The sequence below is a fragment of the Planotetraspora sp. A-T 1434 genome (genome assembly GCF_025420585.1).
Classification (GTDB): Bacteria; Actinomycetota; Actinomycetes; order Streptosporangiales; family Streptosporangiaceae; genus JAOEGB01.
Genome location: NZ_JAOEGB010000027.1, coordinates 57,672 through 106,588, shown reverse-complemented (window position 1 = coordinate 106,588; position 48,917 = coordinate 57,672). Strand labels below are relative to the sequence as shown.

Annotated in this window: 43 protein-coding genes and 1 pseudogene (1 of these 44 only partly in view); 30 read left to right on the top strand and 14 right to left on the bottom strand. The window is 70.9% G+C overall.

Annotation, left to right across the window (positions count from 1 at the left end; genetic code table 11):
- The 8 genes and pseudogenes from N5079_RS29140 to N5079_RS29105 all read left to right on the top strand — a co-directional run.
- Nucleotides 1–293: pseudogene (locus N5079_RS29140) on the top strand (hypothetical protein); the annotation flags it as partial.
- Nucleotides 294–575: 282 nt separating this feature from the next.
- Nucleotides 576–1,613 (top strand): endonuclease domain-containing protein, encoded by a 1,038-nt coding sequence (locus tag N5079_RS29135; RefSeq protein ID WP_261587351.1) that lies wholly within the window; start codon nt 576–578, stop codon nt 1,611–1,613.
- On the top strand, nt 1,606–2,265 hold the full coding sequence (locus N5079_RS29130) for a hypothetical protein (RefSeq protein WP_261587350.1): 660 nt from the start codon (nt 1,606–1,608) through the stop codon (nt 2,263–2,265). Before N5079_RS29135 ends, N5079_RS29130 begins: the two co-directional genes overlap by 8 nt.
- On the top strand, nt 2,265–5,453 hold the full coding sequence (locus tag N5079_RS29125) for an ATP-binding protein (protein ID WP_261587349.1): 3,189 nt from the start codon (nt 2,265–2,267) through the stop codon (nt 5,451–5,453). Before N5079_RS29130 ends, N5079_RS29125 begins: the two co-directional genes overlap by 1 nt.
- Before the next feature lie 73 nt (nt 5,454–5,526).
- Nucleotides 5,527–6,009 (top strand): cation:proton antiporter regulatory subunit, encoded by a 483-nt coding sequence (locus tag N5079_RS29120; RefSeq protein ID WP_261587348.1) that lies wholly within the window; start codon nt 5,527–5,529, stop codon nt 6,007–6,009.
- 8 nt (nt 6,010–6,017) lie between these two features.
- Nucleotides 6,018–7,178: a cation:proton antiporter gene (locus N5079_RS29115; RefSeq protein ID WP_261587347.1), complete on the top strand. Its 1,161-nt coding sequence runs from the start codon at nt 6,018–6,020 to the stop codon at nt 7,176–7,178.
- A gap of 33 nt (nt 7,179–7,211) precedes the next feature.
- A complete protein-coding gene (locus N5079_RS29110; protein WP_261587346.1) occupies nt 7,212–8,198 on the top strand; it encodes a DNA polymerase ligase N-terminal domain-containing protein in 987 nt (328 codons plus the stop codon).
- 201 nt (nt 8,199–8,399) lie between these two features.
- Nucleotides 8,400–9,287 (top strand): DMT family transporter, encoded by an 888-nt coding sequence (locus N5079_RS29105; RefSeq protein ID WP_261587345.1) that lies wholly within the window; start codon nt 8,400–8,402, stop codon nt 9,285–9,287.
- Here the strand turns inward: N5079_RS29105 and N5079_RS29100 are convergent.
- Nucleotides 9,241–10,416 (bottom strand): MGDG synthase family glycosyltransferase, encoded by a 1,176-nt coding sequence (locus N5079_RS29100; RefSeq protein WP_261587344.1) that lies wholly within the window; start codon nt 10,414–10,416, stop codon nt 9,241–9,243. The two genes, N5079_RS29105 and N5079_RS29100, sit on opposite strands and share 47 nt — an antisense overlap.
- A gap of 9 nt (nt 10,417–10,425) precedes the next feature.
- Between N5079_RS29100 and N5079_RS29095 the strand changes: the two genes are divergently transcribed.
- The 7 genes from N5079_RS29095 to hpnH all read left to right on the top strand — a co-directional run bounded on the left by N5079_RS29095 (nt 10,426) and on the right by hpnH (nt 18,746).
- Entirely contained in the window at nt 10,426–11,133 is a 708-nt protein-coding gene (locus tag N5079_RS29095) for a polysaccharide deacetylase family protein (protein WP_261587343.1), read from the top strand.
- A gap of 296 nt (nt 11,134–11,429) precedes the next feature.
- On the top strand, nt 11,430–12,434 hold the full coding sequence (locus N5079_RS29090; RefSeq protein WP_261587342.1) for a squalene/phytoene synthase family protein: 1,005 nt from the start codon (nt 11,430–11,432) through the stop codon (nt 12,432–12,434).
- Nucleotides 12,435–12,438: 4 nt separating this feature from the next.
- Nucleotides 12,439–13,617 (top strand): phytoene/squalene synthase family protein, encoded by a 1,179-nt coding sequence (locus N5079_RS29085; protein WP_261587341.1) that lies wholly within the window; start codon nt 12,439–12,441, stop codon nt 13,615–13,617.
- Nucleotides 13,614–14,960, top strand: a complete 1,347-nt coding sequence (gene hpnE / locus N5079_RS29080) for a hydroxysqualene dehydroxylase HpnE (protein ID WP_261587340.1) — start codon at nt 13,614–13,616, stop codon at nt 14,958–14,960. The genes N5079_RS29085 and hpnE overlap by 4 nt, the downstream gene beginning before the upstream one ends.
- Nucleotides 14,957–16,897: a squalene--hopene cyclase gene (shc, locus tag N5079_RS29075; RefSeq protein WP_261587339.1), complete on the top strand. Its 1,941-nt coding sequence runs from the start codon at nt 14,957–14,959 to the stop codon at nt 16,895–16,897. Before hpnE ends, shc begins: the two co-directional genes overlap by 4 nt.
- Entirely contained in the window at nt 16,894–17,742 is an 849-nt protein-coding gene (locus N5079_RS29070) for a hypothetical protein (protein WP_261587338.1), read from the top strand. The genes shc and N5079_RS29070 overlap by 4 nt, the downstream gene beginning before the upstream one ends.
- Nucleotides 17,742–18,746 (top strand): adenosyl-hopene transferase HpnH, encoded by a 1,005-nt coding sequence (hpnH, locus tag N5079_RS29065; protein WP_261587337.1) that lies wholly within the window; start codon nt 17,742–17,744, stop codon nt 18,744–18,746. The genes N5079_RS29070 and hpnH overlap by 1 nt, the downstream gene beginning before the upstream one ends.
- Here hpnH and N5079_RS29060 read toward each other — a convergent pair.
- The 5 genes from N5079_RS29060 to N5079_RS29040 all read right to left on the bottom strand — a co-directional run bounded on the left by N5079_RS29060 (nt 18,712) and on the right by N5079_RS29040 (nt 22,802).
- Nucleotides 18,712–19,476: an SDR family NAD(P)-dependent oxidoreductase gene (locus N5079_RS29060; protein WP_261587336.1), complete on the bottom strand. Its 765-nt coding sequence runs from the start codon at nt 19,474–19,476 to the stop codon at nt 18,712–18,714. The genes hpnH and N5079_RS29060 overlap by 35 nt on opposite strands.
- Before the next feature lie 240 nt (nt 19,477–19,716).
- Nucleotides 19,717–19,977 (bottom strand): winged helix-turn-helix domain-containing protein, encoded by a 261-nt coding sequence (locus N5079_RS29055; RefSeq protein ID WP_261587335.1) that lies wholly within the window; start codon nt 19,975–19,977, stop codon nt 19,717–19,719.
- A gap of 104 nt (nt 19,978–20,081) precedes the next feature.
- Nucleotides 20,082–21,182, bottom strand: coding sequence for a TIGR04500 family putative peptide maturation system protein (locus N5079_RS29050; protein WP_261587334.1), 1,101 nt, complete (start codon nt 21,180–21,182; stop codon nt 20,082–20,084).
- A gap of 2 nt (nt 21,183–21,184) precedes the next feature.
- A complete protein-coding gene (locus N5079_RS29045) occupies nt 21,185–22,171 on the bottom strand; it encodes an MvdC/MvdD family ATP grasp protein (protein ID WP_261587333.1) in 987 nt (328 codons plus the stop codon).
- Nucleotides 22,172–22,652: 481 nt separating this feature from the next.
- Nucleotides 22,653–22,802 carry a hypothetical protein gene (locus tag N5079_RS29040; protein WP_261587332.1) on the bottom strand — a complete coding sequence of 50 codons (150 nt, stop codon included), beginning with the start codon at nt 22,800–22,802 and terminating at the stop codon, nt 22,653–22,655.
- 123 nt (nt 22,803–22,925) lie between these two features.
- Here N5079_RS29040 and N5079_RS29035 point away from each other — a divergent pair, with 123 nt between their 5' ends.
- Nucleotides 22,926–23,306 carry a thiol-disulfide oxidoreductase DCC family protein gene (locus N5079_RS29035; protein ID WP_261587331.1) on the top strand — a complete coding sequence of 127 codons (381 nt, stop codon included), beginning with the start codon at nt 22,926–22,928 and terminating at the stop codon, nt 23,304–23,306.
- 186 nt (nt 23,307–23,492) lie between these two features.
- On the top strand, nt 23,493–24,245 hold the full coding sequence (locus N5079_RS29030; protein ID WP_261587330.1) for a sulfite exporter TauE/SafE family protein: 753 nt from the start codon (nt 23,493–23,495) through the stop codon (nt 24,243–24,245).
- A 4-nt stretch (nt 24,246–24,249) separates the two neighbouring features.
- Here the strand turns inward: N5079_RS29030 and N5079_RS29025 are convergent, their stop codons facing one another.
- Nucleotides 24,250–24,414 (bottom strand): hypothetical protein, encoded by a 165-nt coding sequence (locus N5079_RS29025; protein WP_261587354.1) that lies wholly within the window; start codon nt 24,412–24,414, stop codon nt 24,250–24,252.
- A 26-nt stretch (nt 24,415–24,440) separates the two neighbouring features.
- Here N5079_RS29025 and N5079_RS29020 point away from each other — a divergent pair, with 26 nt between their 5' ends.
- The 11 genes from N5079_RS29020 (at nt 24,441) to N5079_RS28970 (ending at nt 36,671) form a co-directional block, all read left to right on the top strand.
- Nucleotides 24,441–25,112 (top strand): hypothetical protein, encoded by a 672-nt coding sequence (locus tag N5079_RS29020; protein WP_261587353.1) that lies wholly within the window; start codon nt 24,441–24,443, stop codon nt 25,110–25,112.
- An 87-nt stretch (nt 25,113–25,199) separates the two neighbouring features.
- Nucleotides 25,200–25,424, top strand: a complete 225-nt coding sequence (locus tag N5079_RS29015) for a hypothetical protein (protein WP_261587329.1) — start codon at nt 25,200–25,202, stop codon at nt 25,422–25,424.
- 117 nt (nt 25,425–25,541) lie between these two features.
- Complete coding sequence (locus tag N5079_RS29010) at nt 25,542–27,185, top strand: ABC transporter substrate-binding protein (protein ID WP_261587328.1); 1,644 nt, start codon at nt 25,542–25,544, stop codon at nt 27,183–27,185.
- On the top strand, nt 27,182–28,108 hold the full coding sequence (locus tag N5079_RS29005) for an ABC transporter permease (protein ID WP_261587327.1): 927 nt from the start codon (nt 27,182–27,184) through the stop codon (nt 28,106–28,108). The genes N5079_RS29010 and N5079_RS29005 overlap by 4 nt, the downstream gene beginning before the upstream one ends.
- A complete protein-coding gene (locus N5079_RS29000) occupies nt 28,105–28,950 on the top strand; it encodes an ABC transporter permease (RefSeq protein WP_261587326.1) in 846 nt (281 codons plus the stop codon). Before N5079_RS29005 ends, N5079_RS29000 begins: the two co-directional genes overlap by 4 nt.
- Nucleotides 28,947–30,611, top strand: a complete 1,665-nt coding sequence (locus N5079_RS28995; RefSeq protein WP_261587325.1) for a dipeptide ABC transporter ATP-binding protein — start codon at nt 28,947–28,949, stop codon at nt 30,609–30,611. Before N5079_RS29000 ends, N5079_RS28995 begins: the two co-directional genes overlap by 4 nt.
- Nucleotides 30,608–31,939: an NtaA/DmoA family FMN-dependent monooxygenase gene (locus tag N5079_RS28990; RefSeq protein WP_261587324.1), complete on the top strand. Its 1,332-nt coding sequence runs from the start codon at nt 30,608–30,610 to the stop codon at nt 31,937–31,939. Before N5079_RS28995 ends, N5079_RS28990 begins: the two co-directional genes overlap by 4 nt.
- A 27-nt stretch (nt 31,940–31,966) precedes the next feature.
- The gene (locus tag N5079_RS28985; RefSeq protein WP_261587323.1) at nt 31,967–33,235 is read left to right on the top strand and encodes an LLM class flavin-dependent oxidoreductase; all 1,269 of its coding nucleotides are present in this window, start codon (nt 31,967–31,969) and stop codon (nt 33,233–33,235) included.
- Entirely contained in the window at nt 33,232–34,269 is a 1,038-nt protein-coding gene (locus N5079_RS28980; protein WP_261587322.1) for an LLM class flavin-dependent oxidoreductase, read from the top strand. The genes N5079_RS28985 and N5079_RS28980 overlap by 4 nt, the downstream gene beginning before the upstream one ends.
- Complete coding sequence (locus tag N5079_RS28975; RefSeq protein ID WP_261587321.1) at nt 34,266–35,411, top strand: LLM class flavin-dependent oxidoreductase; 1,146 nt, start codon at nt 34,266–34,268, stop codon at nt 35,409–35,411. Before N5079_RS28980 ends, N5079_RS28975 begins: the two co-directional genes overlap by 4 nt.
- A 204-nt stretch (nt 35,412–35,615) precedes the next feature.
- On the top strand, nt 35,616–36,671 hold the full coding sequence (locus N5079_RS28970) for a lactonase family protein (RefSeq protein ID WP_261587320.1): 1,056 nt from the start codon (nt 35,616–35,618) through the stop codon (nt 36,669–36,671).
- Here N5079_RS28970 and N5079_RS28965 read toward each other — a convergent pair.
- Nucleotides 36,661–37,935: an MFS transporter gene (locus N5079_RS28965; protein ID WP_261587319.1), complete on the bottom strand. Its 1,275-nt coding sequence runs from the start codon at nt 37,933–37,935 to the stop codon at nt 36,661–36,663. The two genes, N5079_RS28970 and N5079_RS28965, sit on opposite strands and share 11 nt — an antisense overlap.
- A 103-nt stretch (nt 37,936–38,038) precedes the next feature.
- Here N5079_RS28965 and N5079_RS28960 point away from each other — a divergent pair, with 103 nt between their 5' ends.
- Nucleotides 38,039–38,359 (top strand): ArsR/SmtB family transcription factor, encoded by a 321-nt coding sequence (locus N5079_RS28960; RefSeq protein WP_261587318.1) that lies wholly within the window; start codon nt 38,039–38,041, stop codon nt 38,357–38,359.
- A gap of 34 nt (nt 38,360–38,393) precedes the next feature.
- Here N5079_RS28960 and N5079_RS28955 read toward each other — a convergent pair whose 3' ends face one another.
- Together N5079_RS28955 and N5079_RS28950 are read right to left on the bottom strand one after the other, a co-directional pair.
- Nucleotides 38,394–39,206 (bottom strand): DUF4253 domain-containing protein, encoded by an 813-nt coding sequence (locus tag N5079_RS28955; RefSeq protein WP_261587317.1) that lies wholly within the window; start codon nt 39,204–39,206, stop codon nt 38,394–38,396.
- A gap of 679 nt (nt 39,207–39,885) precedes the next feature.
- Nucleotides 39,886–40,104, bottom strand: coding sequence for a hypothetical protein (locus tag N5079_RS28950; RefSeq protein WP_261587316.1), 219 nt, complete (start codon nt 40,102–40,104; stop codon nt 39,886–39,888).
- Nucleotides 40,105–40,947: 843 nt separating this feature from the next.
- Here N5079_RS28950 and N5079_RS28945 point away from each other — a divergent pair.
- Nucleotides 40,948–41,814: an alpha/beta fold hydrolase gene (locus N5079_RS28945; protein ID WP_261587314.1), complete on the top strand. Its 867-nt coding sequence runs from the start codon at nt 40,948–40,950 to the stop codon at nt 41,812–41,814.
- Here the strand turns inward: N5079_RS28945 and fxsT are convergent, their stop codons facing one another.
- The 4 genes in view from fxsT to N5079_RS28925 are tightly spaced (at most 27 nt apart) and all read right to left on the bottom strand, a layout consistent with a single transcriptional unit that may run on beyond the window.
- Nucleotides 41,815–45,720: an FxSxx-COOH system tetratricopeptide repeat protein gene (gene fxsT / locus N5079_RS28940; protein WP_261587313.1), complete on the bottom strand. Its 3,906-nt coding sequence runs from the start codon at nt 45,718–45,720 to the stop codon at nt 41,815–41,817. It lies immediately after the preceding gene.
- Nucleotides 45,713–46,954, bottom strand: a complete 1,242-nt coding sequence (locus tag N5079_RS28935; RefSeq protein ID WP_261587312.1) for a TIR-like protein FxsC — start codon at nt 46,952–46,954, stop codon at nt 45,713–45,715. The genes fxsT and N5079_RS28935 overlap by 8 nt, the downstream gene beginning before the upstream one ends.
- A gap of 27 nt (nt 46,955–46,981) precedes the next feature.
- Nucleotides 46,982–47,818 (bottom strand): aminoglycoside N(3)-acetyltransferase, encoded by an 837-nt coding sequence (locus tag N5079_RS28930; protein WP_261587311.1) that lies wholly within the window; start codon nt 47,816–47,818, stop codon nt 46,982–46,984.
- Between the two features lie 5 nt (nt 47,819–47,823).
- A protein-coding gene (locus N5079_RS28925) for an FxsB family cyclophane-forming radical SAM/SPASM peptide maturase (protein ID WP_261587310.1) crosses the window boundary here: on the bottom strand, nt 47,824–48,917 show its 3' end. The gene runs 1,171 nt beyond the window's last position; the window shows 1,094 of its 2,265 coding nt (coding positions 1,172–2,265); its start codon lies beyond the right edge, outside the window; it ends in the stop codon at nt 47,824–47,826.

Here is a 48,917-nt window from a genome sequence, read left to right as displayed (position 1 = left end):
ACGGCGTGCGGCTGCTCGACGTGACCGGGCCACTGGAGGTCTTCGGCGGAGGCGAACGAGCACGGCGCCGCCTACCGGCTGCGGCTGGCGTCCCTGGGCGGGACCGACGTCCGCACCAGCAGCGGCGTACGGCTCGGCGCCGACATGGCGCCGCGCACCGTGGCAAGCACCTCGTCGTCTTCATGCACCGGCCCGGGGGACAGTCCCAGTTCAGTGTCCGGCTGCGGGCGGCGGGGCGGCAGGGCGGCGGGTTTCGGCGGCTCATGGACGAGGCGAACGTCGACCGCCGCTGATCATTCGCTCCCGCCATGTCGGTGAGATTGGGCCTCAGCGTGCGGCATCTCACCCGGCTGACCCCCATGGTCTACCGCGCCCGCTTCCGGACCACCGGGACCACCGGAACCACGGGAAGCGGGGGAACCAAGGGAATTCGGTCCTGCTGAGGCGGACGGGCGTCGACATTTAATGCGGTATCAGGAAATTTCCGGGCATTCGGCAAAACCCGTGCACCACCATGGTCACCGCGGATAACTTGCGAGGTCGAAGTTATCCGCCGATCAAAGGAACGCGGCTTGGTGTGGTCATGGGCAGAGCTGCCGGCGGCCCGGGTGGTGCGTCTCGACGCCCCGGACCCGGACGCCCTCACGCTGTCCATTGATCCGCTTCCCGAAGACGCCCCCGCGATAGCGACCTACTTCGCCGCCCCGGCGCCTTCGGCGGCGGCACTGGTCGCGGAGGTGCTGTCCCAGCTCGAAACGGCCGCCGCCGGGCTGTATCCGGCATGGCTGCCCGGCGCGGAGGGCATCACGGCCGGAGGAGCGGGAGTGAGCGCCGTCCGCGCCCTCGCGTTCCGGCTGGCGTCGGGCAGCGGCCACTTCGGGCCCTTCCTGGCCCAGCTCGCCGAGACGTCCCTCGCCGGCGCGGCCCGCCGTCCCACCCGTTTCGCTCCCGAGGTGCGCGCCGCCGGGCTGGCCCGCGTGCTCGCCGCCGGCTTCCGCCGCTCGCGCGCGGCGCTCCTCGTCCACGTGCCTCCGGGGCTCACCGTGGCGGAGGAGGAGGCGCTCGTCTCGGGCTGCGAATGGCTGGCGTACCGGGGTGAGCTGGGCATGTGGCTCACCGGCGCCCCGCTGCTCGCCGTCGATCGGGTCGAGGCGATGACAGTACGGCGGCCGGCCACCGAGACGGCCCCGGTCCCCCTCGACGTTCCGCAGACGGCCGCGCGGGCCCTCAGGTTCCCGGCGGTGGCCGGCATGCCGCACCCGGCGAGCAGCGCGGAGAAGGCACTGGAGGCGGCGTTGGCGTCTCGCGAATGGGCCCGTGGCCGGGCGTGGAACCAGACCCACCAGTCCGGCCCGCTCACCAACCCCATCCGGGTGGACCTGCTCTGGCGGGACGAGCGGTGCGTCGTCGAGATCGACGGCCCCGAGCATCGCGTGCGCGGCAACTTCGAAGCCGATCGGCGACGGGACGTGCAACTCCAACTGGACGGCTTCGCCGTGCTGCGCTTCACCAATGCCCACGTTATGACTGACACAGACGCGGTGGTCGTTCAGATCGAACGGTTCCTCCAGGACCGCCGCGCTGGAACGTTCGAAGGATCACGATATGCCTGACCCGAAACTGTCCCTCCCCGAAACAGCGGCGCTCCTGGTGCTGATGCTGGAGGCCCGAGAAGTCTCCAATCTCGACCTCATGGCGCGTTACGGCGTGACGATCAGCGGCAAAGAGCGACGCAACCTGAATGAAAAGAAGCTCATCGAGAGCTGGAAGCAGGGGCGCGCGTTCACGCATGTGCTGACGGACGGGGGCTGGGCTCGCGTGGCCGAGGAACTGCGCGCGGGCACGATCTCCCTCCCGGGTGGGTCGGCCGGCATCCTCGTCCGCGTCCTCGCGGCGGGCATGGGCAACGTCCTGAGCCGAACCGACCTGAGCCTCGCCGACGTTTTCGGTCCCCATGAGGAGCCTGCTTCCGCTGCATCACCCGAGCCCGAGGAGTCCACTGCCTCCGAGCTTGAGACCCGGATCCGCGCCGTCTACGCCCAGCTCGCGGAGAAGCCGGGCGCCTGGGTGAGCCTCACGGAGCTCCGGCCCCTACTCGACGGTGCCACGGGAACGGAGGTCGATCAGGAGTTGCGGCGGATGAACCGCATGCCTGACGTGAACATCATCCCCGAGTCGAACCAGAAAGACCTTTCAGCGAGGGACCGCGACGCCGCAGTGATCATCGGTGACCAGCAGAAGCACCACCTGTCGATCGGGGCATGATGGCGACCGGCGAACTCGGCGCTCTGGCGGCCCTCAGGTTCAACACGGTGATCGCGGCCGATGACGTCTGGCGTCCGTCGCTGTTCCATGTGCGGGCGCTTCATTTGAACATCGCGCAAGCCGTGCTGGACGGTGTGGCCGAGGCGACGGAGAGCAGCGGTTCCAGCCCGATCGGCCTCGTCATCCAGGGGCAGCGAGGCACGGGGAAAACCCACTTGCTGGGTTGGGTCCGCGAGAAGGTCCAGGGGGACGGCGGCTACTTCTTCCTGGTGAGTCTGCTGGACGCCAGGACCTTCTGGGAGAGCGTCGTCGTGTCGCTTCTCGACGGCCTCTCGCGTGAACTGGACGGCGAAAGCCAGCTCAAGATGTTCCTGCGCCGCCTGTCGCAAATGGTCGGAGTGCCGCGCATGGTCCGGCGGGAGGTGATCGGGGACGGGCCGCTGTCCGTGGAAGCCCTCGACACCTTCATCGAGGCGTTATGGCACTTCGACCGTCGTGTGGGCAGGGAAGGCCAGGACACCGCTAGGGCACTGGTCCTGTGCGCATCCACCGATCTCAACGTGCAGGCGATCGGTGACAGCTTCCTTGGATCTCAGCCCGAGGGGGAGCCGGGAGAGCGGGCGAAGTGGGGCATACGACAGGGGCAGAAGTCGCCGCAAGAGATCGTCAGGGATCTGTCCCGCCTCCTCGCCCTTACTGGACCGTCCATCATCGCGGTCGATCAGATCGATTCCCTCATCGCCAAGGCGACCCTGACCGACGACCAGGGGAAGATCGACTGGCGGGAAGCGCTGGAAATCGAGCAGGTGGCCCATGGCCTGATGGCGCTCCGGGAGATGACGCGCCGGACGCTGACCGTGCTGTCCTGCATTCCGGCCACATGGGTGCTGATCGAGAAGTACGCCACCGACACCGTCCAGGATCGGTTCCGGAAGCCCGTCCATCTCAAGACGATTCCCGACGCCGACACGGGTCGTGCTCTCGTCGAGAAACGGCTGGGGGAGCAGTTCCGGGCCGCCGGCTTCCGCCCGCCGTACCCGACGTGGCCGGTGAAGCCGTCCGCCCTCGACGACGCTCCGGGTTTCACCCCACGACAGCTTCTGATCAAGATTGACAGCCATATCCGGTCGTGCCGCCTCAGCGGGGAGGTCACGGAGTTGGCGAGCTTCATCACTCCTGAATCGGTGGAGCCGGATGATCCTTCTCGGGTGGAACCGGTGGGCAGGGAGGATGAGCTGGCCGCCCTTGACGCCCGGTTCGCCCAGCTCAGGGACGCGGCGGACATCTCGGCGGCGATCGACGCCGCGACCGAGGACGCGGTGATGCCGGGGTTGCTGTCGGCCGGTCTCACCGCCTGGATCGCCGAGCAGGGCGAGGCGGGACGGGCGTTCACGCAGGACGCGCCGCCGAGCGCGAAGCCGCCCCTGCACGCCCGGCTCCGGCGCAGCCTGGACGAAGCCACCGAGGACGAGGAGCACTGGAGCTTCCGCGCGATAGCCTCAGGCAACGCCATCGCCGCCCTTCACCGCGTGCGCAGCGCTTCCGTGGCGGCCGGGCTGAACGCCGAGGTCCCCAAGCGCCGGTTGTTCCTGCTGCGGAGGACACCGTGGTCGCCCGGAGCCAAGACGCAGGAGACCATCGCGGCCTTCGAGCGGGCCGGCGGCAGGACACTCCCAATCGCGGAAGGGGATCTCAAGGTCCTCTCCGCGCTCCGGGTCCTTCTGGCCGAGAACCTCCCGCACCTCCACGCCTGGCTCGCCGACCGTAGGCCGGTTCGCCAGGTCACGGTGCTCTCTGAGGCCCTTGGCGACGCTTTGGCCGTTCCGGCCGGACAGGGGTCGGAGCGCAGTCCGGGCACCGGTGAGAACGCCGCCGAGCGGGCTAAGCCGGAGGCCGGCGGAGGTCTCCGGGAAGGCGGTGAGATCGCGCCTCCCGTGGTGGCCACGCCTGGCGCCGGGCCGTACATTCCGGTTGGCGTGGCGATCACGGACGGCGCGACGGTGAGCGTCGGGCTGGAGGCGCTGCGGAAGCACACGGCGATCTTCGCCGGGTCGGGGTCCGGCAAGACAGTGCTGATCCGCCGCCTGGTCGAGGAGTGCGCGCTGCAGGGCGTGTCGGCCATCGTGCTCGACCCGAACAACGACCTGGCGCGCCTGGGGGACAGGTGGCCCGAGGCACCCGCCCAGTGGACGGCGGAAGACGCGGCGAAGGCCGAGGACTACTTCGCGAACACCGACGTGGTGGTCTGGACGCCGCGGCGTGAGGGAGGACGCCCGCTCAGCTTTCAGCCGCTGCCCGACTTCGGCAGTGTCCTGGACGACGCCGACGAGTTCGGCGAGGCGGTGGACGCGGCCGTGGCGTCCATCGCGCCCCGCGTGAAGCTGCTGGCGAACACGCACAAGGCCCACCTCGGGCTGGCGGTGCTCCGGGAGGCCGTACGGCATTACGGGCGTAGGCGCGGGACGGGCCTCAAGGGTCTCGTGGAGCTACTGTCGTCGCTGCCGGAGGGCGTCAGCAGGCTCGACAACGCCGAGAAGATCGCGGCCGACCTGGCCCAGCTCCTCACCGCCGCGATGGTGAACGACCCGCTGTTCGGCGGCGCCGGCACCCCCGTGGACCCCGGTCTGCTGCTGACACCTCCGGCGGGAAAGAGGGCCCGCGTGTCGGTGATCAGCTTCGTCGGCCTGCAGTCGGACAGCCAGCGGCAGAGCTTCGTCAACCAGCTGCAGATGGCGCTGTTCGCCTGGATCAAGAGACACCCGGCCGGGGATCGGCCGCTGGGCGGCCTGTTCGTGATGGACGAGGCGCAGACGTTCGCGCCGTCCGGCGGGATGACGGCCTGCACGCAGAGCACGCTGGCACTGGCGTCGCAGGCGCGGAAGTACGGCCTGGGCCTGGTCTTCGCCACCCAGGCGCCCAAGGGGCTGCACAACCGGATCCCGGGGAACGCCGCCACCCAGTTCTTCGGCCTGCTGAACGTCCCGGTCCAGATCGAGGCCGCCAAGGAGATGGCGCGGGCCAAGGGCAGCGCCATCGCCGACATCGGGAAGCTGAGCACCGGCCAGTTCTACGCGGCCGCCGAGGGCGCGGCGTTCCGCAAGATGCAGGCTCCTCTGTGCCTCAGCCACCACCCGAAGAGCCCGCTGACGACGGAGGAGGTGATCGAAAGGGCGAAGATCTCCCTCTAGCGCAAACCGCAACGAATGCCCGAATTGGTACGGTGAGGGCGATAACTGGCGGTCTGCGCACTTTGGGGGACAGGTGGAGGTCGAGCAGACAGCGCTGCCGGGGATCGGGCTGCGGCACGAGTTCAGCACGCGATACGGGCGGCGGATCGGGGTGGTCTCCCACCGTGCGGGCGGTCGTGACCTGGTCATCTATGATCCCGGCGACCCCGATCGCGCCTGCGAGACCGTCAAGCTGAACGACGTGGAGGCCGACGCGCTGGCCGAGCTGCTGGGCGCGCCCCGCATCGTGCAGCGTCTCAACGACCTCCACCGGGAGGTCGAGGGCCTGGTCAGCCTCCAGCTGCCCATCGCGCCCGGCTCGCCGTACGCCGGGAGGGCGATGGGAGAGGCGCGGGTGCGCACCCGCACGGGCGCCTCGATCGTGGCGGTCGTCCGCGCCGGGCAGGTCTTCGCGAGCCCCGCTCCCGGCTTCCCGCTGGCCGCAGGCGACGTCGTGGTCGTCGTGGGCAGCCCGGATGGCACCGGGGCCGCCGCCGACATCATCGCCAACGGTTAGGTCGCCGGGTGAACCAGACGGCGATTCTCTTTCTTGAGTTCGGCGCGGTTCTGCTGGGTCTCGGTGTGCTGGGGGCGCTGGCCCTGCGCGTCGGCGTCTCGCCCATCCCGCTCTACCTGATCGCCGGACTCGCGTTCGGCACGGGAGGCATCCTGCCCCTGACGACCAGCAAGGAGTTCGTCAGTGTCGGCGCCCAGTTGGGCGTCATTCTCGTGATGCTGCCCCTCGGTCTGGAGTACACCGCCGATGAGCTGGTGACCAGCCTGAAGGGCAACTCCCGCGCGGGGATCGTCGACGTGGTGGTCAACGCCGCGCCCGGGGCGGTCTGCGCCCTGTTGCTGGGGTGGGGCCCGGTCGCCGCCGTGGCCATGGCCGGGGTGACCTATGCCACGTCCTCCAGCATCACCGCCAGAATCCTGTCCGACCTCGGGTGGATCGGCAACCGCGAGACCCCGGTCGTGCTGTCGCTGCTGGTGTTCGAGGAACTCGCCATGGCGATCTACCTGCCCATCCTGACCGCCATGCTGGCGGGGCTGAGCTTCTTGGGCGGCGCGCTCACGGTGGGGATCGCGCTGGCCACGGTGAGCGTGGTGCTGCTGGTCGCGCTCCGCGGCGGGAGGCTCATCCAGGTGTTCATGGCCAGACCCAATCCCGAGGTGCTCGTGCTGAAGATGGTCGGCCTCGCGCTGCTGGTCGCCGGGGTCGCGCAGCAACTGCACGTGTCGGCGGCCGTGGGGGCGTTCCTCGTGGGCATCGTCCTGTCCGGAAAACTGGCCGAGGACGCTCAGGCGCTGCTGATCCCGATGCGGGACCTGTTCGCCGCCATGTTCTTCGTCTTCTTCGGTCTGCAGACCGACCCGGCCACGATCGGTCCGGTGGCCGGGCTGGCGGCGCTGCTCGCGCTGGTCAGCATGGTCACCAAACTGGTCACCGGGGCGTACGCCGCCCGGAGGGCGGGCATCGCGCGGGCGGGGCGGGTGCGTGCCGGCATGGCGCTGATCCCGCGCGGCGAGTTCAACATCGTCATCGCGGGCCTCGCCGTGACCGCCGGAGCCCATCCCGATCTGGGGCCGGTCGCGGCGGCGTACGTTCTCATCCTCGCGGCCTTCGGCCCGCTGGCCGCCCGCCTGGTCCAGCCGTTGATCACCGCGATCGCCAAGCGGGCCTGATCTCTCCGCCGCCACGCGGGTAGGACCATCGGCGTGGCGGACAAACTGGAGCCTTACCGAGGAAAGCGCGACCCCCGGCGCACGCGTGAGCCGATCCCCGAAGAGGGGCCGCTGCCACACGGCGACGACGACACGTTCGTGATCCAGGAGCACCACGCGCGGTCTCTCCACTGGGACCTGCGGCTGGAGCGCGACGGCGTGCTCGTCTCCTGGGCGATTCCGAAGGGGCTGCCCCCGGACCCCGGCACCAACCACCTCGCCGTGCACACCGAGGACCACCCCATCGAGTACGCCCGGTTCGAGGGCGAGATCCCACAGGGAGAGTACGGCGGGGGCACCATGACGATCTGGGACCGCGGGAACTACGAGACCGAGAAGTGGAGCGACCGCGAGGTCAAGGTCGTGCTCCACGGCTCCCGCGCCTCGGGGCGATACGTGCTGTTCCAGACGCGCGGCCGGAACTGGATGATCCACCGGATGGACCCGCCGGACGGCTCGTGGGAGCCCGCCCCCGCGTCGCTCGCTCCGATGACGCCCGTGACCAGGGCCAAGGTCCCTCGTGACGTCGACCGGTACGCCTGGGAGTTCGCCTGGGGAGGATCACGCGCCCTGGCGTACATCGAGGGCGGCAGGCTCACCCTGCGCTCCGCCGACGGGGCGGACATCACCGGGAAGAACGGCTGGCTGCGGGCGATGGCCCCATCGTTCGGGAGCCGGGCCGTGGTCCTCGACGGAGAGATCGTCACTCTGGGCGGAACGCCGGTCTACGTCTGCTACGACGCGGTCTACGACGACGGCAGGGTACTGCTGACCGAGCCGTACGAGCGTCGCCGGGCCACGCTGGACGAGCTGGCGATCGGCGGCCCGCGCTGGCAGACCGCCCCGAGCTGGCCGGGACAGGCCCAGGCCGTACGGCGGGCGGCGAAGGAGCAGGGCCTCCCCGGAGTGGTCGGCAAGCGGCTGGACTCGCCGTACGAGCCGGGCGAGGAGTCCCCGTCCTGGGTCTTCGTCCCCGTATAGCTCCCGGCCCCGCCGCTCCCGTCCATGCCTAGCTCGGCTCTCGACGCCGGTCGCCTCGTGCGCGGCGCGACCCGGCGGCCTGGCGCGCCGGGTTGACCGGCTAGGATGCGGGGACGAATGAGGGAAAACCGCTTCCGCGCCGCGGTGTGACGCGTGGTCGGTATGGGGGAAGCCGCCCGGAAGTCGAGCATCATGATCGCCGTGCCACTCGCGCTGCTGGCCGCGGCCTGCAACGCCGTCGCCTCCGTGCTCCAGCGCCGGGCCGCCCGCACCGCGCCGGCGAGCGAGGCGTTCCGGCTGGCCCTGATCCTGGACCTGATGAGGCGTCCGTCGTGGCTGGGCGGCATTCTCGCCCTGACCGGCGGCTTCGTCTTCCAGGCGGCCGCGCTGGGCTTCGGCGGGCTCTCCCTGGTGCAGCCGCTGCTCATCACCGAGCTGCCCATCGCGTTGGTCCTCGCGGCGTGGACGTTCCGGTTCCCGGTCCGGCCGGTGACGTGGCTGGCCGTCGGCCTCCTCACCTTCGGGCTCGCGATGTTCCTGATCGCGGCCGGCCCGGCCGAGGGGCACGACGTCCCCGAGACGTACGTATGGTGGCTGGCCGCCGTCGTGACTGCGGGGCTCGTCGGGGTCCTGGTCGCGACCGCGAGGCTCAGCTGGGGCGAGCCGCGGGCGGCGCTACTGGGCGTGGCGGCGGCGCTCGCGTTCGCCTTCACCGCGGCGCTCATGAAGGAGACCATCCGCATCCTGACCGAGGACCCGCCCGCCGTGCTGACCTCCTGGCTCTTCTACTCCATGGTGGCCGCCGGCCTGTGCAGCGTCTTCCTGCTGCAGAACGCCTTCCAGAGCGGAACGCTGGTGGCCGTCCAGCCCGCGCTGACCGTGACCGACCCCGTGGCCAGCATCCTGTTCGGCGTGGCACTGTTCGGCGAGGACGTCCGGTCGGGTCCGTGGGTCGTGCCTGAAGCCGCCGGGATCGGCCTGATCCTCTACGGCAGCGTCCTGCTGTCGCGGTCGACCGCCGACCTGGTGCGGGCCCAACGGGTCATTCAGAGCGGCAGCCGAGAAGAGACTCGGCGGAGGCAGAGCTGAACAGCGCCGATCCCCGGGCGACCCGCCGGTCGCGCTCGGGGGTCCCGTCGAGCCGATCGAGGGCGGCGAGCAGCTCCGCCGCGCTCATGGCGTAGTCGCTCAGCCCCGCCGCGGCCATCGCGCGGGCGCCGTCCCGGCCATGCCCCGGGATCGGGCGGTAGGACACGACGGGCACGCCCGCCGCGAACGCCTCCCTGCAGGTCAGCCCCGCCGCGTTGTCCACCAACGCGTACGCCGACGCCAGCAGCTCCGGCACGTCGTCCCGCCAGCCGAGGGCGATGCCATTCCCGGACCTTTGGAGCCGGTGGCGCAGGGCGTCGTTGTGCCCGCAGAGCACGACGGGCACGTACCGCCCCGAGCCCGCCACGACCCGCGCGGTCTTCTCGACGTCTCCCACCCCCCAGGAGCCCGCCGAGACCAGCACCAGCCGGTCGCCTGGATCCGCGCCGATCCGTGGCATGATCCGTTGAGGATCGGCCCGTTCTGGTTCGGCCCGTTCTGGTTCGGCCCGTTCTCGATCAGCCCGTTCTCGATCAGCACGTGCCGTACGGAACTCGGGGCGTACGACGGGCGCGTGGAGATGGGCCGGGCGGCCGGTCGCGGCGGTCACGGCGAGCGCCGAGGCGGGGACGGCGCACAGGTACCTGTCATTGCCCCGATGCAGCCAGAGCCCGTGGACGGCGAAGTCGGTCACGAGGACCGTGCTGGGGACGGGGAGCCTCCCACGCCCCCGCAGGTGCCCCGCAGCCTGCGCGGCCAGGTGAAAGGTCGAGACGACCTCGGCGGGCGGGCGGCGGCGCACCAGCCGCCGCAGCCGGTTCGCCGCCAGCACCGTCAGCGGCGACGCCGGGCCGGGCCGGCCGTCCGGCGGGCCGGTTGTGAAGAAGACGCGGTAGATCAGGGCGTAGAGCCAGGGCGCGGAGCGCATCATCCACCCGTACCAGCGGCGCAGCGCGGGCCCGAGCCGCATCGGCAGCAACTCCAGCACGTCGGCGACCTCCACCTGGACGCCGCCTTCGGCGAGCCGCCTGGCCAGCTCCACCGCGACGCCGTCGTGCCCGGCCCCCATGCTCGCGGTCAGGATGAGCACCCCACCCCGCGCCGGTGTCGCCGGCCGCGTCCCGGACACTTGAAGGTGATGAATCGCCTCGCGCTCGGGATCGCCGGCATGGCGCTGCTGCACGCCGGCCCCGCCGCCACCTGGCTGCCCGCCGTACGGCGCGGGCTGCCCGGTCTCGCCGGTGTGGGAGCCCGGGACCATGTCGCGCTGACCTTCGACGACGGGCCCGGCCCCGAGTCGACCCCCTGGTTCCTCGACGAGCTGGCGCGGCTGCGCTGCCGGGCCACGTTCTTCGTCCTGGGCGAGATGCTCGAACGCAGCCCCGCCCTCGGCCGCCGCATCGCCGAGGAGGGTCACGAGATGGCGGTCCACGGCTGGCGGCACGACAACGCGCTCCTCACCCGCCCGGGCCGGGTGACGGCCGAGATGGGCCGGGCCGCCGGCCTCGTCACCGCCGTCACCGGCGTCCGCCCGGTGTGGTACCGGCCGCCCTACGGCGTCCTCAGCGCCGAAACCCTGGTCGCGGCCCGCCGCTGGGAGCTGCGACCCGTCCTCTGGACGGCCTGGGCCAAGGACTGGACGCGCTCGGCCACCCCCGCCTCCGTGCTGGCGACCCTCGGACCCGGCCTGCGCGGCGGGGCCACCATCCTGCTGCATGACTCTGACCACACCTCCGCTCCCGGCGCGTGGCGGTCGGCGCTCGGAGCCCTCGGGGAGCTGGTGGATCGCTGCCGCTCCGCCGGGCTGCGGGTCGGGCCACTGTCTGATCACGGCTACCTCGCTTGACCGCGTCTCTGGGTGGCTTCTCAGGCCGCCGTACCCCGTTTCCTTCCCGAGGTCAGCCGCGCGCGTGCCTGGGAGGGGGCGCGCTTGAGGGCGGCAGGCTTTACTCCTGGCCCGCTCCGCAAACGGAGGAGAAAGGCACGTCCGCGTTTGCGCCGCGTGACGGGGAGAACCCTCTGGTCATGTCCCGGAGAGGGCGACCAGTCGCGCGAGATAGCCCTTGCGCGGAGTCACCCGCGTAAAAGCCCATGGGCGTGGTGTGGTGTTTTGCGGTCTCTCGCGGCGGAGACCCTGAATGCATGTCTTCGGGGGGAGGCGACGTCCGCAACGTCGCGCTCACGGCACGCCGGGAGAACTTCCCGGTGGCGTCGCGGCTGCTGCCGCGTGAGCACCGTCGCCACCTCCTCGCGGTGTACGGCTTCGCCCGGTTCGTCGACGACATCGGCGACGAGGCCGCGCCCGCGGAACGGCCCCACCTGCTCGACACCGTCGAGGCCGACCTGGACCGCCTCTACACCGGGCGCGTTCCGCGCCTGCCGGTCACCCGCGTGCTCGCCCCGACCGTCGGGGCCTGCTCCGTGCCGGCTGAGCCGTTCCATCGACTGGTCAAGGCCAACCGGCACGACCAGACGGTGACCCGATACGGCACCTTCGCCGACCTGCTGGCCTACTGCGACCTGTCCGCCAATCCCGTCGGGCACATCGTCCTGCACATATTCGGCGCGGCGTCTCCCATGCGGCTGGCCTTGTCGGACCGGGTCTGCTCGGCGCTCCAGATCCTCGAACACTGCCAGGACGTCGGCGAGGACTACGCCCGCGGCCGTGTCTACCTCCCCGGTGAGGACCTCCGTCACTTCGGTTGCGCTGAGCGCGACCTGGCGGGCGGAGCCGCGGGCCGCACTGCGGGCACGGGTGTCTTGGCGGCCGCGCCAATGGGCGGCGCTCCGGATGGCTTGGCCGGCGGGTCGGCGGGGGGCGCTGCGGGTGGCTTGGCGGCTGGGCTGGCAGGCGGCGCTGAGAGTGTCTTGGGGGGCGGGGCGATGGGCGGTTCCACGCCTGCCCGCGTGCGCCGGGTCGTCGCGGTTCAGGTCACGCGCGCCCGGCGGCTGCTCCACGAGGGCGGGCCGCTCGTGGCGTCGCTGACCGGGTTTCCCCGCATCGCCGTGGCGGGTTACGTCGCGGGGGGCCTCGCCACCGTCGCCGCGCTGGAACGCGAGGGCTACGACGTCCTCGGACGGGCGGTGCGGCCCCGCCGTACAGGACTGCTGAGCGCGTGGCTGCGCGTGCTCGCGAGACAGAGGTGAACCTGTGACCGCGTCCGATGCCTACCGGCACTGCGAACAGGTCGTCCGACTGCGGGCGCGGAACTTCTCCTACGGGATCCGGCTGCTCCCGGGGCCCAAACGGCGTGCGCTGAGCGCGGTCTACGCGTTCGCCCGGCGGATCGACGACATCGGCGACAGTGACGGCCCGGCGGACGAGCGGCTGTCCTCGCTGAAGAAGGCGCGGGCGGCGCTCCGCGACCTCCCGCCCGATTCGGGCGACCCGGTGCTGGTCGCGCTGCACGACGCGGCCTGCCGTTACCCGATCCCGCTCGCGGCGTTCGAGGACCTGATCGACGGCTGTGAGGCGGACGTGAACGGGGCCGCCTACGAGCGATTCGACGACCTGCTGACCTACTGCCGCCGCGTCGCCGGATCGATCGGGCGGCTCTCCCTGGGCGTCTTCGGAACCCGGGACCCGAGCACCCGGGACACAGGCGCGCGGGACACGAACACTGGGAACACGACCACCTGGGACAACAGCACCCCGAACACGAGGACCGCGAACACGAGGACCGCGAACACGAGGACCCCGAACACGAGCACCCCGAACACAGGGACCGGCCGTCGCGGGGACGCCGACATTCGGGACGCCGTTATCCAGGACCCCGTTGTCCAGGACACCGCCGTCAGGATCATCCGCTCCGTGGGCGATGGCTCCAATGTCATACGAGTCAACGGCACCCGGATCAACGGCGCCTCCACCCGCCGCGCCGGGACGGACGGCCCGGCAGAGGGACAGAGCGAGGCCGCGCGGCTGGCGGACGCCCTCGGGGTGGCGCTCCAGCTCACCAACATCCTCCGGGACCTGTACGAGGATCGCCTCGCCGGCCGGACCTACCTGCCCGCCGAGGACCTCGAACGGTTCGGATGCACTCTCGACCTGGACTCCTCGGGCCGGTTCGCCGACCCACCGGAGCGGCTGGCCCAGCTGATCCGGTTCGAGGCCGACCGGGCGCTCGGCTGGTACACGACCGGCACGCGCCTGCTGCCCCTGCTCGACCGGCGCAGCGCCGCCTGCGCCGGGGTGATGGCCGGCATCTACCAGCGCCTTCTCGCCCGGATCGCCGCGGACCCGGCCGACGTGCTGACCGCGCGCCTGTCGGTCCCCTCGTGGCAGAAGGCCATGATCGCCGCGCGGGCCGTCGCGGGAGCCGGCCGATGAGCGCCCCGGCGGCACCGGTCGCGATCGTCGGCGGCGGCCTCGCGGGCATCGCCGCCGCGTTGGCGCTGGGGGAGGCCGGGTGCCCCGTTACGGTCTACGAGGCTCGTCCCCGGCTCGGTGGCGCGGCCCACTCCTTCCGGCGGGACGGGCTCGCGGTCGACAACGGCCAGCACGTCTTCCTCCGCTGCTGCACGGCCTATCGGGGGCTGCTCGACCGCCTGGACGGCTCCCGGCGGGTGCGTCTCCAGGACCGGTTCGACGTGCCCGTCCTCACGCCCGACGGGCGGACCGGCCGTCTGCGCCGCGCCGCGTTGCCGGGGCCGCTCCACCTCCTTCCGGCGCTCGCGACGTACTCCCTGCTCCGCCCGGCGGACCGGGCTCGGGCGGTGCGCGGTTCCCTCGCGCTGCGCAGGCTCGACCCCGCGGACCCGGCCCTCGACCAGATCGATCTGGGCAGCTGGCTCGCCGCCCACGGCCAGCGTGCCGCCGCCAGGCAGGCACTCTGGGAGCTGTTCGCGGTGGCGGCCCTCAACGTGGGAGCCGACGAGGCGGCCCTCGGACCGGCGGCGATGGTCTTTCAGACGGCCCTGCTGGGCCGGGCGGACGCCGCCGACATCGGCGTTCCGTTCGTGCCGCTGGGCGAGCTCCACAGCACGGCGGCGGAGGCAGCCATCGTCAAGAGCGGCGGCAGGGTGCGGCTGTCGGCGAGGGTCGAGGCGGTCGAGCCGGGGCCCGCGATCGTCGTGAAGGGCACCAGGATCGAGGCGTCCGCCGTCATCATGGCGACGCCCCACGAGCAGGCCGCGAAACTCGTCCCCGAGCAGGCCGCCCCCGACCGGGCACGATGGAGCGGCCTCGACGCCAGCCCGATCGTCAACGTGCACGTCGTCTACGACCGGCCGGTCACCCGCCTGCCGTTCGCCGCCGTCGTCGGCTCACCGGTGCAGTGGGTCTTCGACAAGACGGCTGCCGGCGGCCTGGACGAGGGACAGTACCTCACCGTGTCGGTGTCCGCCGCGCACCAGTGGATCGACACGTCGGTCTCGCGGGTGCGGGCCGAGTTCGTCCCCGCACTGGAGCGGCTCTTCCCCGAGGCGAGCCGGGCGCGCGTCACCGACTTCTTCGTCACGAGGGAGCGGCGGGCGACGTTCCGCCAGGCGCCCGGCAGCGGCGCCCTCCGCCCGGCGGCGGCGACTCGCTGGCCGGGGCTGTGCCTGGCCGGCGCGTGGACCGACACCGGCTGGCCGGACACGATGGAGGGGGCCGTCCGCAGCGGGCTCCACGCGGCCCGGCTGGTCAGGCGCCACCTGGGCCTCGGACACGTCAACGGGTCGCCGTCATGACCACGCTCCGCGCCGCCCCGCCCGCCTCCGGCGTACGGCTCGCCCTGGACGCGGCCCGCGACCACCTGCTGGGCCTCCAGTCGCCCGAAGGGTGGTGGAAGGGCGAGCTGCAGACGAACGTGACCATGGACGCCGAGGACCTGCTGCTCCGCGAGTTCCTCGGCATCCGCACGCCTGAGGACACCGCCGAGGCGGCCCGCTGGATCCGCTCGGAGCAGCGGGACGACGGGACCTGGGCCAACTTCCACGGCGGGCCGGGCGACCTCTCCACCACGGTCGAGGCGTACGCCGCGCTGCGGCTTGCCGGTGACCTCCCCTCCGCCCCGCACATGCGCGCCGCGGCCGATTTCGTACGGCAGGCAGGCGGCATCGAGGGCGCTCGCGTGTTCACCCGCATCTGGCTGGCGATGTTCGGGCAGTGGCCCTGGGAGAGGTTGCCGGTCCTCCCGCCCGAGCTGATCTTCCTGCCGTCGTGGTTCCCGCTGAACGTCTACGACTGGGCCTGCTGGGCCAGGCAGACGATCGTGCCGCTCACCATCGTGAGCGCGCGGCGGCCGGTCCGCCCGCTGCCGTTCGGCCTCGCCGAGCTGCGCACCGGACGTGCCTCGCAGACCCGCCGACGGCCGGGCCGGGACGCGGCGCCGAGCGGGAACGCCGTGCCGGGCTGGGACACGGTCTTCGCCGCTCTCGACCGCGCGCTGCACGGATACGAGCGACGGCCGATCAGGAGCCTGCGGCGCGCCGCCATGAGACGGGCCGCCGAGTGGATCGTGGCCAGGCAGGAGCTCGACGGCTGCTGGGGCGGCATCCAGCCCCCGTGGGTGTACTCCCTCATCGCCCTCAACCTGTGCGGCTACGACATCGCCCATCCCGTGATGCGGCGGGGCGTCGAGGGGCTCGACCGGTTCACCATCCGGGACGAGAGGGGCCGCAGGCTGGAGGCCTGCCAGTCACCGGTGTGGGACACCGCCCTCGCGATGAACGCCCTGCTCGACGGGGGCCTCCCCGGCGGCCACGCCGCCCTGGCCAAGGCCGCCGCGTGGCTGGCATGCCAGGAGATCAGGGGCCCGGGCGACTGGACCGTGCGGCGGCCGTCGCTGCCGCCGGGCGGCTGGGCGTTCGAGTTCGACAACGACTGGTACCCGGACGTCGACGACACCGCGGAGACGATCCTCGCCCTGCGACGGGTGGACCATCCGGGCGTGCGGCCGGTCATCGGCCGCGCACTGCGCTGGATGACGGGAATGGCCTCCAAAGACGGCGGCTTCGCGGCCTTCGACGCCGACAACACTCGTGAACTGTGCACCCGCCTGCCGTTCTGCGACTTCGGCGCCGTCATCGACCCGCCGTCCGCCGATGTGACGGCCCATGTCGTCGAGGCGCTGGCCGCCGAGGGACACGCCGGTTCCGGCGTCGTACGGCGGGCCGTCGTCTGGCTGCTCAAGGCACAGGAACCGGGTGGATCGTGGTTCGGCCGCTGGGGCGCGAACCACGTGTACGGCACCGGAGCTGTGCTCCCCGCCCTCATCGCGGCGGGCGTGCGCCCGGACGCCACGTGCGTACGGCGCGCCGTCACCTGGCTGGAGGCCCACCAGAACGGCGACGGCGGCTGGGGAGAGGACATGCGCTCCTATGACGATCCCGCCTGGATCGGGCGCGGCGAGTCCACGCCGTCCCAGACCGCGTGGGCGCTCATGGCGCTGCTCGCGGCGGGGGAGCGGACCCCGGCGGTCGAGAGGGGCGTCGACTGGCTCATCCGCCGCCAGCGTCCTGACGGCACCTGGGACGAGCCTCACTTCACCGGGACCGGATTCCCCGGCGACTTCTACATCAACTACCACCTCTACCGGCTCGTCTTCCCGATCAGCGCCCTCGGCCGCTACCTCGGCCTCCACGACGGAGGGGGAGAGGCCGGAGCCCCGGAGGGGCCGCCATGACGCCCGCGCCGGCACCTGCGCTGTCACCTGCGCCGCCGTACGGGACGACGCCTGCACAGCTTCCCGCGCTGCCGTACGGGGCGACGCCTGCGCTGTCACCTGCGCCGCCGTACGGGACGACGCCTGCACAGCTTCCCGCGCTGCCGTGCGGGGCGACGCCTGCGCCGGCACCTGCGCCGCCGTACGGGGCGACGCCCGGGCCTGACCGGGCCCTGACCCACCAGACCGCTGCGGCCTCCGCGAACGGCGGGGTTGCCGAGAGGGGCCTGGTCATCTGCGCCGCGCTGCGGATCGAGGCGCTCGCCGTCCGCGCCGGCCTTCCGGGCCCATCCGATGTGCGGGTCGTCCGCACCGGGTTCGGGCCGTCCCGGGCAGTCCGCGCGGCCGGGCGGCTGCCCGGCTTCGGCGCGCTGGCCGTGACCGGCTTCGGAGGCGCCGCCGACGACGGTCTCCGCCCGGGAGACGTCCTGGTGGCGAGCGAGATCCGCTTCGGCGGCGCAGCGGTGCCCTGCCCGTCGGCCGGGCTCCTGGCCCGAGACCTGGCGAATGCGGGGCTGGCGGTCCAGATGGGGCCGCTGGCCACCTGCGATCACATCGTGACGGGCGGGGAACGCGGCCGTCTCGCCGGGCGGGGAGCGCGAGCGGTCGACATGGAGAGCGGCCCCCTCGCGCTCGCGGCGGGCGGCCTGCCGTTCGCCGTCGTGCGTGTGATCGTCGATACCCCGGCCTTTCCCCTGCTCAGTGCGGCCACCCTGCGGCGAGGTCCGGCCGCCTGCCGTGCCCTCCGCCGGGTGAGCTGGGTCCTGGCACGCCACTTCGCGTTACCGAAGGAGGTCGGGTCCTGATGCCGATGCCGATCCGGCAGAGCCTGCGCGTCAGCGGGTACATCCTCCGCCAGAGACTCCGCCGTCGCGCGAAGTTCCCGCTGCTGGTGGAGCTGGAGCCGCTGTTCGCCTGCAACCTGAAGTGCGCGGGATGCGGCAAGATCCAGCACCCCGCCGACGTGCTGAAACAGCGGATGTCCGTCGAGCGGGCCGTCGCCGCGGTGGAGGAGTGCGGGGCGCCCATGGTGTCGATCGCGGGCGGCGAACCGCTCATGCATCCCCAGATCGGCGAGATGGTCCGGGAACTGGTCGCGCGGAAGAGATACGTCTTCCTGTGCACCAACGCGCTGCTCATCCCCAGGAGGATCGACCAGTTCACGCCCTCGCCGTACTTCGCCTGGACCGTCCACATCGACGGGTTACGCGAGCGTCACGACGCCTCGGTGTGCAAGGAGGGCGTGTTCGACGAGGCCGTCGCGGCGGTGCGGGAGTGCCGGCGCCGCGGCTTCCGGATCACCACGAACACCACGTTCTTCAACACCGACAGCGCGCGGACCGTGGTCGAGGTGCTCGACTACCTCAACGACGACCTGCGCGTGGACGAGATGATGATCTCCCCCGGATACGCCTATGACAAGGCGCCGGACCAGGACTGCTTCCTCGGGGTGCGGGAGACCCGGGAGCTGTTCCGCGAGGCCTTCGCCGGGGGCAACCGCAGGCGATGGCGGTTCAACCACTCGCCGCTGTTCCTCGACTTCCTGGAAGGGAAGGTCGACTTCCCGTGCACCGCGTGGGCCATCCCGTCGTATTCGGTCTTCGGCTGGCAGCGGCCCTGCTACCTGATGGCGGACGGCTACGCCGCGACCTACCGGGAGCTGATCGAGACCACGGATTGGAGCTCCTACGGCAGGGGCCGTGACCCCCGGTGCGCCAACTGCATGGCGCATTGCGGGTACGAGCCCACCGCCGTCTTCGCCACTCTCGGGTCGCTCAGGGAGTCGCTCCGCGCGATGCGCGGCCGCTGAGCGCGGCGAGGACCCTGAAGGGGGCGGGCGCGACGCCTCTCAGACGGGCGGGCAGTCGCAGCCAGCCCGGCACGAACGCCTCCGCGCGATCGCGCTCCACCGTCCGGGTGATCACTCTGGCCACACGCTCGGGCGGGATCGGAGCGGGCCAACGGAGGGCGTACGGAGCGCCGCGCCGGGCGAAGAACGGCGTGTCCACGACGCCGGGCAGCACGACGGACACCCCTATGCCGGGCACGGGCCCGGCGACCTCCTGGCGGAGGCTTTCGGCGAAGACGACGAGCCCCGCCTTGGTGGCCGAGTACACCGCCTCACCGGGCACGCCCACGGCGCCCGCGATCGAGGCGACGAAGACCACATGGCCTCGTCCGCGCTCCATCATGGCGGGCAGGAGCAGCTTGGCGAGCGTGATGGGCGCGGTCAGGTTCACGGCGATCAGGCGTCCGACGGCGTCGTCCGGCATCGCGGTGAGCGGCCCGGCCCAGCCCTCTCCGGCGTTGCTCACGAGGACGTCCACGGACCCGGCGCGCTCGGCGAGCCCGGCGGCGTCAGTGGTGACGTCGGCGGGGACGGCCCGGCCGCCGGTCTCGCCGGCGACGGCCCGGAGCCTCCGCTCGTCGCGACCCGACAGCACCAGTTGGGCACGTCTCGCCGCCATGGCGCGGGCGGTCGCGGCCCCGATGCCGGACGAGGCCCCGGTGATCAGCACCCGCGCGCCCGAGAGCCTCACGTCATCGTCCTCTCTCGTCTCGTACGACGCACGTTATCGAGCCGCGGGCAAAGGCCGGCCCAACGGCGACGCCGTTCAGGAACCCGGCGAGCGTGCATCCGTGCATGATCACGGATCGGGTCTTCGCCGGTCGGCGTCATGCCTGGGGAACCTCTGCATGATCACGGGCCAGGGAGGCGCAGGTGATGGGCACGGCCGGGATCCTGTGCATGATCACGGCCAAGGGGGTTGGGGGGGCGCTCAGCCGCCGCCGGTCTCCTCGGCGCGGGACGACACGTAGCTGCCCCGGTGGGCGATGGTGTAGACGAGCCCCTCGTCGCGGAGCACCTGCACCGCGCGGCGTACGGCCTGGCGCGGCAGGCCGTACCGCTCCTGGAGGTCGGACTCCGACGGGATGGGCTGGTCGGGCTCGATCTGGCCGCGCAGTATCCGCTCGCGAAGGATGCTCGCGAGCTGCTGATGCACGGGGACGGGCGACCCGTGGTCGATGGTCGCGGTCACGACCCGTAGATGTCCGCCCTCGGGTCCCTTCTCCCCTCCGGCGGGCAAAGATCGGGTAACGCCCGGCGACCGGTGGCAGCCGGTGCCGGCCGGTCGGGGAGTCGTCAGGCCTTGAGCCGGGCCGTGAGCTCGTCCGTGCGTGCCGTGCTGCCCCAGAACCACTCCACGTGGGCCTCCCGGCGCCGGTCCCGAAGCCAGGAGTCGAAGAGGCGCTGCTCGACGACCTTCCTGGTGATCTCGTCCAATGCCGCGGGCTCCACGGCCAGCACACAGGTCACGGCGGAGCCTCCGTCGTCCAGCCTGTGCGGCCCGAGGACCGCCCCCGCCCGTGCCTCCCCGGCCTGCTCGCCGTGGAGGGTGACGAGGTCCTCCCTGTGGTTGCCCTCCATCCGGCAGGTCGCCAGGCCGCCCAGCATGGCCTCCGCGGCCAGGGCGATCGCGTCCTCGCCGTCGCGGAGGCGGGCGGCCGCGTTCCCGGCCTCGGCGGCGTCGGCGTAGCGGAGCCGTACGACCCGGAGGCGGTCGAAGGCGTCACGGTGCTCGGCGAAGTAGCTCTCGGCCCGGCCGGCCGTCACACGGCCCCGCAGCGACGCCACCGCCGCCTCGGCGGCCACGAGCTCCTCCAGCCGGGCGTGGCCGAGCCCCCGCTCGGCCATCCACGCCTGGGTCGCCCGTGTGGTTAGCAGGCCGCGGGCCCGGCGGAAGGCGTCCATCGCGCGCTGCAGTTCCTCGTCGGTCAGAGAGCCGGTCAGAGATCCGGTCGGATCGACCCGCGCGGCGGCGACGGCCTCCTCCACCAGGCAGGCGTTGACCAGGCGGACCGCCAGCCCGGCGTCCCACAGCGCGTCCAGCAGGGAGACGGCCCGTTCGATGAGCACGTCCGCGCCGTTGACCCGGAGGACGAGCTGCTCCCCCGACCGCTGACTGCCGCGCAGCGGCCAGGGGATCGCGCGGTCCGGGGCGAAGGCCAGCGAGACGGTGCCACCGGGGGAGGGGAAGAGCAGGTCGTAGTGGTAGTCGCCGGTGGCGGCCTCGCGCTGCCACACCAGCCGCATGCCGACCCCGGGATGAGCCGCGCGCAGCCCGTCGAGCCGCTTACGCGCCTCGTCCGGCGTGGTTCCGTCCAGCTCGCGCAGCCAGCTCAGCGCGTCGCCGAGGACGCCGTCCGTCGCGGCGCCGGCGGCCGCTTCCGTCACGCTCGTCATGATCAGGGTCCTTCCAGGAGGAGGTCGCAGATCGCCTGGCTGATCGGCAGGCCGGTCAGCTCCTCGATCCACAGCCACTGGCCGTTGGGGTTGACCTCAAGGAAGACGTACTCGCCTTCTGGAGTGAGGATCAGGTCGAAGGCGCCGTACAGCAGGCCGAGGCGGTCCGCCATGGCGAGGCACCGCCGGGTGACGTCGCAGGGAAGCGGGTGCACCCGGTGCGGTGTGACGTCCGTGTTGTACCGCCGCCAGTCCAGGCGCGACCGGTTGGACGCCTGCGAGTGGATCTCGGCGGCGAAGACCCGCCGGCCGACGACGGTGACGCGCAGCTCCACCCGCTTGGGGACGTACTCCTGCACGATGACCGGGCAGAACCGCAGGGCGTCCGCGTAGGCCACATCGCGGGGCGAGACCGGCTCGCAGAACCGGGAGATCGTGTCCCCGCCCTGGAGGTTCTCGACCCACGGCGCGCCGAACGGCTTGGTGACGATCCGGCCGTCGTGGCGGTCGTGGAAGTCCCACAGCGCCTCGGCCCGCGTCGCGATCAGCGTCTCCGGGATCGTGAAGCCGAGCTCGGCCGCCAGGAGCAGCTGCGACGACTTGCGCCCGGCCCGCCGGAACACGGACTCCGCCGCGGGCACCTTGCGGCACGGCAGATGTTCCCACAGGTCCGAGATCAGGGCCTGGCTCTCCCGCGCGGCGTGCTCCGCGACCGCGGGGTCGGTCAGCTCCGGGTGCGCGGCGGGGGGAAGCGGACGGCGCCACCAGAGGGCGGTCAGCGAGCCGAGGTCGACCACGTCGGTCTCGGTGCGGAGCACGCGGCGGACGGGCTCCCCACGGGTGTACGCCAGCTCGACGTGCGCCTTCGCCGGATAGTGCCGATGGTCGAACACCGTGACGCGGGCGCCGCGCGCGGTGAGCAGATCGCCGACCCGCTCGGCGTGCGAGTCTCCGTCGCCGGTCAGGACGAGAACGTGCGGTGCGGACACGGGTTTCCCCCTGTGCGGCCTGTGTGCGGCCTGTGTGGGTGAGCTGTCCCCTCACCCTGCGAGGCCCCGCTTGGATCTCGCTTGCAACCGGTTGGAGAACGCCCTCCGTCCCGCCAAGCGCCGCCAAGCGCCGCCCGCGCCGCGCCGTACCGCCCCGCATGCCTCGCGCGGTACCGCCCCACGCCACTCGGCGGCGCGGGGCGCGCCCACCAGCTTTCCCAGCGACTGGGCGGGGGTGGTCATGGCGGCTCACCTCCGACCCTGGGCTCCCCAGGTGGCGAGGTCAGGTAGGGCCGGCTCGGTTGCGGCACGCAGGCGCCGGTGCCGTAGCCCGGGGTGTCCAGCCTGGACGCCGTGGTGGCTCCGATGGCGCGCAAAGGGCATGTGCGCGGTAAAGCGTCCCCATCCCAATGGAGCCGTGCACCCGAATGACGAAACGGGGACGCAGGAACGGCGTCCCCGCGTGATGCGGCCGGTTTCGTCAGTCGGCGCAGCAGACACCCGGCGGGTCGATGTAGGTCCCCATGCTGACCTCGACCCGCTGGCCGCCGTGAATGCCGAGCAGCGCGCTCTCGTCGAGTTCGGTGCCCACGGCGGACAGATCGCCGAGTTCGGTTCTCGTAATGCTCATTTCCATCCCCTTTTCGCAGGAAGGCCGGTCGCCGTCATCGTTCAGCGATCGTCTTGCGAACGGCTTGGACATGGCTGGACCTTCACCTCCGCGCCGCGTCGCCGGCCGCGCTAGGTTCGGGTCATGAAAACCCTGGTTTTCGACGGCGACTGCGGGTTCTGTACGACATGTGTGAGCTTCGCCGAGCGCCGGATGCGGACCGGTGCGCGGATCACCCCATGGCAGTTCGCCGACCTGGCCGCGCTGGGCACGACGGCCGAGCGGGCCCGGTACGAGCTCCTCTGGGTCGAGAGCGACGATGGGGCTACCAGGGTGTACGGCGGGGCGCAGGCGGTCGCCAAGCTGCTCATCGACGCCGGGCCGCCGTGGAGCCCCCTGGGCTGGATCCTGCGGACGCCCCCGTTCCGGTGGCTAGCCCACGGCCTCTACCGTCTCGTCGCCGACAACCGCGAGCGGCTGCCCGGCGGAACCCCCGCCTGCGGAATCAGGCGTCCGGCGGCGTAGCCGTTCCAGCGGCAGGAAGGCCGCCAGGCAGATCACGTGCGGCAGGAAGTGGATCGTGATCACGGCCCAGGTCGTCAGGTGGAACCCTCCCGATCAGCACCGGCCGGTAGGCGGCGGCAGTGTGCGTGTGAACGAGTGCCGCACCCGCGCTCGGCCGGCGACGACCGATGTGGTTGGGTCGGTGCTGTGATCGCCGACGTGCTGGGGCTGGCAGGGGTGGGCGTGCTGGCCGGGGTGGTCAGCACGGTCGTCAGCCTGGCGTCGGTCATCTCGTATCCGGCGCTGCTGGCCTTCGGGCTGCCGCCGCTGAGCGCGAACGTCACCAACACCGTCGCGCTGCTGTTCACCGGCATGGGCGCGGCGGCCGGGTCGAGGCCCGAGCTGGCCGGACAGGGCAGGCTGCTGCTCCGGGTGGGCTGGGTCACCGCGCTGGGCGGCGCGGCGGGCGCGGCGCTGCTGCTCGTGACGCCGTCACGGACCTTCGAGCTGATCGCGCCCTGGCTCATCGGCGCGGCCTCACTGCTCCTGCTTCGCCCGCCGCGGACCGGCCACGTGAGCCTCGGAGGCCGGGACGGCTGGACGTTGCGGGCGGCGTTGTTCGGCGTCGCCGTCTATGTCGGATATTTCGGTGCGGCGGGTGGCATCATCATGTTCGCGGTGCTTGCCTCGGCGCTCGACCAGCACCCCGCCAGGGTCAACGCCGTCAAGAACGTCGTCTCCGCGCTCGCGAACGGCGTCGCCGCCGTGGGGTTCGCGCTCTTCGGGCCGGTGCAGTGGTCGGCCGCGGCGCCGCTTGCGGCGGGGTTCCTCGTGGGCGGCTGGCTGGGCCCGGCGCTCGCCCGCCGGCTTCCCGGGCAGACGCTCCGGATCGCCGCCGCCGTCTGCGGCCTTGCCGTCGCGGTCAAGCTCGGATTCGACGCCTACCGGGGCGCGGCCTGACCGGTCAGGGGGCGGGCGCCGCGGCCTCGGCGTGGCGGGCCCGGAGGCGCTCCCGAATCTCCTCGGGGGTGTACGCCCGGCGCCTGCGCTCCGCGCGGGCGATCACCACGCCGGTCGCGGCGACCCCCGCGAAGGCCGCCAGACCGAGAATCTTCCACCACCGCCGCATGTGCTTAGGCTACTGGTGTGCCTGGCATACGGATAAGTCTCGACAAAGCCATCGACCTCACCCGGACCGGCGACGTGTGGGTGTTCCGGGGGCGCACGGTGCCCGACCGGGCCATCCAGGTCACCACGAACAGCCCCGTCAACCACGTGGGCATGGCCGTCGTCATCGAGGACCTGCCCCCGCTGATGTGGCACGCCGAGCTCGGCCGTTCGCTGCCCGACCTGTGGTCCGGCACGCACCAGCGCGGCGTCCAACTCCACGACCTGCGCGACGCGGTCCGCGTCTGGTCCGCCAAGTACGGCCAGCGGGCCTGGCTGCGCCAGCTCGAACCTCCCGCCGGCCGGAGCATGGAGGACGCCGTCCTGCGCACGATCGCCCGCCTGGACGGAACGCCGTTCCCGTCGACGGCCCGGCTCGCCGGCCGCTGGCTGCGAGGGCGGCTGCCCAACCTCAAGGAGTTCCTCAACCTCAGACGGAGCGACACCGCTCTGGAGACGGCCTACTGCGCGGAGGTCGTCGCCGTCACCTATGAGGCCATGGGACTGCTGCCGGGAGGACGCCGCCCGAACTGGTACGACCCGGGCAGGTTCTGGAGCGGGGACAACCTCTCCCTGACCGGCGGGGCGAGGCTCGGTGGAGAGATCGCCGTGGACGTCCCGGGGGACATTGCGGGGAGCATCCCGCCGGTCACACCCTAGGGAAGATTTCACGACGACCGTCAACCTGGCACGGCGGCGGCGCGTCAGACTAGGCACCGTTCGTACAGACGTGGAGGGCAGAGCCCCATGCCTACTCCTGAGATCCGCCGCGAAGGTCTCGCCGATCTCAATGAACGCGAATGTCAGGCGCGCCGGGCGCTCGACGCCATACGACGTCAAGGCCCGGAGGCGGTGCAGGAGGAGACGCTCCGCATGAAGGCCGAACTGGTCCGGCTGTACGGCTGGGAGGGGTACCAGCGCGTCATGGCCAAGATGGAGAGCGACCTGGCCAGGCTGCGCGACCCGCGCTGATAGCCGCCCGCTGGACGCATAAGCGTCCTAATGCACGCAATCAAGACAGCGCCGATTGACATCTAAACCTTCTATTCCTACTGTGCGAGTAGGTTTTGAAGGAAAGGGCGCATAACTGTGCACCAGAGAACTCTCGCCGGTCTGATCGTTCCCGTAGTGGCTCTGCTCGCGCTGACCGCCTGCGGGGGCACCCCCGCCGCGCGGAAGGATCCGGGCGGCGCCCCCACCAGGGGCGGGAAGCTGACCTTCGCGGTCAACACCGAGCCCACCTGCCTCGACCCCCACCAGAGCGCCCAGGACGTGACGGGCCTGTTCACCCGGCCGGCCCTCGACTCGCTGGTCTCCCTGGACACCGAGGGCAAGGTCCACCCATGGCTCGCGACCTCCTGGACGGTCTCGCCCGACCAGAAGAGCTACACCTTCACGCTGCGCCAGGGCGTGAAGTTCAGCGATGGCACTCCGTTCGACGCGGCGGCGGTGAAGGCCAACCTCGACCACATCGTCAGCCCGGCCACCAAGTCGCAGCTCGCCGCCGGGTTCATCACGCCCTACACCGGCACCGACGTCGTCGACCAGTACACGGCCAAGGTCAACTTCTCGAAGCCGCACTCGCCGTTCCTGGCCGCGCTCGCCACGGCGTACTTCGGCATCGAGTCGCCCCAGTCGCTCAAGCAGCCGCAGGACGCGCTGTGCCAGAAGGTCGTCGGCTCGGGGCCGTTCGTCATCGACGCCTGGACGCCGAAGCAGGGCATCACCTTCCACCGCAACCCGGGCTACAACTGGGCGCCGGAGAACGCCAAGCACCAGGGCGAGGCCCACCTCGACAACCTCGAGATGAAGGTCATCGCGGAGAACGCCGTCAGGCTGGGCGCGCTGACCAGCGGCCAGGTCGACGCCATCGCCAGCGTCCCGCCGATCAGCGTGAACCAGGCCAAGGCCGACCCGAAGCTGACGATCGAGACGCGCCAGGCCCCCGGCGGCAACTACAACTACTACCCGAACACCTCCTCGGGCGTGTTCACGGACAAGCGCGTACGGCAGGCGTTCCGCGACGGGATCGACTTCGCCACCATCGTGAACAAGCTGTACTTCGGGACCTACCAGCCCGCCTCCAGCCCGGTGTCGCCGTCCACCGCCGGTTACGACAAGGGCACCGAGACGCAGTGGAAGTACGACCCGGCCGAGGCCGCGCGGCTTCTCGACGAGGCCGGGTGGACCGCCCGTGACTCGGAGGGCTACCGCACCAAGGACGGCAAGCGGCTGACCGTGCGGTGGCCGTTCTTCAAGGCCGTCGTCCGGGAGAACCGCGACACGCTGACCGAGCAGGTGCAGGCCGAGGCGAAGAAGCTCGGGATCGACGTCGCCGTCACGAACCCGGCCAGCATCGGCGAGTTCGTGACCACGTACATCAAGGGCGACTACGACCTCGTCGACTTCAGCTGGCAGCGGGCCGACGGCGACGCCCTGCGGAACCTGTTCGCCATCGACAGCATCGCCTCGGCCACCGTGTTCGGCCAGAACGCCGCCCGCTACTCCGACAAGGAGGTCGACGGCTGGCTGAACGACGCGCTGGCCACCACCGACCTCGCCAAGCGCGCCGAGTTCTACGCCAAGGTTCAGCACAAGGTGACCGAGGAGGCCGTGGTCTTCCCCGTCTACATCTTCAACTACGTGCTCGGGGCCTCGAAGAAGGTGCACGACATCGGCTGGGAGCCGCAGGCGTACCCCACCTTCTACGACGCGTCGGTCATCCAGGGATGACAGCACGCACATCGGTGGCCGGCCGGATCGCCGTCCGGCTGGCCACCTCGCTCCTCGTCCTCTGGGGCGCGGTGACGGTCGCGTTCGTGGCGCTGCACCTCACCCCGGGCGACGTCGTGGACGTGCTGATCGGCAACTCCACCGTCACCCCGGAGGTGCGGGCTGCGATCATCTCGGACTACGGGCTCGACCAGCCGCTCCTGGTCCAGTACGTCACCTACCTGGGCCGGGTCCTCCGCGGCGACCTGGGCCGGTCCTACCAGCTGCATCAGCCGGTCGCCGAGGCGATCGGCTCCCAGATCGGGGCGTCGATCCAGCTAACGCTGTCGGCGTTCGCGATGGCGGTGGTCGTGGCGGTCACGGTGTCCGTGCTGACCGCGAAGCGGTCGCGCTGGATCCGGGGGCTGTTCTCCGGGATCGAGCTCGTGGGCGTCTCGATCCCGACCTTCTGGGGCGGCATCCTGCTCCTCACGTTCTTCTCCTTCACGCTGGGGCTGTTCCCCGTCACCGGCGGGCTCGTGCTGCCGGCCGTAGCCCTCGCCATTCCCGTAAGCGCCATCCTGACCCAGGTGCTCAGGGAAGGGCTGGAGCTGACGCTGGACGAGCCGTTCATCCTGACGGCCCGCTCCCGCGGCATGGCCGACCTCGCCGTGCGCGTACGGCACGCCCTGCGGCACGCGCTGCTGCCGACCGTGACACTCGCGGGCTGGTTCGTCGGCGTGCTGTTCGGCGGGGCGGTCATCGTCGAGGAGATCTTCTCCCGCGAGGGCATCGGACGGCTGACGCTGACGGCGGTCACCTCCAAGGACCTGCCCGTGGTGATGGGCGTGGTGCTCGTCTCCGCGACCCTTTACGTGGTCGTAAACATCATGATCGACCTGTTCTACCTCGCCATCGACCCCCGGCTGCGAGGCGCCCGATGACTCTCCCCGCCCTGACCACCTCGCGGACGCCGCGCCGGATCCCGCGCGCCGGAGTGTGGGCCGCGACGCTCTTCATCGCCGTGGTCGCCGTCCTGGCGGTGGCGCCCGGCCTCGTCACCCACGGATCCCCGAACGACGCCGACGCCCTCGCCGCGCTCCAGCCTCCGGGGGGCGTCCACCTGCTCGGCACCGACGCCAACGGGCGCGACGTCTTCACCCGGGTGGTGTTCGGTGCGCGGCCGTCCCTGCTCGCCGGGCTGGGCGCCACCGCGCTCGCGGTCGCAGTGGGCAGCGTGCTGGGCCTGCTCGCCGCACTCGGCGGGCGGCTGCTCGACGAGGTGACCATGCGGTTCGTCGACGTTCTGCTCTCGCTGCCCGGCCTGCTGCTCGCGCTTCTCGTCATCACCGTCGTCGGGCGGGGCACGTTCAACGCCATCCTCGCGATCGCGGCGTACACGTTGCCGAGCTACGCCCGCCTCGTCCGCGCGCAGACACTGCTCATCCGGCGTTCCGGGTACGTGGAGGCGGCCACCTCGCTCGGGCTGACTCCGGGGCGGATCGTTCTGCGGCACATCCTGCCGAACGCCTTCGCGCCGCTGCTCGTGGTGGCCACGATCGAGGTCGGCACGGCGCTCGTCGCGGCGGCGTCGCTGAGCTTCCTCGGCCTTGGGCCCCAGCCGCCCGCGCCCGAATGGGGGGCGATGCTCTCCCAAGGCCGCGAATACTTCTCCGTCGCCTGGTGGATGGCCGTGTTCCCCGGCCTGGCGATCACGCTCACGGTGCTCTCGGTGACGGTCGCCGGCCGGCACCTGCAGCGCCGAGTCGAAGGGAGGCTCACGTGACCGGCCCGCTTCTTGAAGGCATCCTCCCTGGGGATGGCCCCGCTACAGAAGGTCCGATCGTCGAGGTCGCCGACCTGCACGTATCGTTCGACGACGTTCAGGCCGTCCGCGGCGTCTCGTTCGCCGTCCACCCGGGGGAGTGCGTCGCCATCGTCGGCGAGTCGGGCTCGGGCAAGAGCGTCACCGCCCGGACCCTCATCGGGCTCACCGGGGACGGCGCCGCCGTACGGGCCGGGTCGCTCACCGTGGCGGGGCAGGACGCCAGGCGGTACGGCGAGCGGCAGTGGCGCGCGGTCCGCGGGACCCAGGTCGGCTACGTCCTGCAGGACGCGCTGGTCTCCCTCGACCCCCTGCGGCCCGTCGGACGCGAGATCGGCGAGACCCTGCGCCTCCACCGGGCCGCGCCGCGCGGCACGGTCACCGAGCGGGTGGTGGAGCTGCTCCGCGAGGTGGGCGTCCCCGAGCCGGAGCTGCGCGCCGGGCAGTATCCGCACCAGCTCTCCGGCGGCCTGCGCCAGCGCGCGCTGATCGCCTCCGCGATCGCCTGCCACCCGCGTCTCCTGATCGCCGACGAGCCCACCACGGCCCTCGACGTCACCGTGCAGGCGCAGATCCTCCGCCTGCTCGCCGCCCGCAAGCGGTCCGGTACGGCGCTGCTGCTGATCAGCCATGACCTGGCCGTCGTCGCCGAGCTGGCCGACCGGGTCCTGGTGATGAAGGAGGGCGTGGTCGTCGAGGAGGGGCCGCCCTCCGAGGTGCTGCGCGCCCCCGCCCACCCGTACACGAGGGCGCTGCTCGCCGCCATCCCGATGGAGCACGCGAAGGGCACCAGGCTCTCTGTGACCGGGGACGTCAAGGCCGTCAGCCCGCCGCCGGAGCCGGGCGAGGTGGTGATCCGGGCCCGCGAGCTGGCGAAGGCGTTCGACGGCCGCCCGGCGGTCGGGGGCGTCTCGTTCGAGCTGCGGGCCGGGGAGACCCTCGGGATCGTCGGAGAGTCGGGGTCGGGCAAGACGACCACCGCCCGGCTTGTCCTCGGCCTCCTGACGCCCGACGCCGGCGAGGTCGAGATCGACGGGCGGCCCTGGGCCGGGCTGGCCGCCGGCGAGCGGAGGGAACTGCGCCGCCACATCCAGGTGATCTACCAGGATCCGCTGAGCTCGTTCGACCCCCGGTTCTCGGTGTGGCGCGTCCTCGACGAGGCGCTCGCCGTCGGCGGCGAGCCGCGCTCCAGCCGTCGCGACCGCGCGGTGGAGCTGCTGGAACAGGTCGGCCTCGACGCGACGATCCTGGAGCGCCGCCCGCTCCGCCTGTCGGGAGGCCAGCGCCAGCGGGTGGCGATCGCCCGCGCGCTGGCCCCGCGTCCGCGTGTCATCGTCTGCGACGAGCCCGTCTCGGCCCTCGACGTGTCGATCCAGGCCCAGGTGCTCGACCTGCTCGCCGACCTCCAGGCCTCGCTCGGCGTGGCCTACCTCTTCATCTCCCACCACCTGGGCGTCATCCACCACGTGAGCGACCGGGTCCTCGTCATGAAGGACGGCCTGGTGGTGGAGTCGGGCGACGTCCGCCGGGTCTTCACCGAGCCACGGACCGCCTACACGAAGGAGCTCCTGGCCGCCGTGCCGCGGCTGGAGCACGCATACCCGAAGGAGCCGTCCCGATGAGCAGGCCGCGCAAGCAGGTCCACCTCGCCGCGCACTTCCCCGGAGTCAACAACACCACCGTGTGGGCGGACCCCCGCTCCAAGAGCCAGATCGACTTCTCCTCCTTCCGGCACCTCGCCGAGACGGCCGAGCGGGGGAGGTTCGACTTCTTCTTCCTCGCCGAGGGGCTGCGCCTGCGCGAGCTGAAGGGCCGCATCCACGACCTCGACGTTGTCGGGCGGCCGGAGGCCCTGACCGTCCTCGCGGCGCTGGCCGCCGTCACCGACCGGCTCGGGCTCGCCGGCACGGTCAACGCCACCTTCAACGAGCCTTACGAGCTGGCCAGGCGGCTCGCCACGCTCGACCACCTCAGCGCCGGCCGCGCCGCCTGGAACGTCGTGACCACCTCCGACGCCTTCACCGGAGAGAACTTCCGGCGCGGCGGCTTCCTCGACCGCGCCGACCGCTACACCCGCGCCGAGGAGTTCGTACGGCTCGCCCGCGAGCTGTGGGACTCCTGGGACGCCGACGCCCTCCCCCCAGGCGGCGAACCGGACGGCGGCGACCTGTTCGTGAGGCCCGAGGGGATCAGGCCCGTGCGCTTCGAGGGCCGCCACTTCAGCACGTCCGGCGTCTTCAACGTGCCGAGGAGCCCGCAGGGCCGTCCCGTCATCATCCAGGCGGGCGACAGCGACGAGGGCCGGGAGTTCGCCGCGAAGACGGCCGACGTCATCTTCAGCCGCCACGGCACGCTCGACTCCGGCAAGGCGTTCTACGCCGACGTCAAGGGCAGGCTCGCCCGGTACGGGCGGGAGCCGTACCAGCTGAAGATCATGCCGGCGGCCACGTTCGCGCTCGGCGACACGGAGGAGGATGCGGCGGAGAACGCCACCCACATCCGGCGGCAGCAGGTGAGCCCGCAGACGGCCATCGCCTTCCTGGAGCAGGTGTGGGGCCGGGACATGTCGGCCTACGACCCCGAGGGGCCACTGCCCGACGTCGACCCCGACCTGTCCGAGGGGGTGTGGGGCGGGCGCGTGCCGCTCGGCGACCGGGTGGAGCTCGCGGCCAAGTGGCGGGCGCTGGCGGAGGAGAAGAAGCTCTCGATCCGCGAGCTCGTCATCGAGGTGACGGGCCGTCAGTCGTTCATCGGGACACCCGAGACGGTAGCCGCGCGGATCGACGAGTTCGTCCAGGCCGACGCGGCCGACGGGTTCATCCTCGTGCCGCACCTGACCCCCGGAGGGCTGGACGACTTCGTCGACCGCGTCGTCCCGCTGCTGCAGGAGCGCGGCGTGTTCCGCACCGAGTACGCCGGGACCACGCTCCGCGACCACCTCGGTCTCTAGCCTCGGTTCTCTGAGAAAGGGCATCGCATGCCGGAAAGTTCATCGACGGAGCACGCGCAGGAAAAGGCTCCGGACAAAGCGCCGGAGAAGGAACTGCACATCGCCGTCGCCCTCGACGGGGCCGGATGGCATCCAGCCGCCTGGCGCGACCTCCCCGACGCCCGCACGGAGCTGTTCAAGGCCCGCTACTGGGCCGGCCTCGTGGCCGAGGCGGAGCGCGGCCTGCTCGACTTCGTCACGTTCGAGGACGCGTTCCGGCTCCAGTCCACGCTCCTCGACGGGCTGGACGGGCGCGGCGACCAGGTCAGGGGACGATTCGACGCCGTGCTGCTGGCCGCGAGGCTCGCCCCGCTGACGTCGCGGATCGGGCTCGTGCCGACCGCCGTAACGACGCACACCGAGCCGTTCCACGTGGCCATCGGCATCGCGAGCCTCGACCACGTCAGCGGCGGCCGGGCCGGGTGGCGGCCGCAGGTCTCGGCCCGCAGCACGGACGCCGCCAACATCGGGCGCAGGGACCTCCCGGAGCTGACCCTCGAGGACGTGGCGGACCTGGCCAACCTGCCTCAGCGCGTCGAGGACCTCTTCGACGAGGCCGCCGACGCCGTGGAGGTGGCCCGCCGCCTCTGGGACAGCTGGGAGGACGACGCCGAGATCCGCGACGTGGCGACCGGCCGGTTCATCGACCGCGACAAGCTGCACTACATCGACTTCACCGGGCCGACGTTCAGCGTGAAGGGCCCGTCGATCACGCCGCGGTCGCCACAGGGGCAGCCCGTGGTCGCGGCCCTCGCCCACGACGTCGTGCCGTACCGGCTCGCCGCGCGGGCCGCCGACGTGGTCTTCGTGACGCCGCATGGCACCGAGCACGTGCGGTCGATCATCACCGCGGTGCGGGAGGCCGAGGCGTACGTGGGCAGGGAGGGCCGCCCGCTGCAGGTCTTCGCCGACCTGGTCGTCTTCCTCGACGACGAGCCCGGCGCCGCCGCGGCGCGCAAGACGCGGCTCGACGAACTGGACGGCGCGGAGCTCTTCTCGGACGCGCTGGTGTTCACCGGCACGCCCGAGGAGCTCGCCGACCTGCTCCTGGAGTGGAGGGCGGCCGGGATCGAGGGCTACCGGTTGCGCCCGGGCGCCCTGCCGTACGACCTCGAGGGCATCACGCGGGGGCTGGCGCCCGCCCTCCGGAGCCGGGGAGCGTTCCGGAGCGCCTACGAGGCGAACACCCTGAGGGGTCTCCTCGGCCTTCCACGGCCCGCCAGCCGCTACGCCACGCCCGAGGTGGTCGCATCATGAAATTTCTGCTCATAACGCTGATCGTCCACAACGAGCGCGTCTCGACGACCGACCGGTTCCGGGAGGTGATCGACAACGCCGTCCTCGCCGAGGAGCTCGGCTTCGACGGCTTCGGCGTGGGGGAGCGGCACGAGCGACCCTTCATCTCGTCCTCGCCCCCGGTGGTGCTGAGCCACGTCGCCGCGCTGACGAAGCGGATCCGCCTGTTCACCGCCGTGACGACGCTCAGCCTGCTCGACCCGGTCCGGGCCTTCGAGGACTACTCCACGCTCGACCACCTCTCCGGCGGCCGGCTCGAATTGATCATCGGGAAGGGGAACGGCGCCGCCCAGGCCCAGCTCTTCCACGTGACCGCCGAGGACCAGTGGGACCGCAACCGAGAGGGATACGAGCTGTTCCGCAGGCTGTGGCGGGAGGACAAGGTCACCTGGGAGGGCAGGTTCCGGCCGCCGCTGGAGAACGCCGAGACCTGGCCCCGGCCCCTCCAGCAGCCGATCCGCGTCTGGCACGGCAGTGCCACGAGCACGGACTCGGTGGACCTGGCCGCCCGGTGGGGAGACCCGCTCTTCTCGGCGAACGTGACCAACCCGATCGAGCCGTACGCCGAGCTGATCGATTACTACCGCGAGCGGTGGAAGTTCTACGGGCACGACCCCGCGGACGCCCTCGTGGGGGCGGGCACCGCTGGCTACTACGCCGCGAAGACGTCGCAGGAGGCGATCGAGACCTACCGGCCCGTCTACGACGCCAGGATCGCCCGGTTCAAGAAGACGGGGGTCACCCCGGTGTTCCCGACGCTGGAGGACGCCATCGAGCGCGGCTCGATCCTGGTCGGCAGCCCCCAGCAGATCATCGACAAGGTGCTCCGGTACCACGACCGGTTCGGCCACGAGGTCATGCATCTGAGCGCCGACGCCGACGGGCTCACCGACAGCCAGCACCGGACGGCCCTGGAGCTGTTCCAGAGCGACATCGCCCCCGTGCTCCGCCGGGAGATCCCCAGCAGGCCGTTCCCCACTGGAAGGCAGATATGACCACTTCCCTCTCCACGCCCCCTTCAACGCCCCTCTCGATCCTCGACCTCGCTCCGATCTCGTCCGGCGGCACCGCGGCGGACGCGCTGCGCAACACCATCGACCTCGCCCAGAAGGCCGAGGAGTACGGCTACCACCGCTACTGGCTGGCCGAGCACCACTTCACCCCCGGCGTGGCGAGCTCGGCCCCCGCGGTGCTCATCGCCCTGGTCGCGGCGGCGACGAGCCGGATCCGGGTCGGCTCCGGCGCCGTCCAGCTCGGGCACCAGACGGCGCTCGCCGTGGTCGAGCAGTTCGGCACGATCGAGGCCCTGCACCCGGGCCGCATCGACCTCGGCCTCGGCCGGTCCGGGCAGCGGCGGGCCGAGGTCCTCCGCGAACCGCCCAAGGAGCGGCAGCCGAAGCCCCGCAGGGTCGTGGACGGGCTGCTCATCCCCGAGGAGTTCTCCTTCGCGGCGCTGGCCCGATCTCCGATCCTCGCGCTGTACGGCTCGCTGCTCCAGCAGCCGGGCGCCCAGTCTCCGGATTTCGCCGACCAGGTGGACGACATCATCGCCTTCATCAACGGCGCCTACCGGTCGGAGGACGGGATCCAGGCGCACGTGGTGCCCGGAGAGGGCGCGAATCTGGAGCTGTGGATCCTGGGCAGCAGCGGCGGCCAGAGCGCCCAGGTCGCGGGGGAGCGCGGGCTGCCGTTCGCGGCCAACTACCACGTCAGCCCGGCCAACGTGCTCGAAGCCGTCGAGGCCTACCGGGCCGCGTTCAAACCGTCCGAGACGCTGGCCGCGCCGCACGTGCTCGTCTCGGCCGACGTCGTCGTGGCCGAGGACGACGCGACCGCCCGCGAGCTGGCCTCGCCGTACGCGCTGTGGGTGCGCAGCATCCGCACGGGCGCGGGGGCGATTCCGTTCCCCACCCCGGAGGAGGCCGCCGCGCACCAGTGGACCGAGGAGGACCGGGCGCTCGTCGCCGACCGGATCGACACCCAGTTCGCCGGGTCGCCCGAGACGGTCGTGGAGAAGCTCCGCGTGCTGCGCGACGTCACCGGCGCCGACGAACTGCTCGTCACCACGATCACCCACGACCACGCCGACCGCGTCCGGTCGCACCGCCTGCTCGCGGAGGCATGGGCCGGTCAGTAGCCTCCCCCCGGCCACCCCCTCCCGGCCGTGATCATGCATGGGTTCCCGGAGGGGCGCCCGGACCTGCGTCAACCCCGGTCGTGATCATGCACGGGTTCGCGCAGGCAGGTCAGGGATCCGCCAGGGGCGGACGTGGGCCGGGCGGCGGCTCGCCGATAGCATTCGACGGACCGTCACCGGCCTGCTCGTGATCTAGGAGAGACGATGCCCGGACCCCAGCCCGGCCCAGCGACGCCGGGGAGCCTTGTCATCGGCGGGTACACGGCCGACACGGGCGGATCCGGCACGGGGCTGACACGCGTGCGCGTCGACGCCGCCGGGCGGCTGCGGGCGGTCGCGGAGACCGCCGTGTCCGGTCCCTCGTTCGTCACGGCGCACCCCCACCTCCCGCTGCTCTACGCCGTACTGGAACGGCCCGACGGCGGCGTGGCGGTGTTCGCGGACGCCCCCCACGACGGCGATGACGGCGCTGCGGGGACCGTTGCGGGGGCCGGCCCGCGGCTGCTGGCTGAGCACCCGAGCGGCGGCTCCTACCCCTGCCACCTCGCCGTCGACCCGGACGGGACGTGGCTGGCCGTGGCCAACTACGGCGACGGCACCGTCGCGGTCTTCCGGCTGGGCGAGGACGGCCTTCCGGAGCCGGACCCGCTGCTGTTCCGCAACGAGGGCCACGGCCCCAACGCCGGCAGGCAGGAGGGCCCGCACGCCCATCAAGCCGTCTTCGGCCCGGACGGCGTGCTGTACGTCACCGACCTCGGCACCGACGAGGTGCGCCGCTTCCTGCCCGGCATGACCCCCCACCCGGACGGGCCCGTACGGCTGGCCCCCGGCACCGGTCCCCGCCACCTCGTGCACCACCCTCTCTCCGCCCACTGGTACGTGGCGGGAGAGCTGGACGGCACGGTCGCCGTCTACGACGACGAGTGGCGGGAGCTGAGCCGCGTGCCCGCCAGCGCGATCGAGGGGCCCAACCAGCCGTCCCACATCGACGTCTCCGCCGACGGGCGTCACGTCTACGTCGGCAACCGCGGCCCGGACACCATCACGGCGTTCGCCGTGGAGAGGGGAAGGCTGACCCCCATTGCGGAGGTGCCCGGCGGAGGCCGCTGGCCGAGGCACTTCGCCGTCGCGGGCGACCGGATCTACGTCGCCAACGAGCGGTCGGACCGCGTCGCCGTGCTCGCCCTGAAGGACGGCGTCCCGGAGCCGTCCGCCGAGGGCGTCGACGTCGGCAGCCCCTCCTGCGTGCTCATCGGATGACCGGCTGCCCCTCAGCGGCATCCGCCGCGGGCGCGGGGGGCGGGGTGGCGCGGCGGGCGGACAGCAGCCTGAGGAGCGCCGCCCCGAGGGCGAGGACGATCACCACCGATCCGTAGGCCGCGGTCGTCGCGCTCAGGCCCAGGGACCGTACGGCGGCGCCGGCGATGAGGGCGGGCACACTGAACGCGAGATAGCTGACGACGTACATCGCGGCGAACAGCTCCGCCCGCTCCGACGGCCCGGCGAGCAGCGCCAGGGAGCGGAAGGCGCCAAGGAACGCCGCGCCGAAGCCGAATCCCGCCACAGCGGTGCTCAGCAGGAACCCCGGGATCGACGTCGCCGCGAGCGCGACCAGGGTCAGCGCGGTGCCGGTCGCGAGCACGACGGCCCCCCAGCCCATCACCGGGCCCGGCGCCCGGTCGCGGAGCAGCAGCGAGGCAAGCGCCCCGGCTCCGGTGAGGGTGGCGACCACGAGGCCGCCGACGGCGTGGTTCTGGACGTGCAGGACGCCGGCCGCCAGTGACGGGCCGAGCGAGAGGTAGAGCCCGCCCATGGCCCACGTCGCGACGAGGCAGGGCGCGGCCGCGACGAACGGCACGCGGGCCTGCCGCGGCACCGCGACACGGGGGCGCAGTGACGCTAGTGCGCCGGGCCGCCGCGACACGGTCTCCGGCAGCAGCGTCACGGCGGCCGCCAGCAGCACGAACGCGGCGAGGAACGCGGCGAAGACGAGGGTCGTCGGCGCGGGGGCGTACTGCACCAGCAGTCCGGACGCGAGGGCGCCCGCGGCGAGCCCGACGGTGGGCGCGACGCTGTTGACGAGCGCGCCGAGTCGCGGGTTCCTGAGCGGTTGCAGGTCGACCAGGGTGGCGCTGATGACCGCGGTGGCGGTGCCGGTCGCGAGGCCCTGCAGGACGCGGGCCGTCAGGAGCGTCCCGACCCCGCCGGCCGTCAGGAACATCCCCATGCTGACCGCCTCGACGACCAGGGCCACGGCCAGCACGGGCCGCCGGCCGACGTAGTCGGACAGCCCTCCGACCGTCACGAGCGCGAGGAGCAGCGCCACGGCGTAGACGGCGAACACGGCCGTCAGCGTCATGGCCGAGAACCCCCAGTGCTCCTGGTAGACCCTGTAGAGCGGAGTGGGAGCGCCGGCGGCGCACATGAGGATCAGCAGCGCCGCGCCCAGCAGCCAGAAGCCCGCCGTACGAGGTAGCCGCACCGATCCGCGAGCGCGACGTGCGGAGGCGTCCCCGATTGCCATCCCGAAACTCCATCCCTCACGGCGGCAGGCCACAATGGTTCCATAATTTTCGAACGGTCTGAGGCTACCTCCGGGAGCACGTCAGTTCAACTATTCTCGAACTATGGCCGGTTCGTCGCGCGAGCTAGCGCACCCCGACGTCGAGGACCTCGTCCTGACCGACGTGCTCTTCGCCCTGAGCGACCCGTCGCGGCTGGCGATCGTGCGCCGGCTCGCCGAGGGCTCGCTGGAGATGGTGCCGTGCCAGGAGATCGGCGGAGAGATCCCCAAGTCCACGCGCTCCCACCACCTCAAGACGCTGCGCGAGGCGGGGGTCATCCGCAACGTCCCGCACGGCAGGCAGCGCTATGTCAGCCTCCGGCGAGACGAGCTGGACGACCGCTTCCCCGGCCTCCTGACCGCCGTGCTCGGCCAGGAGGGATAGTGCTCAGGAGGGATAGTCCCCAGGGGGATGATTTTCAGTCCCACCAGAACGACCACGCGTTCTGCCCGGCGAGCTGCTCGGCGTAGTCGGCCAGCGTGCCGGGTCCCTGCAGGACGCTGTCGGGGCAGAACGTCCAGTGCTCGGCCGCGACCCGCAGCGCGTGAGCCCGGGTGACGGGAGGCGCGGCGATGCTGAGGTCGAGCGTGTTGAACCCCATGCCGACCACCCGCGCGCCGAACCTGTCCTCCCAGCTCCGGACGACGGCGGCCAGCGGCACGGTCCATTCGTTGTGGTGCAGCGCGCCCTGCCAGCCGATGGTGACCAGCGCGTCCGCCCCCCGGTCGACCGCCGCCAGTCCGAGCGGCGTCCTGCGCTCGGCCACGACACCGGCGTACCAGTCCGCGACCGCGTCGGGGTCGGCCACCGGCGTGCCGGGCGCGGCCAGGCCGGGACACTCGGCTCCGAAGGGGGCGAGCTCCGCCTCGCGGTCCATCAGGTCCGTCCACGCCTCCGCCATGAACCCAGCCGCGCTGAAGTAGTCGATCTCGGCCACGGAGTCCGGCGCGATCTGACCGGCCGACCAGGGCTGGACGCCGTCCTCCAGCAGCACCGGCCACAGGCCCGACTGATGGTGCTCCATCCGCAGGCGGCGCCACAGCTCGGCCGGCACCGGCGCGTCACTGAGCCAGAACGACGGCCGGTGGTATGTCCGCAGCTTGTCGTACTCGGGATCCGGCCACACGAGGGACCCGGTGGGGAGGCCGACTTCGAGCGCCCTCCCGTCGCCGCCGTCGCCGAACAGCAGCTCCAGGCCCGGCGGAAGCTCCCAACGCTCGTGAACCGACATGCGCCCATAATGTCGGACCTGATGCCGGACCGTCCGCCCAGGTCGATCACTACCGCGGCCAGAGCCCAGTCCGGTCACCATTCTTCCTGAGCTATGCACGGCACGCATCCATGCGTCTCGAACAGGGCGTCCGCATTCGGGATGAACGTGCCAGACGGTGAGCACCGGGCGGCTCGGCCGCGCGATGCGGCGAAGTTCGCCTCGTCGGGCCGAGCCGTATGGATAAACTAACGGCCAGAACCACAGGTACTTAGCGTCGAGACCTCGGTCTGGCCGTACCGCGATTGCCCGGCTTCCGTTGCAGCGGGAGCCGGGCTTTTCGTTGCCGGAATCGATCTCATTGTCCTGAGCCCGAGAGCCGAACGCCACTCCGGTTCGGCCGCCCCGCCTAGAGGGCGTGCCTCCACCTCGGCGCCTTGGACCTCCCGTCTGCATCCATGCCGAGATCATTCCGGAGCTTGGCATCAGGGTAAGCGCGCCGAAGTCTATCTCCGGCTGTCCCCTCGGCTTGTTTCTGGTGAAATGAGGTCGCATGGAAATCACGCCCATGGCCGATCGTGACGGCATCAACTATGTTTTGAAACATGAGTAAACTGTTCGGGTCATAGAAATTCATCGCCTCCCCCCGGGCATCCGGATTCGGGGCGGTAACGTGGCGGGAGCGGTTCTTCTTCGTCAGTTACGTTCCGATTCTCCGCATTGGGATTTCGGCGTTCCGCCGCGACGGGGCCTCCCGGGACACATCGACGGAGTCGACCTGCTCACAGGAGCCGTCGGTCTCGATGACGACAAGGGCGCCGGGCCCCAGGCGGATGACCTCGGTGCGCGGTTCGTAGACGCTGATCGGGTCGTCGGCGACGTCGATTGGTGCGTCGATTGGTGCGTTCGATTGGTGCACAGCCGCCTCCGGACAGGTCCGGACCGCTACCCGTGTAACAGTGACCGCAAGCGAGATCACAGGGGCCGTGGACCTTCAGAACGAGTCGCGGAACGGCGTGATGGGTCCCGGACGGCGAAAGGGGTGCCCCTGATGGGACGCCCCTTCCGTGTTGCCGGTATTACCGCTGGTCAGCCGGCCTCATATCCGGGATCCAAAGGTGAAACCGACGGTTGTGCCGGTCCGGACGAGGATTAGCACTATCACCAGGATCACCCCGATAACGAAGAAGCGACCCGTACGGCCGCCGGGGACTGAGACAGTGAGATGGATCTTCACTTCGACCTCTCTGGGGGACGAACTTCATGGATTCTTCAGTTCGCCGAGCCCGAGGCCGGACGACGTTTCGCGTCGAACCACAGATACTTAACGTCGAGACCTCGGGTCGGCTCTACCGCGATCGCCTGATGTCCGCTTGCAGTCGGACGCGCTCGAGGTGATGCAGAAGATATTAACGCTATGGGCCGCCGCGGCGCCCACAAACGCAAGGTACCTTCCGGCGGCACCACACGCAGGTGCTGTTCATTACGGACAAGTGTCCGATTTGTGCGTGTTGCGACACTTGCATGCTGCAAGTGTGTGATGGGCGGAAACGATACGCATCAACTTGAGTGGTGTGAGCCGGCCGAAATTCGTATTCATGTGAATGGTCTGAACCCACTGTGATCTCGCCTTGGAGCCCCGCTGGCGGCTCATGGTCAAGACGGGACGCACCAGGCGAAGCTTTGCTAACGAAACAGGCATGGACATCGGCGCGATCCGGAGGAACCCTCAGGTGTAGGGAGTAATCACGGGGAGAGTGTCTTGACCGACGTTCTGGTCGCACCTGACGGAAGAAGGCTCGCCGTACAGCAGCAGGGAGAACCGGACGGTCACCCGGTGTTCCTGCTACATGGCACCCCCGGGAGCCGCGTCGGGCCGTCGCCCAGACCGACGGTGCTCTATCGGCTCGGCATCCGCCTGATCAGTTTCGACCGCCCCGGGTACGGGCTGTCGGACCGGTTGCCGGGCAGGTCGGTGGCCGATGTCGCCGCCGACGTGGCGGCCATCGCGGACGGGCTGGGCATCGCGAGGTTCGCGGTCGTCGGGAGATCCGGGGGCGCCCCGCACGCGCTGGCGTGCGCCGCCCTGCTGCCGCAGCGGCTGACCCGGGTCGCGGCGCTGGTCGGCCTCGCGCCGCGCGGAGCCGAAGGGCTCGACTGGTTCGATGGGATGGCTCATTCCAACGTCGTCGAGTACACCATGGCGCTCGCGGGTCACCGGGCGGTGGCGAGCCGGCTTGCGACGGCGGCGGCTCAGATCCGCGCCGACCCGGCGAGCAAAGTGGTCGGGCTCTCCCAGCAGGTGCCGGAGTCGGATCGGCGTGTGGTCACCGACCACGGCATCCGCCGGATGCTGGTGCGCAACTTCGCCGAGGGCCTGCGCGACTCGATCGACGGCTGGGTCGACGACGTCCTGGCGTTCTGCGGCGGCTGGGGGTTCGACCCAGCCGTCATCGAAGTGCCGACGCTGGTCTGGCACGGGGAGAACGACGTGTTCTCCCCCGTCGGGCATGCCCGCTGGCTGGGCGAACGGATTCCCGCTGCCACGGTCAAGATCCAGCACGGCGTCGCCCACTTCGGGGCGATCGGCGTTCTTCCCGAGGTGCTCCTGTGGCTCGTCCGTAAATGATCAGGTTGGCTGAGGCTCGAGATCGCGGTTCAGGCGGCGCCACGCGGCCGCCGCGGTCACATTGGGGTGGTTCTCCCCGAGAACCACCTTCATGACATTCAGGGTCGTCTCGAGCAGCCGTTCCGCTTCCGCTTCGTCGCCGGCCGCGCGGAGGCTGATCGCCAGGTTCGCCTGGCAGACGAGGCTGTCGGGGTGTTCGGGGCCGAGCGTCTCGTGCAGGCCCTCCAGCGCACGCCTCTCCAGCGCCCGCGCCTCCTCGAGCCGTCCCAGGTCCGCGGCGCAGTTCGCGACGTTGACCATGCAGGACAACGTGAAGGGATGGCTGTCGCGCAGACGGCTTCGGAACGCGGAAAGCGTCGCCATGCCTAGCTCGTACGCCTCCTCGAGTGCTCCGGTGCCGCGAAGATACGTCATCAGGTTGTTGGCGGCGGCGAGCGTGAAGGGGTGGTGCTCGCCGAGGGTCGTACGGTAGAGGCTCCTGATCTCGGCGGCCAGCTCCCGGGCGCCGGCCTTGTCCTCCAGCGCGGACAGGCAACTGGCGAGCTCCAGCGTCGCGGCCGTGGCGTCCGGAGACGAGGGATAGAGCTGCTGGTAGCGGTCATGTGTCTGCTGCGCCGTCAGCCAGGCGTCGTGCTGCTCACCCGCCTTGCGAAGCGACACCGCAAGGCTCTTGGCGGTGCGGAGGGTGTCGAGGAAGTTGTCGCCGAGGCTCTCGCGATACCGCTCCATCGTCGTCCGAAGGAGCTCCACCGAGCTGTGGAACTGTCCCGCCTCACGCATGTCGCGGGCCAGGTTGGCCGAGGAGAAGAGGGTGTACGGATGGATCGGGCCGATCACCGTGAGCCGTCGGCTGAGCGTGTCCTGGTCGAGGTCGAGGGCGCTGTAACAGTCGCCGACGAGGCGATAGGAGACCGCGAGATTGTTGGCGGAGGCCAGCGTGCGCGGATTGTCCTCACCGTAGAGCTCTCTCCATCGCTGGTAGGTCTCCTTGTCCATCTCCAGCGCCCGGTCGAACTCGCCGAGCGCCCGAAGGTCGGCGGCCAGTCCACCGGTCGTCATGAGCGTGTGCGGATGATTGTCGCCCAGCATCTCCCGCTGCCGGTTCCACACCCATTCGTCGAGGTCCCTCGCTTCCTGGTAGCTCCCCTGGGAGCGGAGGACGTTGGCGATGTTGAAGAGCAGATGCAGCCGTTGCCGCTCGTTCTGGCCGAACTCGCCTTCCCAGAAGTCGGCCAGACGCTGACCGAGTTGCAGGGCGCTGCTGAACTCGCCGCGTTTCCACAGGTAGCGGACCCGCTCCGTGAGCAGCTGCCGGGTCTCCTCCTCCACGCATCTCTCGGCGTCCGAGGGAAGCAGATGAGGCCAGATCAGGTCGTAGACCGGCCAGTTCTCCGGGTCGTCCACCTCGCCCTGCCGAGGGCGGGCGCCCACCAGGATGTGATGCACCTCATGGGTCGTGGATTCGATCTCGTCGAACGTCATCTGGCTTCTGATCACAGCCTGAACCAGGCGGTGTACCTGGATGGTGTTGCTTCCAGGGTCGATCTTCGCGAGCGCGAACTTGCTGATCTCCCGGATGAGCCGGCCCAGCATGAGCTTCTCGCCGCGCAGCGAACTGTCGTGAGGCAGCAGGGAACGCATCATCTCGTCGCTGTACAGCAACGACATGGAGATGGGATCGGGTGCGAAGAAGGCGCACAGCTGCAACATCCGCACGGCCGCGGGGGAGTGCTCCCTCAGCTGGCTGAGTGAGATGTTCCACGTCGCCGCCACTGGGCTGGGATACCCCGGCGGCGGGTTGGTGGAGAGAATCTCGCTCGTCTGGGTCTCCAACTGTTCGATGTAGGTCGCCGCCGACATGCCGGTCTCCCCGAGCCAGGCCGCCGCCTGCTCGACAGCGAGCGGCAGATAGCCGAGCGCTTCGGCCACTCGTAGAGCGTCCTCCGGCTTCAGCGACGGCACTCGGCGCAGCAGGTGTTCCAGGCTCTCCTCACGGCTGAACACGTCGACCTCGAGCGGAGCCGCCACCATCGACCATGACTGGTTTCTCGAGGTGACGATCACGTGGCCGGGGCCTCCTGGGAGGAAGCCCCGTACCTCCTCGGGATCGCCGGCGTTGTCGAAGATCAGCAGCCAGCGAGAGTACGGCTCGCCGCGCCGCAGCGCCTCGCGGGCCGCTTCCGCGGCTTCGAGAATGCTGTCGCCCACCCGGATCCCGAGCCGTCCGGCCAGCTCGGCGAGCGCCGGGTTGATCAGCTCCGGCTGTTCCGCGGAGATCCACCAGACCAGGTCGTAGTCGGCCATGAAGCGATGGGCGTACTCCAGGGCGATCTGGGTCTTGCCCACGCCGCCCAGGCCGTACAACGCCTGAGGAAGGACCACCGCCTGGCTTCCGCCGACGAGCTGGTCTCTCAGGGATTCGAGCGCGGCCCCACGTCCCGTGAAGGCGGCGTTGCGCGCCTGGACGTTCCATATGGGGGGAGCGGTTCCCGGGAATCGCGCTCCCATAGGTGAGGGAGTCGACGGGTAGTCGGCGCCCTCTCTTCCCACCGCACGGAGGATCGCCTCGGTCGCCTGCTCCGCGTTCAGCCGTACCAGGTCGACCGGCGGAACGTCGCTGAAAGGAGGGGTGAGCCGCACTTCGGACACCCGGATGGTGGTGACCATGCGGCTGTCCCCCATCGGGTCCATGGCCGAGAGCCGCTCCAGCGCATCCCCTCCCTGTATCGCTCGCGTGTACGCGGCGGACAGGACGAGCATCACGCGGCTCGGCCCCTGGCCGGGGTCCCCCGGCGGCGAGGCGCCGATGGCCTGGGGGATCACCCGGCATCCCGCGCGTTCCAGAACCGCGCTGATCCAGTCGGCCCACATGCGGTCCTCCGGCGCGTAGCTCAGCAGGATGTCCGTGGGCTGCAGCGGCTGGCGGCGGGTGAACATCTCCAGCCATCTGGTCCGCACGGTCTCGTCCAAGGGCGGGAACGAGACCACCTTTCCTTCGGTGACGGCGCCGGTGAGTCGCTCGTAGGCCGCGAGCAGGGAGGTGGGGGAGCCGGGACCGTCGCCGAACGTCGCCAGCGTCTCCTCGAACGCGTAGAACCGCTTGTAGGGGATCTCGACCGCGCCCCAGTACTGCTTGAGCCCTTCCGCGGTCAGTCCCTTGGGGAAACGGTCGAACCTGCTGCGGGCGAGCAGCCGCCCCGCGTCGAGCTTCTCCTTCTCCCCGTCGTCGATCCGCATGGGGACCGGCAGGATTCTGATGTTGCGCTCACGGTAACGATCGTCGATGTACCGTGCGACCTTCGCGGCGCCCTCGATGCTCTGGTCGCTCATCGTGAAACAGTCGACGAGGATGTCGGGCATCTGGATCGTGCAGATGTCAGCGATGTCGCTCAGACCGGTACGGCTGTCGATGAGGGTGTAGTCGTAGTTCCTCTTCATGTCAGCGCGGAGGGCGTCGAGGAATCTGCCACCCCCCAGCCGCTCGTAGAAGTTGTCCCAGTCGAACGTCGACACCAGTGACGAGTAGTCGCGGTTCTGCTGCCCGGCGGACACGAAGTCGAGCGTCCCGCCGTCGGGAAAGTCCCAGTCCAGTGACACCGCGTGAGGAACGACCCGTGCGTAGGGGACATGCCAGTCCGCACTGCGCTCCGCGGGTCTGACGGCTGCCCACATGTAGTTGCTGATGATGTCGATCACGCCTGGCGTCGCGCTGAAGACGCTGCTGTCGAGGAACGGATGGAAGAACTTGTGCAACCCGGGCGACTCCAGATCCCAGTCCACCACCAGGACCCGCAGACCGTTGCTGGCGAGCACCCATGCCGTGTTGGCCAGTGCCATGGTGCGCCCGGTTCCCCCCTTGTAGGAGTAGAACGTGACGATCTGGCCTTCGTCTTGGACGTCAGTCATCGGGGTCCTCCGGCTGCATCAGCCTCGGTCTTCTGGTCGGCTCGCCCTCCGGCGGATAGGCCGGGGCGGTCTTGAACAGGTGGTTCGCCGCCCTCCCCAGGGCGTCGGACAGGGCCCCGCGGAAGGCGTTGACCGAAGTTACGTCCGGGCCCGGTTCTGACAGGTTGTTGTGCAGGGCCGAGTTGAGAGAGCGCTGTAGCCTCGGACGGTCCCGCACGGTCTGCTCGTCCTCGTGATTCCACGGCACGATGACGCTCACGGACTGGCGGTTCCGCCGGTCGAACGCCCGGAGCGTCCTGTGGCAGTCCGGCCCGGTGGTGGCCCAGGGGTCCACCAGCATGACCGACGGTTCGTCGGGGCGCTCCGGGGAGGTCAGGAGCCGGGCATGGTCGTCGAGTGAGCCCACCTCCGGCAGGAAGCCGTGTGCCGTCGCGATCTCTTCCGCGTGGGACACCAGCGGGCGGGTGTTGCTTCCGCGCCGAAAGGGGTTCCACTCCTCAGGGGTGAGGCCGTAGTAGTACGGGTTGCGGTCGGCGGGCAGGTGTGTCAGGTCCGGCGCCACCACGGTCACCCGGAGCGGGCGTTGCGGGGAGTAATCGTCGAACGCGCTGCGGAGGTCGGCGTACTTCGGCGGCGGTTCCATCAATCCCACATGTGTCCGCTGGGCCACTTCGACGATCCGCTTCGCCAGCCCCATCGTGGCTCTCTGGTAGTGCGACCGCATGGCGGAAATCTTGACGAGGCCATAGAAACCTTCGTCGCGATATCGGGATCCCAGGACGTCATGCGTGAACTGGATGGACTGCGCCACCGCGGGCAGGCGCTCGGGAGGTATGGGGCTCCAGAGGGCGGGGACGATGGCCTCGGGAAGGTGCCCTTCCGGCCCGGTGTGGTTGTTGACGCGCTGTTGGAACGCGGCCCACTCCTTGCCGCATTGATCGCTTTCAAAGTAGCGGGGAGAGTAGAGCGGAACGAATACCTTGCATGTCGCCAAGGCGTCGGCCAGCCGGTCCGGCCAGAGGTGACCCGAACGCAGGTCCACGTCCATGAATCCGGCCTGCCCCTGGGGCAGGTTCGTCATGTTGATGATGTGATCGCACAGATCTTCGAAAAGCTTCACGACCCATCTGTTCGGGTCGTTCCTGCTATTCGGGTCGTGCGTGGGGATGTGCGCGTAGCTCAGGAAGAAATAGGGACCCTGCGCGGGTGACCTGGGAGCCGGTTGTAGTGGCATCCGCCTCCTTTCTCCCGGAGTTATTCACTATGGGAACGCAGCGTAAGTCAAGTCAGTGCCCGACGGGGCCGATATGTACGGATGACGGTGCTTGGCCAGCCAGTGCGCGGCGAATTCAACGGCGGCTCTCACCGGGAACACCCGGCTCCCCGCTTTTCCGATCCAGCCGCGGTCGACGGCCCCTCTCTTTTCGAAGGCCTCGCCGAGTTCCCGGAAGTCGTGGTCGGTCAGGTCCACATCCTCGTACTCCCACCATTGCGGTCCATGCCCGAAATTCACGACGCAGCGATAAAAACGCCGCGGAGGCGTCTTGGGGCAGCGATACTCCCCGAGGTGGAATGCCGTGCACCGGTCGTAGCCCACGCCCAGAAGCAGAACTCTCGCTTGCACCTTGTACAGCCGGGCCAGCGGAGACTTCTCCCCCAGATGGCAGTCGGGGGCGTGATCGGCCATGAGGGCTGCCGCTCGTGGTCCGACAGCGGCGAAGGACGTCTGCGGATGGGCGCTGCGCACCGCTCCATCCGTGGTCCGCACGTGTTCGGCGATTCGGCCCATGCCCGTCGACGGGGTTCTCAGGGGATCGAATGCGGGCATGCGCCTGCGGAACAGGGCGACCTCGGCTTCGGTCATTCCCCGGATCGCCCTCAGGTGCTCAGGGGAGGTTTCCGAGTTGTCCGCCGTATGCACCGGCACCACGAGAGTGCCGTCCGGGCCGAGCACATCGCGAAGAGCCGTGACCACGGTGGCGGCACCCCCCCTTACACCGCCGATGGCGCTGAGAGAGGCATGCAGCAGCAGCGTCTGTCCCGTGCGGACACCCAGCGCGCGCAGATCACGCGCGAGGTCGGAGACGGTGAACTCCACAAGCCTCACCCGCCTGCGCGCACGGCGCCGGCGGCCTCCGAAATCTCCTCGTCAAGCCAGGGAGCGATCGAGTCGCGCATGCGGCGCACGAATCGCTCGCCCAACGGTGTCAGCGCCTTCGATTCGGCGAGCGTCTCGATCGCCTCAGCGGTCTGAGCCCTCCAGTGCGCGAATTGGCTCTGCGCGGGTTCGGGGTCGATGTGCCGTCGCGTGCGCCAGAAGTCGGTCACGGCCAGATGGGCGTACGTTCCCTGCAACAGGCCTTCCAGCGGCCGGAGATCCTCCCGCCACGGCGCGTGGAACAACCGGCGATCCGTCTCGTCGTAGAGATCGAACATGTCGAGCACCGCTCCGAGTTTCACGTGCTGGAACTCATGGATGATGAGGAGCGCGAAGGTCGCCGGGTCGGGCGGGAGCGCCGCGGCCACCGCGCCGAAGGCATGGCGTGCGGCCGAGCTGACGTCATGACCCGAGTCGGCCGCGGTAAGCGGCACGATGGTGGTCAACCCCGCGCTGAGGCCGGTGGCGTACGAGGGGAAGTCCCGCTCGATCAGCTGCCAGGCCTGGTCGAACGACTCCTGCCAGAGGGCTGCCTCCGCATCGGACAGGCGAGGCAGGGGCCGCCACTGGTGGCAGTCGCGGTAGGGGTCGGAGTCCTCCAGAAGGACCGAGAAGCCGCCGGAGGTGAGATGGCGCACCGGATGCCAGGTGGCGGCTTGGCCGTCCAGCCGTACCCGGCCGTTCTCGATCACGAGGGTGGCGGCGTCGCCCGGCACGCCCGTCAGCGTGCCGGCCGTAGGCAGGTGGACGCGACCGTCCACGACCTCCACCTGGAGGCGCGCGTCCAGCCCCGCGCGGACCGCGGCGGCCGCCGCCACGTTGGCGAGATGAGCCGGCCCGCCTCCGCCTTCCAGGCAGCCGATCGCCCACACGCGTATGTAGGGGTGAGCCAGCACGGCGTCGAGCATTTCCGGGCGGTCTTCCTCGACCCGTGTGAGCAGCTCCCAGGCCGTCTCGTCGGCTGCTTTGGCGCGCACGGCCACGATCAGCGCCCGGCGCAGGCTCTGTTGCGACTCCATCAGGAGACCGACGTCGCGCG

Excerpts from the sequence above, each read along its gene's own strand:
- N5079_RS29130 (WP_261587350.1), top strand. The coding sequence starts at position 1,606 with ATGCCTGACCCGAAACTGTCCCTCCCCGAAACAGCGGCGCTCCTGGTG.
- N5079_RS29125 (WP_261587349.1), top strand. The coding sequence starts at position 2,265 with ATGGCGACCGGCGAACTCGGCGCTCTGGCGGCCCTCAGGTTCAACACG.
- N5079_RS29095 (WP_261587343.1), top strand. The coding sequence starts at position 10,426 with ATGAATCGCCTCGCGCTCGGGATCGCCGGCATGGCGCTGCTGCACGCC.
- N5079_RS29090 (WP_261587342.1), top strand. The coding sequence starts at position 11,430 with ATGTCTTCGGGGGGAGGCGACGTCCGCAACGTCGCGCTCACGGCACGC.
- hpnE (WP_261587340.1), top strand. The coding sequence starts at position 13,614 with ATGAGCGCCCCGGCGGCACCGGTCGCGATCGTCGGCGGCGGCCTCGCG.
- shc (WP_261587339.1), top strand. The coding sequence starts at position 14,957 with ATGACCACGCTCCGCGCCGCCCCGCCCGCCTCCGGCGTACGGCTCGCC.
- N5079_RS29070 (WP_261587338.1), top strand. The coding sequence starts at position 16,894 with ATGACGCCCGCGCCGGCACCTGCGCTGTCACCTGCGCCGCCGTACGGG.
- hpnH (WP_261587337.1), top strand. The coding sequence starts at position 17,742 with ATGCCGATGCCGATCCGGCAGAGCCTGCGCGTCAGCGGGTACATCCTC.
- N5079_RS29050 (WP_261587334.1), bottom strand. The coding sequence starts at position 21,182 with ATGACGAGCGTGACGGAAGCGGCCGCCGGCGCCGCGACGGACGGCGTC.
- N5079_RS29040 (WP_261587332.1), bottom strand. The coding sequence starts at position 22,802 with ATGAGCATTACGAGAACCGAACTCGGCGATCTGTCCGCCGTGGGCACC.
- N5079_RS29035 (WP_261587331.1), top strand. The coding sequence starts at position 22,926 with ATGAAAACCCTGGTTTTCGACGGCGACTGCGGGTTCTGTACGACATGT.
- N5079_RS29025 (WP_261587354.1), bottom strand. The coding sequence starts at position 24,414 with ATGCGGCGGTGGTGGAAGATTCTCGGTCTGGCGGCCTTCGCGGGGGTC.
- N5079_RS29015 (WP_261587329.1), top strand. The coding sequence starts at position 25,200 with ATGCCTACTCCTGAGATCCGCCGCGAAGGTCTCGCCGATCTCAATGAA.
- N5079_RS29005 (WP_261587327.1), top strand. The coding sequence starts at position 27,182 with ATGACAGCACGCACATCGGTGGCCGGCCGGATCGCCGTCCGGCTGGCC.
- N5079_RS29000 (WP_261587326.1), top strand. The coding sequence starts at position 28,105 with ATGACTCTCCCCGCCCTGACCACCTCGCGGACGCCGCGCCGGATCCCG.
- N5079_RS28990 (WP_261587324.1), top strand. The coding sequence starts at position 30,608 with ATGAGCAGGCCGCGCAAGCAGGTCCACCTCGCCGCGCACTTCCCCGGA.
- N5079_RS28985 (WP_261587323.1), top strand. The coding sequence starts at position 31,967 with ATGCCGGAAAGTTCATCGACGGAGCACGCGCAGGAAAAGGCTCCGGAC.
- N5079_RS28980 (WP_261587322.1), top strand. The coding sequence starts at position 33,232 with ATGAAATTTCTGCTCATAACGCTGATCGTCCACAACGAGCGCGTCTCG.
- N5079_RS28975 (WP_261587321.1), top strand. The coding sequence starts at position 34,266 with ATGACCACTTCCCTCTCCACGCCCCCTTCAACGCCCCTCTCGATCCTC.
- N5079_RS28970 (WP_261587320.1), top strand. The coding sequence starts at position 35,616 with ATGCCCGGACCCCAGCCCGGCCCAGCGACGCCGGGGAGCCTTGTCATC.
- N5079_RS28965 (WP_261587319.1), bottom strand. The coding sequence starts at position 37,935 with ATGGCAATCGGGGACGCCTCCGCACGTCGCGCTCGCGGATCGGTGCGG.
- N5079_RS28960 (WP_261587318.1), top strand. The coding sequence starts at position 38,039 with ATGGCCGGTTCGTCGCGCGAGCTAGCGCACCCCGACGTCGAGGACCTC.
- N5079_RS28955 (WP_261587317.1), bottom strand. The coding sequence starts at position 39,206 with ATGTCGGTTCACGAGCGTTGGGAGCTTCCGCCGGGCCTGGAGCTGCTG.
- fxsT (WP_261587313.1), bottom strand. The coding sequence starts at position 45,720 with ATGACTGACGTCCAAGACGAAGGCCAGATCGTCACGTTCTACTCCTAC.
- N5079_RS28935 (WP_261587312.1), bottom strand. The coding sequence starts at position 46,954 with ATGCCACTACAACCGGCTCCCAGGTCACCCGCGCAGGGTCCCTATTTC.